Annotated in this window: 46 protein-coding genes, 1 tRNA gene and 1 pseudogene (2 of these 48 only partly in view); 20 read left to right on the forward strand and 28 right to left on the reverse strand. The window is 44.1% G+C overall.

Annotated elements, in window-relative coordinates; genetic code table 11:
• Both F6K64_RS11585 and F6K64_RS11590 read right to left on the reverse strand, forming a co-directional pair.
• On the reverse strand, nt 1–1,058 hold the 5' portion of the coding sequence (locus F6K64_RS11585; RefSeq protein WP_008177522.1) for a B12-binding domain-containing radical SAM protein. The gene continues 502 nt to the left of window position 1, outside the view; the window shows 1,058 of its 1,560 coding nt (coding positions 1–1,058); its start codon is at nt 1,056–1,058; the stop codon falls past the left edge of the window.
• Nucleotides 1,059–1,532: 474 nt separating this feature from the next.
• A complete protein-coding gene (locus F6K64_RS11590) occupies nt 1,533–2,324 on the reverse strand; it encodes a hypothetical protein (RefSeq protein WP_008177523.1) in 792 nt (263 codons plus the stop codon).
• A 750-nt stretch (nt 2,325–3,074) separates the two neighbouring features.
• On the opposite strand from F6K64_RS11590, the gene F6K64_RS11595 reads away from it, so the two are divergent.
• From F6K64_RS11595 to F6K64_RS11605, 3 genes are all read left to right on the forward strand, one after another.
• Nucleotides 3,075–4,568: an FHA domain-containing protein gene (locus F6K64_RS11595; protein ID WP_502708036.1), complete on the forward strand. Its 1,494-nt coding sequence runs from the start codon at nt 3,075–3,077 to the stop codon at nt 4,566–4,568.
• Nucleotides 4,569–4,847: 279 nt separating this feature from the next.
• Nucleotides 4,848–5,663, forward strand: coding sequence for an SDR family oxidoreductase (locus tag F6K64_RS11600; protein ID WP_287265464.1), 816 nt, complete (start codon nt 4,848–4,850; stop codon nt 5,661–5,663).
• Nucleotides 5,664–5,750: 87 nt separating this feature from the next.
• On the forward strand, nt 5,751–6,314 hold the full coding sequence (locus F6K64_RS11605) for a DNA-binding protein (protein WP_287265466.1): 564 nt from the start codon (nt 5,751–5,753) through the stop codon (nt 6,312–6,314).
• Between the two features lie 25 nt (nt 6,315–6,339).
• Here the strand turns inward: F6K64_RS11605 and gltX are convergent, their stop codons facing one another.
• The 4 genes from gltX to F6K64_RS11625 all read right to left on the reverse strand — a co-directional run bounded on the left by gltX (nt 6,340) and on the right by F6K64_RS11625 (nt 10,295).
• Nucleotides 6,340–7,788 carry a glutamate--tRNA ligase gene (gltX, locus tag F6K64_RS11610; protein WP_008177534.1) on the reverse strand — a complete coding sequence of 483 codons (1,449 nt, stop codon included), beginning with the start codon at nt 7,786–7,788 and terminating at the stop codon, nt 6,340–6,342.
• A 130-nt stretch (nt 7,789–7,918) separates the two neighbouring features.
• Nucleotides 7,919–7,992 (reverse strand) — tRNA-Asp (locus F6K64_RS11615).
• A gap of 279 nt (nt 7,993–8,271) precedes the next feature.
• Nucleotides 8,272–8,535 carry a hypothetical protein gene (locus tag F6K64_RS11620; protein ID WP_071986763.1) on the reverse strand — a complete coding sequence of 88 codons (264 nt, stop codon included), beginning with the start codon at nt 8,533–8,535 and terminating at the stop codon, nt 8,272–8,274.
• A 203-nt stretch (nt 8,536–8,738) separates the two neighbouring features.
• Nucleotides 8,739–10,295: a TM0106 family RecB-like putative nuclease gene (locus F6K64_RS11625; protein WP_008177541.1), complete on the reverse strand. Its 1,557-nt coding sequence runs from the start codon at nt 10,293–10,295 to the stop codon at nt 8,739–8,741.
• A gap of 834 nt (nt 10,296–11,129) precedes the next feature.
• On the opposite strand from F6K64_RS11625, the gene psaK reads away from it, so the two are divergent.
• Complete coding sequence (gene psaK, locus F6K64_RS11630; RefSeq protein ID WP_044491752.1) at nt 11,130–11,399, forward strand: photosystem I reaction center subunit PsaK; 270 nt, start codon at nt 11,130–11,132, stop codon at nt 11,397–11,399.
• Nucleotides 11,400–11,526: 127 nt separating this feature from the next.
• Here the strand turns inward: psaK and F6K64_RS11635 are convergent, their stop codons facing one another.
• From F6K64_RS11635 to uvrA, 4 genes are all read right to left on the reverse strand, one after another.
• Nucleotides 11,527–12,819, reverse strand: coding sequence for an FGGY-family carbohydrate kinase (locus F6K64_RS11635; RefSeq protein WP_008177545.1), 1,293 nt, complete (start codon nt 12,817–12,819; stop codon nt 11,527–11,529).
• A gap of 103 nt (nt 12,820–12,922) precedes the next feature.
• The gene (locus F6K64_RS11640; protein ID WP_008177547.1) at nt 12,923–13,261 is read right to left on the reverse strand and encodes a XisI protein; all 339 of its coding nucleotides are present in this window, start codon (nt 13,259–13,261) and stop codon (nt 12,923–12,925) included.
• On the reverse strand, nt 13,246–13,665 hold the full coding sequence (locus F6K64_RS11645; protein WP_008177549.1) for an element excision factor XisH family protein: 420 nt from the start codon (nt 13,663–13,665) through the stop codon (nt 13,246–13,248). Before F6K64_RS11645 ends, F6K64_RS11640 begins: the two co-directional genes overlap by 16 nt.
• A 108-nt stretch (nt 13,666–13,773) precedes the next feature.
• Entirely contained in the window at nt 13,774–16,758 is a 2,985-nt protein-coding gene (uvrA, locus tag F6K64_RS11650) for an excinuclease ABC subunit UvrA (RefSeq protein ID WP_008177551.1), read from the reverse strand.
• Here uvrA and F6K64_RS11655 point away from each other — a divergent pair.
• The 5 genes from F6K64_RS11655 to F6K64_RS11675 all read left to right on the forward strand — a co-directional run bounded on the left by F6K64_RS11655 (nt 16,757) and on the right by F6K64_RS11675 (nt 21,749).
• Nucleotides 16,757–16,894: a hypothetical protein gene (locus tag F6K64_RS11655; RefSeq protein ID WP_154659628.1), complete on the forward strand. Its 138-nt coding sequence runs from the start codon at nt 16,757–16,759 to the stop codon at nt 16,892–16,894. The genes uvrA and F6K64_RS11655 overlap by 2 nt on opposite strands.
• A gap of 230 nt (nt 16,895–17,124) precedes the next feature.
• The gene (locus F6K64_RS11660) at nt 17,125–18,126 is read left to right on the forward strand and encodes a potassium channel family protein (protein WP_287262790.1); all 1,002 of its coding nucleotides are present in this window, start codon (nt 17,125–17,127) and stop codon (nt 18,124–18,126) included.
• Between the two features lie 651 nt (nt 18,127–18,777).
• Entirely contained in the window at nt 18,778–19,590 is an 813-nt protein-coding gene (locus F6K64_RS11665) for a spondin domain-containing protein (protein WP_044491755.1), read from the forward strand.
• Between the two features lie 128 nt (nt 19,591–19,718).
• Nucleotides 19,719–19,910, forward strand: a complete 192-nt coding sequence (locus F6K64_RS11670; protein ID WP_154659629.1) for a hypothetical protein — start codon at nt 19,719–19,721, stop codon at nt 19,908–19,910.
• A 63-nt stretch (nt 19,911–19,973) separates the two neighbouring features.
• Nucleotides 19,974–21,749: an ABC1 kinase family protein gene (locus F6K64_RS11675; protein ID WP_008177568.1), complete on the forward strand. Its 1,776-nt coding sequence runs from the start codon at nt 19,974–19,976 to the stop codon at nt 21,747–21,749.
• Here F6K64_RS11675 and F6K64_RS11680 read toward each other — a convergent pair.
• The 6 genes from F6K64_RS11680 to F6K64_RS11705 all read right to left on the reverse strand — a co-directional run bounded on the left by F6K64_RS11680 (nt 21,744) and on the right by F6K64_RS11705 (nt 29,284).
• The gene (locus F6K64_RS11680; RefSeq protein WP_008177570.1) at nt 21,744–22,931 is read right to left on the reverse strand and encodes a hybrid sensor histidine kinase/response regulator; all 1,188 of its coding nucleotides are present in this window, start codon (nt 22,929–22,931) and stop codon (nt 21,744–21,746) included. The genes F6K64_RS11675 and F6K64_RS11680 overlap by 6 nt on opposite strands.
• A gap of 241 nt (nt 22,932–23,172) precedes the next feature.
• Nucleotides 23,173–23,610, reverse strand: a complete 438-nt coding sequence (locus tag F6K64_RS11685; protein ID WP_008177571.1) for a response regulator — start codon at nt 23,608–23,610, stop codon at nt 23,173–23,175.
• Nucleotides 23,611–23,625: 15 nt separating this feature from the next.
• Nucleotides 23,626–24,726 (reverse strand): RNA-guided endonuclease InsQ/TnpB family protein, encoded by a 1,101-nt coding sequence (locus F6K64_RS11690; RefSeq protein WP_008177573.1) that lies wholly within the window; start codon nt 24,724–24,726, stop codon nt 23,626–23,628.
• Complete coding sequence (locus F6K64_RS11695) at nt 24,713–25,342, reverse strand: IS607 family transposase (protein ID WP_008177576.1); 630 nt, start codon at nt 25,340–25,342, stop codon at nt 24,713–24,715. The genes F6K64_RS11690 and F6K64_RS11695 overlap by 14 nt, the downstream gene beginning before the upstream one ends.
• Before the next feature lie 64 nt (nt 25,343–25,406).
• Nucleotides 25,407–27,689, reverse strand: coding sequence for a sensor histidine kinase (locus tag F6K64_RS11700; RefSeq protein WP_008177578.1), 2,283 nt, complete (start codon nt 27,687–27,689; stop codon nt 25,407–25,409).
• A 512-nt stretch (nt 27,690–28,201) separates the two neighbouring features.
• Nucleotides 28,202–29,284: a DNA cytosine methyltransferase gene (locus F6K64_RS11705; protein ID WP_008177580.1), complete on the reverse strand. Its 1,083-nt coding sequence runs from the start codon at nt 29,282–29,284 to the stop codon at nt 28,202–28,204.
• Between the two features lie 487 nt (nt 29,285–29,771).
• Here F6K64_RS11705 and F6K64_RS11710 point away from each other — a divergent pair, with 487 nt between their 5' ends.
• Nucleotides 29,772–31,406 carry a pentapeptide repeat-containing protein gene (locus F6K64_RS11710; protein WP_008177582.1) on the forward strand — a complete coding sequence of 545 codons (1,635 nt, stop codon included), beginning with the start codon at nt 29,772–29,774 and terminating at the stop codon, nt 31,404–31,406.
• Nucleotides 31,407–31,485: 79 nt separating this feature from the next.
• On the opposite strand, the gene F6K64_RS11715 is transcribed toward F6K64_RS11710, so the two are convergent.
• Nucleotides 31,486–31,638: a hypothetical protein gene (locus F6K64_RS11715; RefSeq protein ID WP_287257066.1), complete on the reverse strand. Its 153-nt coding sequence runs from the start codon at nt 31,636–31,638 to the stop codon at nt 31,486–31,488.
• Nucleotides 31,639–32,090: 452 nt separating this feature from the next.
• On the opposite strand from F6K64_RS11715, the gene F6K64_RS11720 reads away from it, so the two are divergent.
• From F6K64_RS11720 to F6K64_RS11745, 6 genes are all read left to right on the forward strand, one after another.
• Entirely contained in the window at nt 32,091–32,546 is a 456-nt protein-coding gene (locus tag F6K64_RS11720) for a DUF6335 family protein (RefSeq protein WP_008177584.1), read from the forward strand.
• A gap of 350 nt (nt 32,547–32,896) precedes the next feature.
• Nucleotides 32,897–33,739, forward strand: a complete 843-nt coding sequence (locus F6K64_RS11725) for an excalibur calcium-binding domain-containing protein (RefSeq protein WP_008177586.1) — start codon at nt 32,897–32,899, stop codon at nt 33,737–33,739.
• A 281-nt stretch (nt 33,740–34,020) separates the two neighbouring features.
• Complete coding sequence (locus F6K64_RS11730; protein ID WP_229414236.1) at nt 34,021–35,193, forward strand: RNA-guided endonuclease InsQ/TnpB family protein; 1,173 nt, start codon at nt 34,021–34,023, stop codon at nt 35,191–35,193.
• Nucleotides 35,194–35,370: 177 nt separating this feature from the next.
• Complete coding sequence (locus F6K64_RS11735) at nt 35,371–41,127, forward strand: alpha-2-macroglobulin family protein (protein WP_008177594.1); 5,757 nt, start codon at nt 35,371–35,373, stop codon at nt 41,125–41,127.
• 187 nt (nt 41,128–41,314) lie between these two features.
• Nucleotides 41,315–42,127 carry a hypothetical protein gene (locus F6K64_RS11740; RefSeq protein WP_131827032.1) on the forward strand — a complete coding sequence of 271 codons (813 nt, stop codon included), beginning with the start codon at nt 41,315–41,317 and terminating at the stop codon, nt 42,125–42,127.
• 84 nt (nt 42,128–42,211) lie between these two features.
• A complete protein-coding gene (locus F6K64_RS11745; RefSeq protein ID WP_143764178.1) occupies nt 42,212–42,445 on the forward strand; it encodes a hypothetical protein in 234 nt (77 codons plus the stop codon).
• Between the two features lie 124 nt (nt 42,446–42,569).
• Here F6K64_RS11745 and thrC read toward each other — a convergent pair whose 3' ends face one another.
• From thrC to F6K64_RS11780, 7 genes and pseudogenes are all read right to left on the reverse strand, one after another.
• Nucleotides 42,570–43,688 carry a threonine synthase gene (gene thrC / locus F6K64_RS11750; RefSeq protein WP_438941752.1) on the reverse strand — a complete coding sequence of 373 codons (1,119 nt, stop codon included), beginning with the start codon at nt 43,686–43,688 and terminating at the stop codon, nt 42,570–42,572.
• A gap of 200 nt (nt 43,689–43,888) precedes the next feature.
• A complete protein-coding gene (locus F6K64_RS11755) occupies nt 43,889–45,298 on the reverse strand; it encodes a DEAD/DEAH box helicase (RefSeq protein ID WP_008177600.1) in 1,410 nt (469 codons plus the stop codon).
• A 263-nt stretch (nt 45,299–45,561) separates the two neighbouring features.
• Nucleotides 45,562–45,717, reverse strand: a complete 156-nt coding sequence (locus tag F6K64_RS11760; RefSeq protein WP_287262789.1) for a hypothetical protein — start codon at nt 45,715–45,717, stop codon at nt 45,562–45,564.
• 78 nt (nt 45,718–45,795) lie between these two features.
• The gene (locus F6K64_RS11765; RefSeq protein ID WP_154659630.1) at nt 45,796–45,999 is read right to left on the reverse strand and encodes a hypothetical protein; all 204 of its coding nucleotides are present in this window, start codon (nt 45,997–45,999) and stop codon (nt 45,796–45,798) included.
• Nucleotides 46,000–46,397: 398 nt separating this feature from the next.
• Entirely contained in the window at nt 46,398–47,720 is a 1,323-nt protein-coding gene (gene rimO, locus F6K64_RS11770) for a 30S ribosomal protein S12 methylthiotransferase RimO (RefSeq protein WP_008177602.1), read from the reverse strand.
• Nucleotides 47,721–47,749: 29 nt separating this feature from the next.
• A pseudogene (locus F6K64_RS38165) lies at nt 47,750–47,851 on the reverse strand (hypothetical protein); the annotation flags it as partial.
• Between the two features lie 700 nt (nt 47,852–48,551).
• Nucleotides 48,552–48,992, reverse strand: coding sequence for a hypothetical protein (locus F6K64_RS11780; protein WP_131827034.1), 441 nt, complete (start codon nt 48,990–48,992; stop codon nt 48,552–48,554).
• A gap of 95 nt (nt 48,993–49,087) precedes the next feature.
• On the opposite strand from F6K64_RS11780, the gene btpA reads away from it, so the two are divergent.
• On the forward strand, nt 49,088–49,918 hold the full coding sequence (gene btpA, locus F6K64_RS11785; RefSeq protein ID WP_008177609.1) for a photosystem I biogenesis protein BtpA: 831 nt from the start codon (nt 49,088–49,090) through the stop codon (nt 49,916–49,918).
• Between the two features lie 331 nt (nt 49,919–50,249).
• Nucleotides 50,250–51,242 (forward strand): vitamin K epoxide reductase family protein, encoded by a 993-nt coding sequence (locus F6K64_RS11790; RefSeq protein WP_008177610.1) that lies wholly within the window; start codon nt 50,250–50,252, stop codon nt 51,240–51,242.
• On the opposite strand, the gene F6K64_RS38860 is transcribed toward F6K64_RS11790, so the two are convergent.
• Nucleotides 51,214–51,441, reverse strand: coding sequence for a hypothetical protein (locus F6K64_RS38860; protein ID WP_071986764.1), 228 nt, complete (start codon nt 51,439–51,441; stop codon nt 51,214–51,216). The genes F6K64_RS11790 and F6K64_RS38860 overlap by 29 nt on opposite strands.
• Between F6K64_RS38860 and F6K64_RS11795 the strand changes: the two genes are divergently transcribed.
• Nucleotides 51,429–52,706 carry a BaiN/RdsA family NAD(P)/FAD-dependent oxidoreductase gene (locus F6K64_RS11795; protein WP_008177613.1) on the forward strand — a complete coding sequence of 426 codons (1,278 nt, stop codon included), beginning with the start codon at nt 51,429–51,431 and terminating at the stop codon, nt 52,704–52,706. The two genes, F6K64_RS38860 and F6K64_RS11795, sit on opposite strands and share 13 nt — an antisense overlap.
• A gap of 271 nt (nt 52,707–52,977) precedes the next feature.
• Here the strand turns inward: F6K64_RS11795 and F6K64_RS11800 are convergent, their stop codons facing one another.
• Nucleotides 52,978–53,817: a prephenate/arogenate dehydrogenase gene (locus tag F6K64_RS11800; protein WP_008177615.1), complete on the reverse strand. Its 840-nt coding sequence runs from the start codon at nt 53,815–53,817 to the stop codon at nt 52,978–52,980.
• 58 nt (nt 53,818–53,875) lie between these two features.
• Here F6K64_RS11800 and F6K64_RS11805 point away from each other — a divergent pair, with 58 nt between their 5' ends.
• Nucleotides 53,876–55,438, forward strand: coding sequence for a pentapeptide repeat-containing protein (locus F6K64_RS11805; protein WP_008177617.1), 1,563 nt, complete (start codon nt 53,876–53,878; stop codon nt 55,436–55,438).
• Between the two features lie 399 nt (nt 55,439–55,837).
• Here F6K64_RS11805 and F6K64_RS11810 read toward each other — a convergent pair whose 3' ends face one another.
• Entirely contained in the window at nt 55,838–57,520 is a 1,683-nt protein-coding gene (locus F6K64_RS11810; protein ID WP_008177620.1) for a trypsin-like peptidase domain-containing protein, read from the reverse strand.
• A gap of 61 nt (nt 57,521–57,581) precedes the next feature.
• On the reverse strand, nt 57,582–57,671 hold the 3' portion of the coding sequence (locus F6K64_RS11815; RefSeq protein ID WP_008177623.1) for a sialate O-acetylesterase. Its footprint extends 822 nt past the window's final position; 90 of the gene's 912 nt are visible here — the last part of the coding sequence; its start codon lies off the right edge, out of view; its stop codon occupies nt 57,582–57,584.

Here is a 57,671-nt window from a genome sequence, read left to right on the forward strand (position 1 = left end):
AACATGCCAAACATGGCTGTAGGGATAGCAGCCTGTTCAACAAAACTAATAATCCGGGAACCTGCTCCTTGTTTCTCTCCATCAAAACCAATAATAAACCCTGCCATTGGTCGCAATCCCGCACGAATTATTTTATCTACATCATCCGTTAGAGAGCTGCGAGTATTTTGGAATTTTTTGGTTAGTTTAAGGCTTTCTTCGTCCGGTGTTTCAATTCCTAAAAATACAGCATCAAAGTTAGACTCCACCATCAATTCCATCAATTCTGAATCCGCAGCTAGGTCTACAGATGCCTCAGTATTAAATCGAAAGGGATACTGATGCTCCTTCTGCCATACTTTTAGCTCTTTCAGAAGTAGCTTAACGTTACGCTTATTCCCAATAAAATTGTCATCCACCATAAAGATACCACGCCGCCAGCCTAATTCATACAGATAATCCAATTCCTTGAGAAGCTGGGCTGGTTCCTTTGTTCTCGATTTGCGGCCATAGAGAATAATGATGTCGCAGAATTCGCACTGAAAAGGACATCCCCGCGAAAACTGCACTGACATTGAATCATAGGCATCAAGCTCTAACAAATCATAGCGGGGAATTGGGGTTTGAGTGACATCGGGTTTCTCTGTAGTGCGAAACGTTCCACTAGTTTCCCCTCGCTGTAAAGCTTCTACAAACATCGGTAGGGTGATTTCTCCTTCATCTAGGATGAGAAAATCCACCCCTGCCTTCTTTCCTTCGTCTGGTAAAGAGGTAGGATAAGGTCCCCCAAATGCCACTAATTTACCACGTCGTTTGGCTTCTTTAATTTGGTTTAGGGCATCGGTTTTTTGGACAATCATTGCTGAGATTATCACCAGATCTGCCCATTCAAATTCTGCTTCGGTTACGTCTCGGATATTGCGGTCAACAAGTTTAAATTCCCAGTCTTGAGGTAATAATGCAGCAACAGTAATTAGACCTAAGGGTGGCAATAAAACTTTGCGATTAACTAATTCAAGGATTTTGTCATAAGACCAAAACGTTTTCGGAAATAAGGGATACAGTAATAAAACTCGCATTTAGAGAAATCCTCACACACGTGGCCATATAGCCTATAGCGATCTTACATCCTAATTAAGATTGCGATCAGCTATCAGTATTGAGCTATCAGTATTCAGCTATTAGCTTATGGGTTAGGTCACAGCGTCGAAGCCTGTGTCACGCTAGAAGCCTGTGCCACGCTACTTGAGGTGCTTTTGAAGAAAATGACCATGATAGCTGACCACTGACCACTGTTCGCGTAGCGTGCGCGTAGCGCATATGCTTACTGGCTGAAGGGGTGTCCAGTTCTATTGAGCTCCCAACTTGGCTAAAAAATTATCACTAAACAATGACAGGTAATTATAAACGGATGCCTAGGCTAAGTTCAAGTTAATCAATATAGTCTAGGGTTTAAATGACGGCTGCAATGATTCTCTACACCCCAAACCCAGTGCCAAGCTGGAGCTCTACACCCTTAGGAGCTAAAAAGGCTGCTTGTTACCCCCTGAGGTTTAATCAGCTACTCTAGTAAGCCTGTCAAGAATTTGCATGATTGACAAATCCCGCAAGAAATCCTCTTTACTCTCGGTTTCAGAGCGGTTCGAGTCATCGCGGTTCCGGTCATCGCGGTTGATGTATGTGAGAATGCGATCGCATTCTGTGGTGCTAACTATACTACAACCCTGGGTCAGGAAACTATCCACTGAAGTACGTCTACCCTTATGATTATACAGAATTGACCCATAATTAAACCTTTGACCATTTGGATAGTAAAAAATAGACCCATAATTAAATCTTTTGACATTTGGATAGTAAAAAATAGACTCATAATTAAATCTTTTGACATTTGGATAGTAAAAAATAGATCCATAATTAAGCCTATTACCGTTTGGATAATACCAATTTGATCCCCATTTGGCTGTTTTACCATTTGGCCAGTATAACGAAGACCTCTGATCTTGCCTAGGAAGTTTGCAGGTAACTTGTTTTAAACTTTCAATCATACCCAGAAAGCTTTTTGCCTCTTCTGTCATACTGGCTAGTTTGGCCATGACGGTCAGGTCGAAGCAATCTTGAGAAGAAGTTTGTAGTGACTCAATACTTGATGAACGTGGGTTACTATTTCCACAGTATTTATATTCTAGGGTAGCTAGATTATCGCTATCTAAGTTTTCGCTAATCGCCAAGCGACGCACAGCACGAATCTGGCCACATCGATTCGATTCAGCAGATACGTTATCGGTCCCTAAGCCAATAGTACATAGGGTCACGAGTGATAATAACACTCGAATCGGATATTTCATTGAGATCAATCTTCCTCAACACATCAATAGTCTGAACAGCCAGGATTATCAAATGCTGTAGCTTCTGGCTGACTACTACAGACGTTGCATGATATCAAAAGTTTCAGCATCGAAATAATCTTGGTCGCGATTCCAAGGTAAGCATGCAGGCGTCAGCTATTAGCTATCAGAAGTTATCTCTAGGTACTTATAGCAGTTCTCAATTGAGCTATCCTCACTATGAGGTACACAAGATTTTTTCCCTGTTCCCTAAAACCAAGGAATTTCTACCTCACCCAATTGAAAACTGCTTTCAGAAAATCCTGTTGCATAAAAAATTACCAAAAGGCTGAGAAGTATATAGGGATGTGTCCAAGAGGCGCGACCCAAGAGGCGCGACCCCGTAATTTAATTCTTCAAGCGGAAAGCGCGCCTTAGGCAGTTTACCTGCCCATTGGAACGCGCGCCTCCCCTGAACTTTTGCGAGAGGTCAAGGGTACTAAGTATGATGCTGGTATCAAGTGTTAATTCAATTGTTAGGTGCGCTTGACCCATTAAGAATTAAATTCGCCACGGGTCGCACCTGAAGTTAGCATAGATCATCCTCTCATAGTTCATTACCAGGACTTATGTCAAATCGGGTAACAAACGCAAATGCCCTTATATAGTATCGTGTGTTATCAACCCACCCTAGCGGCAGAGTTTATGGGTAAGTCCTGAGTAATTGACACAATTGACCGATTATTGCGGTAATCTGGAGTGACACGAAACATGCTTAAAACTATACTTATCAACTCTCAAACCAACGAGTTACAGGAAAAAACTCTGAAACCGGAAACTGGGATTCAAGGTGAGTATCTTATTGGTCGTCACCCGAGTTGTGACCTAGTTCTGGATAGTCCTGTAGTGAGTCGTGTACATGCCAGAATCCTATGCCAAGGGAGAAAGTATTACTTTGCTGACCTCGGTAGCACCGATGGCTCTCGGATCAATAATGAGGAGATGGATGTTAACCAGAACTGGCTCCTGAGGGAACAGGATATTATCCGCATCGGTGACTTTGTCCTGCTGGTCAAAGAACTACAGCTGTATGATTCTAACCAGGAACAGAAGCCAGTGGTAGATGACAATAGCACTGGGATGAAGCGGTGGACTAAGGGTAAGATTACTGTCCGCTGTGTGCAGATCATTGATCAGACCCATGATGTCAAGACCTTTCGCTTTGTGGCGGACCCGCCAATGTTGTTCAGCTATAAGCCAGGTCAGTTTGTCACTCTGGATTTGGAGATTGATGGCAAACCAGTCAAGCGTTCCTACTCTATCTCTTCGGCCCCCTCACGTCCTTATACTTTGGAAATTACTGTCAAGCGAGTGCCAGCACCAGCCGATGCTCCTGATGTACCTGCGGGTTTGGTGTCTAACTGGTTGCACGACAACATCAAAGTCGGGTCCGAGGTCAGATTAAATGGCCCAATGGGGAAATTTACCTGTGCTGACCATTCTGCTAATAAACTGCTGTTCATTTCAGCAGGTAGCGGGATTACTCCGATGATGTCCATGTCTGAGTGGCTTTGTGACATTGGGGCTGATGTGGATGTGGTTTTTGTCCACAGCGCTCGTAGCCCAAAAGATATCATCTTCCGTCAGAAATTAGAGTTGATGGCGGCTTTGCACCCCAACTTTAAGCCTGCTATTACCACCACTCGTCCAGAACTAGACCAAGCTTGGTGGGGTTATATCGGAAGACTTAATCAAGCCATGCTGGAAGAGATGGCTCCTGATTTTCGCGATCGCATTATTTATGTCTGTGGTCCGAATCCCTTTATGGCAGGGGTGAAAGAGATGCTAGCCGGTCTAGACTTCCCGATGGAGAACTACTATGAAGAGAGTTTTGGTGGCAAAAAGCCCTCAAAAAAGACAGCAGCAGCACCGACTCCTGAACCAGTCAAAGCGGAAGGTCCTCCTAAACTACAGTTAGTGAAATCACCGTCAACCTGTTCAGAACCAACTGTAGTCTTTGCTAAGTCTGGGAAAGAAGTCACCTGTGATGCAGAGGATGTGATCCTAGATGTGGCGGAACAAGAAGGGGTGGCATTACCAAGCGGTTGCCGCATGGGAGCCTGTGGTGCTTGTAAGCAAAAGCTTCTAAAAGGGAAAGTAGAGTATGACGAGGAACCTGATGCTCTCGAAGAGGATGAACGGAAGGAAGGCATGATTTTGACTTGTGTGGCTCATCCTGTCGGACAAGTGGTAGTTAGCGCTTGAGCTATAGCAGTTCTCAATTCGGTGAGGTACTTTCGTCCTAGGTTTTAGGGAGTCGGGAGTCGGGAGTCGGGAGTACCTTATACATTATCTGTCTTTTACAACAGTCATCTTTTCGCTTTTTGTCACATAACGTGAATAATTTTTGATTGGCGCACGTTGCATGTAGTTTGGCGTAACTTGCTAGTGAAATTTCCCCCTTCGTTAGTATAGGATCAAACTGAATCGACATTCAAGCATGAATTGTCATAGTCAAATAACAAAAATTAGTTTGAATCCAAAATGAGTAAGACAATTTTAATTACAGGAGCAAGCAGCGGTATTGGAAAAGCAACTGCAAAATTGTTCCAGGAAAAAGGTTGGAACGTGGTTGCAACCATGAGAAGTCCAGAAAAGGAAACAGAACTAACCACCCTTGATAATGTATTGGTGACAAGACTAGATGTTTTAGACCAAAATTCAATTACAAAAGCCATTCAGCTAGGTATTGAAAAGTTCGCTAAAATTGATGTTTTGGTAAATAATGCTGGTTATGGTGCTTTTGGCCCTTTAGAAGCAACCCCCAGGGAAAAGATAAAAAGACAATTTGATGTTAATGTTATTGGGCTGTTAGATGTAACCAAAGCAATCCTACCCCATTTCAGACAAAATAAAGATGGTATATTAATTAATATTTCATCGATTGGTGGCAAAATGACCTTTCCATTATTTTCATTATATAACGGGACTAAATTTGCTGTTGAGGGGATTTCCGAAGGTCTGAGTTTTGAAATGGAAGCAATTGGCTGCAAAGTGAAAATTATTGAGCCAGGCATTATCAACACTGATTTTGCTGGCCGCTCCCTTGATATGAGCAACGATGAAAGCCTAACTGAGTATCAAGAATTAATTGGTAAGCTGTTCAATTCGATGGAATCTTTCCCTGATCAGGCTTCTGAGCCTATTGTTGTCGCTAACGTGATTTATGAAGCAGCGACAGACGGCACTGATAAATTGCGATATACTGCTGGCGAAGATGCCAGTATGATGGTTGCTAATCGAAAAGAATTGGATGATAAGACGTTTATCCAAGGTATTAAAGAGCAATTTGGCATCTAGTTCAAATAGAGGGTTTATCCTGAAGGGGCGACGAAACAACCTGAAATGCTTGGTATGTAAAGTTGCGTAGGGATTGAGGTGGGAACCATGATTAAAAATCAAAGACAGTATGACTACAGCCAAGAATTAGTTCGTCAATTTGAATCTGACTTATCTGTTTATGACGCTCAAGATGAAGAGCTCAAAAAAAATGATTGTTGGTGGAAGATTAAGCGCGATTCATTACAAAGTCATCTTAATGCTTTAAAAACCGAAGTTGCTGAATACGAAACCCTCATCAACCATGACAATCGTACTCCAATTGTTCTGAAACTTGATGATATTAAAAATCTCCCAAAACTTCTGCTCAAAGCTCGTATAGCTGCTAATCTAAGCCAAAAACAACTGGCGGATATCGCTGGTTTAACCGAGGGAAAAATCATAGACTATGAAGCTAAAGACTACCAAACAGCGAGCCTTATAGATTTTTTGTTTGTCCTTGATGCCCTGGATATTAAGCTCCAAAAAGGTGAGTTTTTAGTTCCTCTAGATACTCTCAGAATAACCCCAATTACCGCAGAAGAATTGATGGGTAATACATCTAGTGAAACCTCTCAATCAATTGGGTGCAATAGACTTAAACAGGATCAGAAATGGGTTACCAATCGGTAACCCATCAGTTACCTATCAGTTGGGATCATGCAACCTGAAGCAATGACTCCTTCAAGCGAGTTTGGTCAAACCCTTGCTGATGAAGCAATACCCAGGATTCGATCAAATCAGGACCATTGACATCCCCAGTTAGTGCAGCACGAAGCGATCGCATAACCAATCCTTTCTTGACCTTTTGCGCTTTTGTGACTTGGTTAATAATCTGCTTAGCTTCCTCTGGACTCAGCTGTTGGTAATTACCCAGTTGCTCAAGAATAGCTTGCACCACCTCACTAGCACCAGCTTTTTTCAGCTGCTCTACGGCCTGCTCAGTGTACTCAACTGACTCAGTAAAGAACATCCGAGTCATCTCTACTGCTTCTGGCAAGCGAGTCAAACTTGGCCCAATCATAGCAGTCAACCGTTCCAGCCAAGGGCGATTTTCCACAGGATCACAGTTGTGCCCAGCACTTTCCCAGTAGGGAATCAACAAGTCCACTAACTCAGATGCACTGATCTGGTGGATATATTGACTATTAATCCAATCCAGCTTAGCCCAGTCAAACTTTGCCCCAGCTGGGTTAACCCGTTCAAAACCGAACTTTTGAGCGGCTTGAGCCAAGGTAAAGATTTCCTGAGTGGAATCAGGGGGAGACCATCCCAGCAATGTCATATAATTAACCATCGCCTCAGGGGTAAAGCCCATGGCTTTGAAGTCAAAAATAGAGGTTACACCATCGCGCTTGGATAGCTTCCGTCCCTCATGGTTAAGAATCAGAGGTGTATGGGAAAATTCTGGGACTACACTCCCTAGGGCTTCATAGAGCAAAATCTGTTTAGCAGTATTAGCAATATGGTCTTCACCGCGAATGACATGGGTAATCTGCATATCAATGTCATCCACCACCACAGCTAGGTTGTAGAGAGGCTGACCGATATCATTCTCTTGAGATGCCCTAGCAATCACCATATCACCCCCAAGGTCACTCCCTTTCCAGGTGACTTTACCTCGGACTAGATCATTCCAGACAATCTCCCGGTCATTATCAATCATAAAGCGGATCACCGGCTTGCGCCCTTCCGCCTCAAATGCTGCTTGTTGTTCTGGTGTCAGATTTCGATGGCGATTGTCATAGCGGGGGGCTTCTTTTCTTGCCTTTTGAGCTTCCCGCAGTTGTTCTAGTTCCTCAGCTGTGGTGTAGCAGCGATAAGCCAATCCCTGGTCTAAGAGTTGTTGAATAGCAGCACTATAAAGGTCAAGACGTTGGGATTGGAAAAATGGTCCTTCGTCCCACTCCAGTCCCAGCCAACTTAAACCATCGAGGATATTTTGGGTATATTCCTCTCGCGATCGCGTTTGGTCGGTGTCTTCAATGCGCAGAATAAACTTACCGCTGTGGCGACAGGCAAATAGCCAGTTAAATACAGCGGTTCTAGCGGTACCAATGTGTAAATTTCCGGTTGGACTTGGGGCAATACGGACTCTAACTGTCACAGCTGATTGCTAAGAACCTAATTACTATAGTCTTTTCGTCTCTATTGTACCTGCAACAATCAACTACTCCGACTAGATCATCTTCAGGATCATCTTTAGGAGGAGTCGATAGTATCCTACATTTCTTCTACGGGACTGACGGGGCTCGAACCCGCAACTTCCGCCGTGACAGGGCGGTGCTCTAACCAATTGAACTACAGTCCCAATCTCTGAACCATTTACTATTGTTATCTATGACTGGTGTATTTGTCAAGGCTTTTTTTGAAAAAAACCGAAAAATACTTTGAGCAGTCACTTTAGAGCTCTGAGCTCTCAGCCGATTTGCCTTGAGCTTACCCTCGACCAATGACCGAAGGCTCAGTTTATGGCTGTGATCAGTATAACCTATCCCAGGGCTTAAGCAATAGGGTGCGTGAATCAAGCACCCTAGGGCTCACTATTTTTTTTTCAAGACCAAAAACCTTATTTACTACTATGGCAGAATCACCATTCTCTTTTGGTGTTGGAGACTTTTGAGATTAAGATTGCCTCTGAAGCTGTTCTGCTGAATGGATAAAATCGTTCCAGGCTAAGAATTAATAGGAGCATCAAAACCTGTACTGGCCAAGGTGCCATAGCAAAACCAAATATTAGACAGACAATGGTACTGCCTACTCCCAATAGGCGAGGGATTTCGTGAGAGACTCTCCAAGATATCAAGATGCTCCCTAGGGCAGTTACCAAAAGAATTAGAAAAAGTGGAAGCATATTAATCACCTCTTATCAAATAAATTTTAGACCTCAATAAATTCTAGACCTCTAAATTCTAGACCTCTTAAAATTCTAGAGAGGGCTCCCCTCCATCCAATGATGGCGAAAGCCCCCTTTAGATTTAATTTAGCATCTACCTATACATTGTGTGTGTCAGCTAGATTACAAAATCTAATAACTTAATAAATTGTTGCATAACTTCATGCTAAGTTTTGAAAGTTAATCGTATTGGGCAAAGTGTTGGGCAAAGTGTTGGACAAAGTGTTGGACAAAAAGTTGACTAGCCACTCCTTGAGGTGATATGTAGCGCGGCAGTCATCTTCATTGTAGCGCTGGATCATTTCGAGAATAGAGTGATTGCCTGTTTGTAACCACTGGTCATACAAACACACAGATTGGGAGCCAGTCATATCGGGGTCTCGCCACTCAAAGCCCAAGCATCTCGCCAAATTTTTCAGAGAATAACTCTCCACTGGCATGGTCACAGTATCAATAACTATTTGATGAACATCCACGAAACGATTTAGCAGGGGTTTAACTATCTGTCGTGGAGTTTGGTAAAGGGTTGCTAAGCGCTTGACCGTGTCAACTTCATACTTGGAAAAATGGAAGATTGGGGCATCTGGATAACGCTCAACTAAGTCTAAAAATTGTAGCCAGATGAATCCTTCTTGCCAAGAATGTTCTGCGAATAGGTTATGGAAAGTCTCTGTTTCAGTGCGTCGATCAATCACCAACACCCCTAGCAAATACTCCAGGGGCAAATCAGGCTGTGCTTCAATATCAAAATAAAGCTCAACAGATGCTGTCGGTAAAGAGTCTTGATTCGGGAGGTCTGCCGAGATTTTGGCATTACCATTCCCTCGCTCTAGTTGTTCGTATTCAAGTATACTAAAGTAATGTTTGGGATAAAGCAGCACCCGGTTTTGTACCTGAGATTGGGCTTGCTGCACCAACTGGAAAGCTACTGAGCTACCAAAGCTGGGCTCTAATTCAGTAATCGTAGACGTGGCTAAGGATTCGATTGTGGTTACTCCCAAAGCCTCCAAATCCCGATAGCGGCTGGGTGTTACTCCAGGCAATAGGGAAATGTGCTCCACAGATTTAGCGATCGCATAACAACTGTGATACCAACAGCAAAGACTACACCGCTGACGGGAAATGAACACCTCTGGTTCTTGTCGCTGCAATAGAGTCTCAATACATTCCGATAGCAGTTGTTCCATCAGTGGCACCCATCGTTCTATTACCACGGTGTAGCACTTTTGGTTACGCAAAATTAATGAGCCAGTGGTGGGCCAATGTCCTTGTACTGCTGCTAACAGCTGAGCACGAAAAGCAGTAAGGATTTTATACTCTGGCTTGGGTCGTTTGCTGAGCTTAATGGTGGTGGGAACATAGATCCAATCACCAAAATTAGAACGTCCCGGCTGTTTGACCAGCAAATCAGGAAAACATAGCAATGTCACCCCGTCACCAGTTGGCATCAACAGTACCCCTCCAGAAATGTACTCCGTCCCTTGTTGCATCAGTTTCAAGGTGGCCTGTGCAGCAGCGTGCCAATCTGTTCTGGGGTAGCGGGGTGAGTGGTGGGGCACAGTAGCCAGAATCTGTTGTTTATGGTCTCGGCTTTTCTGTTGCAGTTTCAGCAGAAAATCTGAGGGTAGGTCTTGCTCTGTGGGGTCTCCATAAATGTCCAAAAACGCTCGACGCCGACAGCGTTTGTAATCTAAAAGTAATGCGTCCGTCAGCAGCATAATTATAGTTTCAGGTGACATACTCCCACACTCACCTTGTCAGGTTGAGTGTGGGCTTCTTACCAACACCAGCCATCGCTATCGGCTTTCGCCGACGCGGGGCGCGTTCGGTTACTCGGTAAGCTTTATTAACGATACGGGATGCCCCTCCGCACCGGAACAATTAAAAAAAGTTCTTTTTTTTACTTAGCAGGTGGCGGTTAGCTCTTAATTTGTTTTCCCTACTATTTTCAGTATAACGTTTTTCAGGCTGTTTATCAGAGTTCCTGTCCGGGATTCATCCCTGGAGACGAAACCTTAGGATAGTGGAGCCAAAATCGGCAAAGTTTTAACCCTTTTACGCATAACCGACTAACCATAAAGGCGACCCTATCCTTACGGTAACTTTAAACACTCATGGCGTAGCATTGAGGTGTGGGGCATAAGAGCGGAGGAAGCTAACCCCCCATGGCTAGTGATACTCGCCGCTAGGCGTAAGATATCACCAGCCATGCAGGATGAATTAATCCGGTCAACCCGGATTGATTGATCAATCCAGGGTTTATCCCGCTTTTATTAATTTATGTAAATTTACCGAAACATTGACTGAGCAACCAGGGATTACTTAACAATTATTTACATAAAGGCTTGATTTAATTTTACCGAATCCCACCGCCCAAAAGTCTAGTAATCACGGGCTTTCGCTCTCTAATCAAGGGTAATCAAAGCAAGACTGGCAACGGAATCGACTTTTCCAAAAAAATTAATTATGAGACCGTGCTGGTAAAATCTTTATAAAAGATTAAATCTTTAAGAGATCACTGTAAGAGTCTATCAAAAACAGGAGAACACAAATTGACTTACTCAATCTTGCTTGCTGCTGCATCTGCCGTTCCCAACACCCTGGAATGGAGCCCGACAGTCGGAATCATCATGATTGTCTGCAATGTCCTAGCGATTGCCTTCGGAAAAGCTACTATCCAGAATCCTAGCGCAGGTCCGGCATTGCCTATGCCTGAGTTCTTCGGTGGCATGGGTCTTCCCGCCCTACTGGCAACCACCAGCTTCGGTCACATCCTAGGACTAGGCACTATCTTAGGATTGGCTAACATGGGGATTATCTAGAAGTTAGTAGCTGTGGGGTATAGGGCGAACGGGAGTAGAGATGATGGTCAGGTTGAGCCAGAGGTGATGACTCAGAGCAGATTCTCACCCGGTCACCCTACACTCGGTCACCCTCTAGCCGATCACCCTATACCCGATCTTCTAACAGGCATCCCTGCTTTGCTAATAGTGCTGTACCATAAGCAGCCGCTGTGTGAAGGGATGTCAACATCGGTACCATGAGCTGACGCTCTCGAATCCTTGTCCAGGTAGGATTTTTGGCACCACCACCAGCAGTATAGACACCGGTTAAGGGACTTGCTCCGAGCTGTTGCAACAAGCTATATCCCCTAGCTTCAATTCGCGCTATGCTTTCGAGCATTCCTTGGAGAAATTCCACGGAATTATCGGGTTTGGGTTCCAATCTTGGCCGGAGATCAGGGTCATTAATGGGAAAGCGATCGCCTGGTCTAAGTAAGGGATAATAATCCAAGGCACTTTCTTGCTCCGGGTCGATTTGAGAGCTGAGACTTTCTAATTCTCTGTCACTGAAAAAGTGGCGTAGTACTGCTCCACCCGTGTTGGATGCGCCACCGGTAAGCCATAAATTTCCCAATCGATGACTGTAAATCCCAAATTTGGCGTCTTCTAGAGGAGTGGTACTCAATAGTTTCAATACCACGGTAGACCCAAGGGAGGTTACCGCTTCACCTGGTTGTTTGGCACCACTAGCGATAAATGCGGCAATACTATCGGTGGTACCTGTACAGACTAGACAATCTGGTGATAATCCCAAGCCGTGAGCTACCTCAGGGGTTACAACTCCTACTGGTGTACCGGGAGCCAAGACGTTGGGTAGCATGGGTGACACCGGTAGCTGTTTGAGCCAGTCAGGATAGCAAAGATTTTCAGGATTATAACCGAGCTTTAAGGCATTGTGATCATCACTTATGCCTAGTTTTCCATGCAATAGAAAGGCTAACCAGTCCGCTTGATGGAGGAAGTATAGGGGATTAGTTTCAGCAGAGCTTTTGCTGATCAGATCTGTACAGTCATACCACCAGAGAAGTTTGGCAAGGCTGGAGGTAGCACTTAAAACGACATGGTTGGGAGGAGCAATGGTTCTAAGTTGTTCCATCACAGCTACTCCTCGTGGATCGTTGTAAAGGATGGGTGCATCTACAGGTTGACCGATGCGATCGCATAACAAAACTGTTGCGGAGGTGCCATTAATTGCGATCGCATTAATTTCACCCTTGATTGACTGGGGAATTTGCTCAATCAGGGAAAATAATACCTTCTGCCAGTGTGTTGCGGTATCGATGGTGATGGCTTGGATTGGAAAGGGATATTGAGTCTCGGCAAAGATAGTACCAACAGAGTCGATCACTACTGCCCGTGCGCCAGAGGTTCCGAAATCGATGCCTAGATAGACAGTCATTAGGGATTAGGGATTAGGGAATTTAGAATGTAGAATTTAGAATATTAGAATTTGGAATTTTACCTCATTCTACATTCTGCATTCTACATTCTGCATTCCACCTTTAGCCTACTGCAAAACCTGTATATTGTCTTACTTGAGGATGGCGGAAACCAAGTACAATATCGTTTGCGGGAATACCTGCTTCCAGTAAATCGGTAGCAATCCCCTCTTCCGTATCATCGTATTGAATCCAGATTTTGTCACCAATTAAATCTAGGTGAATGGGTGTAGCGTGTAGGTACTGGTCATCATTCCAACCTATGTCTAATACTAAATAGTGTCCTCGCTGATCATCGAAAAGCACTTTAGAGTCATAGCTGTCAGGTAGGGAAGCACGATACTCAGCGTGTTCCATTAATACTTTTTTGATGATGTCTTGGTAGTTTAATCTGGTATCCATTGAATCAGCGTTTCACTATCGTGATCAAAAACAATTAATTTAATAATTTGGTTCCTTAGCAATACCTTTCCCAATTCTATGGTAAACACGTTTTTAAAGGTCAGTCTAGAAACGGCAAGATAAAGACAGCGCTCTACACCCATTTCATCCAGGACTTGACGATACAGGATATACTGCCCTAAAGCCTGCTCTAAATCTTTTACATCAGACTTTCCTACAAAACTCTTGACTTCAACAACAATTTTTTGTATTCCTTTTTCAGCACTAATTAGACGTTCCGCACCAAGATCAGCAGATAAGCGTTTGTGGCCTATCTGTAGGGGAAATGGATCATGGGTAATTGTCCAGCCATCCTTTTGTAAGGCACGCTTAACCGTATTGTGGTATATGTCTCGCCTTGCCATCTCAATCTCTTCCCTCTAGCATCATCCTCAACTAGGATGGAAACTCAAATAGCGATCGCATCAGAAAAGCCATCCCTGAAACATGCCCTATAACTGACCCACTAAGCACTAAGCACTTAGCAGTCCTTCCTGTCGCGGGTACTCCTGCAAAACCTCCTTCAAATACTGCCCTGTATAGGAATTAGGATGCTCTGCTACCTCCTCTGGTGTTCCAGAGGCAATTACTTCTCCCCCTTTATCCCCACCTTCTGGTCCTAAGTCTATTACCCAATCAGCACAGCGAATCACATCTAAATTGTGTTCAATCACCAAAACAGAATTTCCTTTATCTACCAACCGCTGCAATACATTTAACAAGTGATGAACATCATAAAATGACAATCCTGTTGTCGGTTCATCGATTAAATACAATGTCTTTCCCGTTGCCCGACGTGACAATTCTGTTGCCAACTTCACCCGCTGTGCTTCTCCACCAGATAATGTCGGTGCTGGTTGCCCTAAGTGAATATATCCTAACCCCACATCTACTAAGGTTTGTAACCGAGATGCTGCTCTTGGAATATTCTTAAATACCTCCAACGCTTCTTCCACTGGCATATTTAAAATATCAGCAATGGAATATCCTTTATACTTCACTTGCAACGTTTCTCTATTATATCTCGCTCCCTTACAAACATCGCATTGTACATAGACATCGGGCAAAAAGTTCATCTCAATGATATTCACCCCCTGTCCCGAACAAGCTTCGCAACGTCCTCCTTTGACATTAAATGAAAATTGGCCTGGCTTGTAACCTCTAGCTTTAGCTTCAATAGTTTTAGAAAATACCTCTCGAATGGTATCAAATACTCCTGTATAGGTAGCAGTATTAGACCGAGGAGTGCGACCAATGGGAGATTGATCGATTACGATTGCTTTATTAATAGCGTTGAGTCCCTCAACTTGATCCAATTGTTTGGGAAAGGGTACTTTACGAGTCAGATGATGTTGTAATGCTGGGTAAAGTAATTCGTTTACTAACGTAGATTTACCAGAACCAGATACACCTGTAATGCTGACTAATTTCCCTAGTGGTATCTCTACTTCAATGTGTTTGAGATTGTTACGATGAGCATTTTTAATCACAAATGAACGACCATTTCCCTCTCGACGTTGACTAGGAGTTTCAATTACTTGGCGTTTTGATAAATACGCTCCCGTCAGGGAATTTTCACTTTTTATTATAGTTTCTAAATCCCCTTGAGCAACAATTTCTCCCCCATGAATTCCAGCTTTCGGACCAATATCGACAATATGATCGGCAGTGCGAATGGTTTCTTCATCATGTTCTACAACAATCAAGGTATTCCCCAAATCTCGCAATTTGATCAGGGTAGTGAGTAACCGTCCATTATCTCTTTGGTGCAATCCAATACTCGGTTCATCTAATACATACAAAACTCCAGTCAAGCCTGCTCCAATCTGAGTCGCTAGGCGAATCCGTTGAGCTTCTCCACCAGAAAGGGTCATGGCTGGACGGTCAAGGGTAAGATAATCTAATCCTACATCAAGCAGAAATTGTAATCGGGCTTTAATTTCTTTGAGGGCAAGGTCACCAATTTGAGCTTGGCGGGGGGAGAGTTGTAAGTTATCAATCCGTTGACGACATTGGCGAATTGAGACACTAGTTAAATCATCAATATGATATTGTCCTAACCGCACCGATAGTGCTTCTGGTTTGAGCCGTTTACCATGACACTCTGGACAGGGTTGATAAATTAAATACTGCTCTAGTTTGTGTTTTGATGCTTCAGAGCTAGTGTCTTTGTACTGTTTTTCGAGGATCGGGATAATGCCAGCATAGCGCTTGTAGTACCCTTTTTCTTTGCCATAAGCAGAATTATTTTGAATGTAGATTTTTTCGTCGGTGCCGTAGAGCAGGATGTCTTGTTGTTCAGAGGTTAGCTGATTCCAGGGAGTTTGGATTTCAAAACCATAGGCTTGTCCTACGCTATAGAGTAGGGAGATGTAGTAGGTGTTGTCTTTTTCTGACCAGGGGGCAATAGCACTATATAAGGGTTGAGTAGGGTCAGGTACTACTAGTTCTGGAGAAAAGGTTTGTAAATTACCGATACCGTGACAAAATGGACAAGCGCCGTAGGGGGAGTTAAAGGAAAATAATCGGGGAGATAATTCTTCCATTACTGCCCCATGTTCTGGGCAAGCAAAGTTTTCTGAAAAGACGATTTCTTGGGGAAGGTCTTGGTCAGATGAACTACCCTTTTTGCGAGCCGTACGTTTATAATTATGATCAGATTTGACCTCTGCTGGCTGTGCTGATGTATTATCTAAAACTTGGATAACTGCAATTCCAGTAGAACGTTTTAGGCAAGTAGCAAGGGAATCGGTAATCCGTTCTTGAATACTAGGCTTTTTGATGAGACGGTCAACCACCACTTCAATGTTGTGGGTATAATTTTTATCCAATTCGATGGTATCGGAGAGGTCAAAGGTTTCACCATCGACTCTGACTCGCACAAATCCTTCGGTGGCTAAGCTGGATAATAGTTTCTTGTGAGTGCCTTTTTTGCCTCGGATAACGGGAGCCAGGATATGGAAGCGAGTCCGGTCAGGGAGTTCCATAATGCGATCGCACATCTGGTCGATGGTCTGGGGAGCAATATTGCGATCGCATCGGGGACAATAGGGTTCACCAGCCCTTCCAAACAGTAATCGCAGGTAATCGTAAATCTCTGTAACTGTACCAACGGTGGAACGGGGGTTATGGGATGTAGATTTCTGGTCAATGGAGATAGCGGGGCTTAAGCCTTCGATGGCATCCACATCCGGTTTATCCAGTTGTCCCAGGAATTGACGAGCATAGGCACTAAGGGATTCTACATAACGGCGTTGTCCTTCCGCAAAGATAGTGTCGAATGCCAGGGAGGATTTGCCGGAACCGGAAACACCAGTAAAGACAATAATGCGATCGCGTGGCAGTTCCAGATCAATATTTTTCAGGTTATGCTGTCTAGCCCCCCGAATCCGAATGGTGTTTTGAGCAGAGTTAGGGGTGTGGTCTTGGGTGTGGTTGGGGTTAGAGGATTTTGGCATGACCGACAGCGGCTTTAAACTCCTTAACAATAGTAGCGCTATCCGTTCCTATAGTAATGTTAAACCTAAGCATTCAGACCTTTGCCGAACGCCCTCTAGCTTTCAGCTTGAGCGATCGCAGATTGAAATTGTATAGTTTTTGTATAGTTTTCAGTAAACTTGAAACACTCCAAACCCCACTCCCGAGCTCCTGAGCCCCCCTGCACCCTTGCCGATTCAATCTATAAATTAGATGCACCCGCAGCTTAGCCATTACCCGAGAATAGATCCCCGTGAAGGGATATTATAGTTACTTAAACCGACATGATCTAACCATTACCTCTAAGTCAAATGATCTTACTATGGAATCGAAAATTCTGGAATTTTTTGCGCAGTGAAAACCTTGATAAAGTAATGATTATTATTATAATAATTATTACTATTAACACCATCACTATATCATGGCTGGAACCAGATATCTCAAAAGCAGATGCTTTCTGGTGGAGCATCGTCACCCTAACAACTGTTGGCTATGGTGATATCACACCTGTCACAGTTGGTGGTCGCTTTATTGCTATTCTCGATATGTTTGTGGGGATTGGATTCTTAGCCATCTTCACCGCTACCCTCGCTGGTATTTTTGTCGATCAAAAAATTAAAAATGATCTAGGTATGGGGTCTTATAAATTTAACAATCACTTGATTATTTCCGAATGGAATTCTAGAGCACAATTTATTATAAATGAGTTGCGAAAGTTTCCTAAAACTCAAGATGATAAAATTATTTTAATTGCCAATATAGACCGGAAGCCTATCGAAGACAATAATTTGTTTTTTATTAAGGGCAACGTATGTGATGAAACCTTGAATCGAGCCAACTTGATCCAGGCTAGAACTGTTATAATTTTAGGGGATGACAGCATAGATGAAACAGCTCGCGACGCCAAAGTTATACTATCTACCCTGACAGTAGAAAGTATTAATCCCAACGCTTACACAGTTGTGGAGCTGGTAGATGAAACTCATGTTAAATCCTGTCAGCGGGCTAAGGTTGACGAAATAATCGTTAGCAGTGAGTTAAGTAGCATGCTCATTTCCCAAGCTGCTCTTAACCATGGAATTACCAAAGTTGTCTCTGAAATATTAAGTACTCAAAGTGGCAACAAGCTTTATAAAATTGCGATACCTGAATCTCGGGTGGGTAGTTCCTTTATGGAAGTATTTACGTATATGAAGCAAGCCTATCAAAGTATTGTCCTAGCAGTACAAAAAGGAATTGAAGGAGATGTTATCTCCAATCCACCGACAGATTATAAACTTGAGAATGGTGACTATTTAATTGTCGTTGCTCAAGATGAACCACGACCGCTACAGAAATCTTCAACGTAAGTGTGATATGTCACCTGTAATGTGTTAATTAACCATTGTAAATGGTTAATTTTAAATGGTTAATTTTAATTAAATTAACGAACACCCTTCCAGCATAAGTAGTCAACCCTAGATAATATCACGTCATGAGACAAGGCTGAGAGAGGCGGAAAATTATCAGTAAATTATCAGCAAATTTTCAGCCTCTATTCAGCAACAATTAAACCAAGAAACCAATAATTCTAGTCAAGCTACTAACCTAGGATTAACCACTTGATACGGTGCCAGCAAAATCAGTTTTGAACACTAAGTTTTGAACACTTAGCTGATTAACTCTACGGTAAGCATTCAGCTATCAGCCGTCAGTCGTCAGCTAATCAACGGTCGGTAGTAAACAAGCTGGGGCTGCTGATACGGCTGCTTGAAAATCCCTGCTTGTTTTACTCATCCAACCCCGAGCAGTTAAAGCATCTAATAGCTGTTCGCGTAGCGTGGCCATTCGCGTAGCGTGGCCAACGGCCAAGGCCTTTAGCTGTTCGCGTAGCGTGCGCGTAGCGCATTAGCTGATAGCTGAATACTTACACTCTACGGATAATGATGTAGCTGTATAGATAGTTGAGCAACACACTCATTGACAAATCTACCATATTGATCTCATTGATCAGAATCACCATGAAGCATTCAATTATTAAATCACTCAAAATCGTGACCATGGTTACGGTAACCTCTACACTAGCCATGGCATCTAGGGCAACAGCAGCCACCCTTAAGGTGACAATTGAAAGCCTGGCACCGGAAAACGGCACGTTATTGACTCCAGTCTGGGTTGGTTTTCATAATGGTTTGTTTGATATTTATGATCGGGGTGAGGCAGCTTCACCAGGACTTGAGCGGATTGCAGAGGATGGCAATGCAGCAGTGCTTAGTCAAGAGTTTTTTGCTAGTGGTGCGGGTTCAGTTGATGGGGTAATTCCTGGTCCAAATGGTCCAGTTGCTTCTGGGGATATTGCCCAAGCCACATTTACTGTAGATTCTACTAGCCGTTACTTCAGCTACGCAGCAATGATTCTTCCCAGTAATGATGCTTTCATTGCTAATGGCAACCCCTTGGCTTTTGAGATTTTTGATGAAGAAGGTAATTTCACTGGAGCTGACTTTACCGTTCTCGGTTCTCAAGTTCTGGATGCAGGTACGGAAGTTAACGACGAGCAGCAGACGACTACTGCCTTCTTCGGTCAAACTATTCCTGATACCGGTACACCAGAAAACGGAGTTGTCACCCTGCATCCAGGTTTTATCCCAGGTGGACCGATTTTATCAACTGAGACATTTGCTCAAGGTGACTTCACAGTGGATGGCTACCAGATAGCACGTATTAAAGTCGAGAAAGTGCCAGAATCTTCTACTACTGGAGGATTACTTGCTATCGGTGGGTTGTTATGGCTGGGTAGCCGCTGGCGTCAGAGTCTTAACAGATTCGCGTAAATCCCTTTGGCAATTGACCATTGAAAATTTTCAATTTTCCCTTCTTGATTAACAACAGTATAAAAATAACTAGTTCACTAGACTCAAGATACATGCGATCGCTTACATGTCAGGCTTGACTTGGCATAGTGCGATCGCTTTTTTTAGACCAGTCTAGGGAAACTCAACAACTCAACACTGACACGGCATCAATATTTCCCGCTGTTGTTGACGACACCCGACACCCGACACCCGACACCCGACACCCGACACCCGACACCCGACACCCGACTCCCTACTCCCTACTCCCTACTCCCTACTCCCTACTCCCGACCCCTTGACCAACCGCAAAGTTCAAGAGATAATTTTCTTGTAATTATTTAACAAATCTTAAAATACTAACCTTGCAGTACGAGCCAAGAACCATTTCTGACTACTACCGCCAGCGTTCTCGGCTAGTCTGGGGGCGCAGGATAGCTTTAGTAGGGGCACTGATTACCTTTAGCATCAGGCTAGCGTGGGATTTCGTCACCGGTAGCCTTACCCAAAATCAGCCTCAACGAGCCTGGGAATTTCGCGAAAAGCTGACTGAACTTGGTCCAACCTTCATTAAATTGGGACAAATCCTTTCCTGTCGTCCGGATATTGTTCCTCCTATTTATTTAGAGGAACTCACTAAATTACAAGACCAATTACCTCCTTTCCCTAATCACATTGCCTATCAGTTAATTCAAGAAGAATTAGGGGATAACTATAACAACATCTATGGCTCACTGAGCGACAAACCCGTAGCTGCTGCTTCCCTAGGACAAGTGTACAAAGGGACACTCAAAACTGGTGAAATGGTAGCAGTAAAGGTGCAACGCCCTGGTCTGGTAGAGTGTATTTCCCTAGATATCTATATCCTGCGGAAAATAGCAGCATGGGCGCAAGAATCAATATCCTTTGTTCACAGCGACCTAGTAGCACTTATCGACGAACTAGCTATTTGCTTGTTTGAAGAAATGGACTATACCCAGGAAGGTCGCAATGCGGAAAGATTTGCCCAACTTTACGGTGACATTAATAATATCGCTGTACCACGTATATACTGGCAATACTCGGGGCGGCGGGTGTTAACCATGGAGTGGATCACTGGGACTAAATTGACGGAACTAGAAACCATTAAAGCCCAGGGATTAGACCCGAATACCCTGATTGATGTGGGATTTCAGTGTTGCTTGCGGCAACTTTTAGAAGAAGGTTACTTCCATGCTGACCCTCACCCTGGCAATTTATTGGCTACCCCTGATGGGAAATTGGCTTATCTTGACTTTGGCATGATGAGCTCAGTAGAACCGTCTTATCGGTATCGGTTACTCGAATCCGTTGTCCATATGATTACTGGTGATTTTGAAGGTTTAGCACAAGACTATAAGAAACTCGACTTTTTGCCACCGGAGACAGATGTGACCTCGCTGATTCCTGAACTCACTGATATTTTTGGTGGGGTGATGGAAGCTACTGTGTCAACATTCGGCTTTAATCGTATTATTCGGAAGCTATCCCCGTTACTTTATAAATATCCATTTAAATTACCCACTTACTACCTCCTGATTTTCCGCAGTGCCGCTACCTTAGAAGGGATAGCAATTAAGCTCAATCCTAATTTTCAGCCCTTCAATCAAACGTATCCCTATGTTGCTCAACGGCTGTTAACGGATTCATCCCCTGAATTAAGGACTTGTTTACAGGAGATTGTCTATCAGGATGATGAAATTCAATGGCATGTTTTGGAGGAGTTATTAGGTCAGGTGCGCACCAGTAGGAAGTTTGATATTAGTGCGCTCTTACACCAGGGTTTAGAATTTCTCTACTCCGAGCAAGGGAGTATATTGCGTAATGCTCTGGTTGAAGAGATGGTTACCAGTTTAGAGAATCTCTCATACAAGACTCTTGGCCAGATAACTGCATCGGTGGGCTTGGCGGTTAATGTAACTGGAAAATTAGAGTCTCCTAACCTGGAGCGGATGGAAAAGATTGGGGCTATGATTATTGAATCCTCTAGGTTTGACCTAGAATCGGTACCGAAGATGCTGGAACTTTTGTTAAAGCAGGAAACTCAACGGCTAGGTCAACAAATTGCTTCCGAAATTGCCAGGCGAATGTTTCGCTTGAGCGAAGAATCCCCGTCCTTATAGGCCGGGGAGTGTCAACATGATTAACGGTAAACTAACGGTAAATGTAGTACCATCTCCCAACTGACTCTTGAGAGAAATCTCACCACCATGAGCTTCCACACACTGTTGAACAATAGCTAGTCCTAAGCCACTACCAGGAATTGTGCCAACATTGCTAGCACGATGGAAAGGCTGAAACAGTTGCTGTTGGTCTTCTGGAGGAATGCCCATCCCCTGGTCTTGAATCCGGAAGATAACACATTCTGTCTGAGCAATCAGTTCAAACTGAACTGTTCCCCCTGTGGGTGAGTACTTAATAGCGTTGGTGAGCAAATTGCTAAAAATGTGTCGCAGCAATCGTTCATCCCATAGGGCTTCCCTCAATTCCCCTTGACTGGTAAAAACTAGCTGATGGTTGTTGTTGGTACTGATTTGTAACTCTTCCACTAATTGGTGACAAAACCGTTTCAAATCCAACCGAGTAGGTTGACACAGGAGTCTACCGGAATCAGCTTTACTGATTAATGAAACCTCATCCAACAACTGGGCCATGTTTTTGATGGCCGAGCGAATTAGCCGCAAATGAACCAGTTTTTTTTCTTGAGGTAATTGTTCCTCTTTGTCTTGGAGCAATCCAGAACAAAGGAGGATTGTATTTAAGGGATTACGAAAGTCGTGAGAGAGCATGGAAACAAATTCAGCTTTGCGCTGGTTGACTTCTTTGGCTCTAACCAACTCAGCGGTTTGTTCCTGAACCTGACTTTCTAGGGCTTGATTTTCTTGTCGTAATGCAACTGCTGCCTGCTTACGTTCAATAGCATAGCGCAAGGAACGAACCAGCATTTTTGCCTTGACTTGCCGCTTGACTAGATAATCTTGTGCTCCTTGACGAACTGCTTCAATCGCTAATTCATCATCATTGGTATTGGTTAGCACTACAATCGGTAAACTAGGCGCTTGCTTCATCAAGGGTCCGAGGGATGCTAGTCCGTGGCTGTCCGGTAGAGTCAGATCTAATAAGATCACATCGTAGGGAATTGAGATTGCTCTAGCCTCAGCGATTTCCTGGAGTGCATCCCGCAACCGCTTGACATGAACTAGACTAAAGTGCCTGAACTGAGCTTCTTTCAAAAACTCTTGTAACAATCTGGCTTCTGCCAGGTTGTCCTCAATTAACAAGATTTTTACTGAGCCTTCAGGCATTACCTTTGAGTATTTCTTCCTGCAAGTTTCTGTTAGTCAACCCTGATGTCTCATCCCTAGGGCGTGTTTTCAAAGTTTTCCGCAAGATTATGATCCCCCCCAGCCCCCCTTAAAAAAGGGGGGAGCCATACTCAAAGTCCCCCTTTTTTAAGGGGGATTTAGGGGGATCTCCGAGTTTGAAGACACGCCCTAGTGTCTCATGGTTTATGGCTAATCTGTCACCCTGCCATCCCTAATCCTTTTATTGGGATGGCAGGGTGACAGTCGAGAGCCAAAAGTCTTCAATTCCTCTGACGATTTTGAATAATTCGCTAAGATTGCGGGATTTGGTAATGTAGCAATTCACATGCAAGTCATAACTCTGGAAAATGTCATCCTGATTTCTTGAGGTAGTTAATACCACCACAGGAATTCGTTTGAGATTAGAGTCAGCCTTAATCTCTGCGAGCACCTCTCGACCATCCTTTTTTGGCAAGTTTAAATCTAGCACGATCAGGTCTGGACGGACGGCATCAGCATACTCTCCTTCTTGGTGTAAGTAAGCCATAGCGTCCATGCCATTTCGGACTGTTACTACCTGGTGGGGTACCGAGCTATTTTTTAACGCTTCTTGGATTAAGCGAATATCGGCTTTATTGTCTTCAACCAAAAATATGATTTTGTGTCTTTCGTGCAACATTTAACCTCTCTAAACCTACCCATCAGCAGGAATGATCTGTATAGCACCAGGTGAAAACCTGGTGGTTGTTGCCGACAAAGCGCGGATCATTATGTTCCGCGCGCCATTCCAATCCCGTGGTAAAGAGAAGCCACATTTTGGGCATTGGAATTTTTTACTGCCGCCTAATTTTTCGTGAATTTGACCACATTCTGGGCAAGTTTTACTGGTGTAAGATTCGTTAACTAAGACAACCAAAACATCATGACGATCTGCCATTTGAGTTAAGTGCTGGCGAAACTTGTAGTGACTCCAAGTGAGCATGTTACGAGCTGTTTTCTTGTTTAATTTCCTAGCTGACTTTACTACCATCACAGATGTCTCAAACGTTGGTAAAAAGATAAGCTTGTAATTATTGACAAGGAAAGAAGCTGACTTGTTATGGCAGTCCTTGATTAGATTTTGAATCTTTTGGCGTAAACGATGAGCAGCATTTTTCATTGCTCGTCTCTGTCTTTTTGCAGAGCTTAAGTCAATACGACTCATCAACCGATCTAGTTGCTGACAGAGTCTTTGAATCCTGCCAATATCACCAGAACCTATTTCTACATAAGTTTTACCATCAAAACCGGTAATAAATGTTCTAACGCCTGGGTCTAAAGCTATTACTTTATCCTGAGCAGTAGGGATAGGTTCAATATATTCCGGAAAAATCCCGTACCATTTCCCTTTAATCCATACTAACTGAGTTCCATATATGCATTCTTCAGGGAAACCTTGAGGTGAACGATAAGACAAGCCTTTTACTTTTGTTGGGTACCAGCATTTTTTTTTGAAGTCTCCCGCTTTAAATTTAATAACTTGCCTTGTTTCTCGACAAGATTTAAACTTAACATAACCCTGATTGGCTTTGGCTTGCTTGAAACTATCAATTGCATCGGCTACTGCTTCTTGTAATTGATGACCTGGAAGTTGGTTTACCCAATCTGGTCTATCAACTTTTCTCGCTAGTTTTTGTAAATCATAAGCACTACCTTTATAACCGTTTTTAAGCATGGCTACTGACCAATTATAGATCCAACGATAAGCATTAAGCCAAGTTTTCCAGATTTTATGAAGTTCTTTAGACGGAAACACCCTGATCTTTGAGACACTGTTGGGTGTCAACTTCACCGTCTGATTCCGAGGTTTTTTCTTGTACCGCTTTCGTGACTTGTTTTTGGTATTTTCGGAGTCCGTAAAGCCTAGCAGAGAAACAGTGGAGGATGGACAAGATATCTTCGACGAGTTCTTGCTCTGGGGATAATTTACGTTCATTGAGAACCAAGAGTTTAACTCCACTTTTTTGGCACAACCATTCAAGTAACGGAAATCCAAATCGGACTGCTCTATCTGGGTATGCAATGACAAATGCCGAGATATCACAGCTGTATATTCGTTCCAATATTTTGAGAAACTTTCGCCGTTTAAAATTGAGTCCCGATCCAACTTCTGAAATAACTTCAGCGTTTGGGTATTTTGACCGTAAAAATTCAGCTTGTCGATCAAGGTCGTCTCGTTGGGAGTGTGTAGAGACTCTTGCATAAGCGACAATGGGCTTACTCTGCGTGTGTTGTCCTTCAACACAAAACCTTCTTTGATTCCCTTGAGTCCTGATGCTGTCAAGTCTTCCGTCTTTATCCCATCTCCTGAGTGTTGTAATGGAGACACCGTAATATTGGGCTGCCTCTTTTGGGGTGACATATTTTTTCATAACAGCTTAACCTTTACAAATCTATACTTACATATTTGTAAAGGTATGACAAGGTTTGATAAGATTAAATGCTCATAGTTACACCTCCGTTTCTACGCTCACGCTCGCGTCCCCTTACTGGAATTGTAAAATAGAAGGTGGCACCGTGACCTAGTTCTGACTCTACCCAAATTTTGCCCCGGTGGCACTCCAGAATCTTTTTACATATAGCCAAACCCATACCTGTGCCAGGATACTCATCCCGGGTGTGCAGACGTTGGAAGATCACGAAAATGCGATCGCTAAACTGCGGTTCAATGCCAATCCCATTATCCTGCACTGAAAATAGCCATGAATCTTCGAGTCGTTTTGCCCCCACATGGATTTCCGGTGGCTGTTCACTGCGGAACTTGATCGCATTACCGATTAAGTTCTGGAACAGTTGCATCAACTGGGTGCTATCAGCCATAACTGTTGGGAAGGGGTCATGGGTAACCACTGCTCCAGTTTCACGGATGCGTCCCCGCAAATTAGCCAGAGCATGGTCTAAGGCCGTTTCCACTTCCGTCAGTTTAAACTCAATGCCCTGCAAATCGACTTTCGAGTAAGCCAACACATCATCAATTAGGGTTTGCATGAGGCTGACTCCCTCAACCGCAAAGGTAATAAACTCGCTGGCATCTTCGTCAAGCTTGTCATTATAGCGCATTTCTAAAAGCTGCACATAATTCGCCACTTGATTCAGGGGTTCTTGCAGGTCATGGGATGCCACATAAGCAAACTTTTTCAGTTCAGCATTGGAACGTTCTAGATCCTGAGCCAATTGAGCCAATTCATCAGCTTGGCGCAGAACAATATTAATCAGTGCTTTCCTCAGTTCCAGTGCTGTCTTAATTTCTACCTGTTTCCAGGGTAAAGAGGTTAAGCGAACGGTTTCTTTCCATAGTTCAAAGGATTTACGGGGCGACAGTTGCAAAGTCCCCTCTGTGTGGGTTGTTTCAAAGGCTTTATTGGGGTCACCCCCCCAATTAACCGTTTGAATCACCTCTGATCGGAACCACAGTACATAGTTTCTCTTGGAAATGGGGATGGCTAGCAGGCCACTACCAATATCTTTAAACCGTTGTGCATCAGGATAAATGCGAGGCAGAGAATCAGTATAGAAAACCTCTTGATTAACATTCTGTTTCAGCCATTGCACCAAAAACTTCAGGTCTTCTTCACTAGGGGTTTCACCAATAACCGTAAAATTATCCCCAAAACAAATTGCTGCACCTTGAGCACTGGTTAAGTCCAGTAAATTGGGGTCATGCTTAACTAAGCCATCAATAAAGTTTTCTTCTTGGGACATATACTCAATCAATATTGATTGAATATAGGACAACTTCATCTGATAGTCATAGTCTTCCGTCTCTTCTCGGGCTGAAATTTCTGAGAAAATCACTCGTCCTAAAAATTCGCAAGCTTTGCGCAACTCATAGGATACATACTTAGGAGTTTGATGATGACAAGCAATAAGTCCCCAGAGTTTTTTATCTTTAATCAATGAAATAGTCAAAGACGCCCCAACTCCCATATTGTGGAGGTACTTGATATGACAGGGGGAAGCACTTCTGAGAATTGATAATGTTAAATCAAGGGGGCGATTGGTGATGGGATTATCGGTAGGAAAAATCTCAACAGGTTGGGAATTGGCATCTGGAATTAAGCGGATCCAATTGGAACAGAATAATCGTCTAGCTGGTTTAGGAATATCGGATTCTGGATAGTGTAAGCCTAGGTAAGATTCCAGACTGTCTAGTTTTTCTTCGGCAATAACTGCTCCATGGTCATCATCTTCAAACTTATAGAGCATCACCCGGTCAAACCCAGTGACTTTTCGCACCTCTTTGACAATGATCTGACAAAAATCTCGGAGGTTTGAGGTTTGTTGGAGCTGGTTGATGGAGGCTCTTGCTAGATGATAAAAGCTTAAAAATGGGATAGTTTCCCGGGAAACTGCTGGTTCTAATTCCAGAATCAGACAGCCATCTGAGTTACGATGAAACACACCATCAAAGACTGCGTAATCATCGCCTTTTTTCCTCGCCCAAATTTTAGTAGGATTGATTAGGTCTAGATTTTCCTCAGATAACCCAGCTTTAATTCTCTCCACTTGGAATGGGTCAAGTACATCTTCTAGGGTTTTTTCTAGCATGGCTTCGGCAGGGATTCCCAAAACCCTAGAGGTATTGTTGCTAACTTGTAATATTTTTAGCTCAGGCTCTTCCAGTACCAACAGTCCCCCATGAGGCTGAATCTGACCAATCACATGAATCGGTTCGTGATCCAATTTGGTTTGTTGTGCTGGTAAATCTATTCCTAGCATAATTCTCTGACCTTAATCCAGGATTATCAACAGTTATACGAGTTCTAGAAGGAAGGCTCTCCGATTATCGATATCATTCCTAATACTATTTTGCCTAATACTATTTGGTCTAATACTTGTGGATCTTTAACCGAACTTACCTATGACTAGCTAGCAATCTCTAGTATATCCCAGGAAGTCAACGACTAGGTCTAGAGTAATTTTTAAAAAAACATTAAATTTTTTGTCCTGCCTTTAGATCTTCTGCTGTTTCTGGGATTCCTCTTGATTGCAAGAGCAATGTTAGCCTTGCTTCTAAAAAAATATTAATAATAATACGTAAAAACTCAATATTTAATAATTTAACTTAACAAAAAACGTTAACTTCTGATGGACAAACGTAAACGCAAATCAGGTTGTTACCCCTACTCCCTACTCCCCACACTCCATTAAGGGAGTAGGGAGTAGGGAGTAGGGGTAACTAAGTTGACTGTATCTCCCCACACTTCCCACACCTCCCACACTCTTATCCCCTACAGCCGCAGATGCAATTTGTCGCAAAGCTGATCAAAATAGGATTGAAAGTCTTTTGTCGTTGATACCTCAGAGGGGAAGATGGCTTTATGGATTGCTTCTCCAACTGCTTTGGCTAACCGTGGTGGTACAGCATTACCAACCTGTCTGTATCGTGATGTTTTAGAACCTTTGAATACAAAATGATCAGGAAAGGATTGGAGTCTAGCTGATTCCCGTACCGTCAGCCGTCTTACCCCTTCAACTGTTCCTGATCTCGGCTTTCCCCCATTCATTAAATGACGGTGATACACCAGTAAAACACCTTCAGGATCAATAATGTGGGTGCAGTAACCGACTGTAGTAGCGGTAATGGTAGGACTTGGTGCATCGAAATTGATGGGTTTTCCCCCACCTTTGACTAGAGTTGCTGTCCAAGGGGTAGGACGAATAACGGGTTTATTGGCATAGGAAACTTTAGTGGTATTGGGCTCATAGTCAGGAACATCAGTTAAGGCTGAACCCGATGAAATATAGGGATTAGATGTCCCTAAACCATGGGTTTTCCGGGGAAACGTAAAATCATTTTTTGTGGCTAAACCGACGAAAAATAGACGTTCACGATACTGGGGAATTCCATAGGATGCTGCCTCTAACACCTCTACATAAACTGAATAATCTAGGGTTTGAAGCTGCTGCTCAATCCATTGATAATAGTGATTTTTTTTAGACCTTTGCAACCCAGGCATAGTTTCCATTAAAAATGCCTTTGGTCGAATATCCCTTACCGCTCGAATAAATTCTGGAACTAAATCCTTAGGCTTGGCTCGGGATAACTGTTTATTTCGCTCTTGGTTTGGGACAGAAAAAGGTTGACATGGCGGTGAACCTACTACTAGGTCAATACCTTGAAATTGAGTAAAGTCTATAGCTCGAACATCGGAGCGAATAACATTAGTGCTAGGAAAGTTTTCTCGATAAGTGGAAACAGCAGACTTATCAATTTCTATTGCTGTGGTGATCTGCCACCCAGCCATATGGAAACCTAGAGAAAGGCCACCTGCCCCTGCAAATAGATCGATGGCGTTTTTTGAATCATTCATGACTTAGGGAGCAGTTTTTAGCTATCAGCTATAGCATTTTTATTTGGAGTAGGGAGTAGGGAGCAGCGGTAAGAAAATTTACTGTACCTCATAATTATGATCAGGGCTATATTTGGACTAATTGTAGTTTAAGGGTATCAGCTGATTTTGTTATGCCAAATTGGTACATATTTGATTATTTACGATCAGGTTAGTAAGGTTTAAGGGTTAAGGTTGAAGGTTGTAAATTGAATGTTTAAACTTGGAGGTTAAAGGTTGAATGTTAAAGGTTGAAAGTTTAAATTTGAAAGTTGTTAGCCTTTGGCGTCCCTTGTAGGGTAGGGTGAAAATACTGAGTGATCTGAATTAGCTAAAACCATGCTATAAATACCCTGTTTTTTCCCACTCTCCTCACCCTCCCCAAACTTCCTAGTTTTTACCCTATTCCCTATTCCCTATTCTCTGTTCAATACTTCTGATGCTAGAGTTATGCTAAATCAGCAAGACAATGACAGAGTTTAGCCAGGGTAATAAAACTAAAAAACTAACTATTGCCGCCTCTTCAAAAGGTGTCGAAACAGCGAAAAAAGCTTTGGAAAAGCTAGAGTTTGAGCTAAAAAGTAACTTTCCTAAGTCACAAGGTATAAGTCACTATACAGTTACAAAATTTTTGAAATCAGAGCCAATTCAGCTTGATTTATTTAAACGGATATGCGAGGGATTGACCCTAGACTGGAAAGAAATTGCGGGAATAGTAGAAGAAAAATCATCAGAACAACTAAACAAAACTGATGGCAGTAGCTCAGAGCCGGTGCAGGGTGTAGAGCAAAGTCAAACCCTGACGCACCAAGAGACTATAATCGAAAGACAAAGTCAAACAATAAAAGCTGTTCTTGTATTAGAAGGAGATATAAATTCAGTTCAACCTTCAAAACTGATTGAATCTATTTTACAACAATCTTCAGGATACACGATCAACATTATTGATATCAAACCAAGCCGCTTAATCTTAGAGGGGTTTCAAGAAGCTATCGAAGGGCTTGAAGCTCGGATAAAATCAGAAGACCTAAAAGAATTAAGTGGTTTTCCTGTTAAAGATATTCAAATTTTGAACGAAAGTTCAGATGATGAAGATAATAGCAAGCTTGATCATAAATGGCGTCTAGTCGCAGAGATTGCTAGTGGTGGAGCTGTGGGTCGAGACTTGAGGGGTGCGAACCTCAGTGATGCGGACCTCAGTGATACCAAGCTCAGTGGTGCTAACCTATGTGATGCAGACTTGAGTGGTGCAGACTTGAGTGGTGCCGACTTAAGTGGTGCCGACTTCAATGATGCAAACCTTAGTGGTGCCGACCTCAGTAGTGCTAACCTGATTCGTGCTAATTTGATTCGTGCGAACTTGAGTGGTGCTAACCTCAGTGATGTTAAGGTGATTGGTGGGAACCTCGGTAATGCTAACCTCAGCAATGCCAACTTCAGTAGTGCGAAGCTAATTCGTGCCAATCTTAGTGGTGCCGACCTTAGTGGTGCCGACCTCAGTAATGCGAACTTCAGTGGTGCCTCTCTGTATAGTGCCAACCTCAGTAATGCCAATCTCAGTAGTGCTAACCTCAGGGGTACTGAGCTGAGTGGTGCCAATCTCAGTGGTGCCGATCTGCGGGGTACCAAGCTCAGTGGTGCCAACCTCAGTGGTGCCAACCTCAGTAATGCCAAGCTGATTGATAGCAATCTCAGGGGTACTGAGCTGAGTGGTGCCAACCTCAGTGGTGCCAACCTCAGGGGTGCCTCTCTTTATAGTGCTAACCTCAGTGGTGCCAACCTCAGGGGTGCCTCTCTTTATAGTGCCAACCTCAGTGGTGCCAATCTTAGTGGTGCCAACCTTAGTCTTGCCAACTTGTGTCCTATGAGGGTGTCTGGTACCGATTTTAGTGCTGCAAACCTCAGTGGCGCTAACCTTGGTGGTGCCTACTTGTATCGTGCTGACCTTAAAGATACCGATCTCAGTAGTGCCAACCTCACTGGTGCCGATCTCAGTAGTGCTAACCTTAATGGTGCTGACGTGAAAAATGCCCGATTCGGATATATTGTAGGAATTGATGAATCCACAAAGCTTAAGCTAATTAAAAGAGGAGCAATTTTTTAGAATTTTCCAGGTGAACCCTCTGAAATTAGTTCTTGAAAACTTACCAGTTATGTGTATTAAAAAAGAGCGATCGCCTAATTTACCTAACTGGTAATTCGACTGATAATTTATCTGTATTAAAAAAGAGCGATCGCTCTTTTTTACCTAACTGGTAATTCGTCTGATAATTTATCTGTATTAAAAAAGAGCGATCGCCTAATTTACCTAACTGGTAATTCGACACTAATTTCATTAGCTATATCCAATAACAGTCAAACGGTTAACCTTTAACCATCAACAACCTTGTTATTAATAACATAAATCAGGTTTATCAACAATAATTTCGGGACTTATAAAGGGATTTTAACCTAAAAAAAACTCCTAATTTTCAATGCTTAAGCTAAGCTTTAAACAAAGCGATCCATCACGTTTTTAAAACGTTAATGTTCAGGGGAAGCAGCCATGATTTCTAGGTGGCCACCATTGTAGCTAAGGGCTAAGCAGCGATAAGTTTACAATTTATTGAGTAATGTTTCATAGTTTTGCTAACTGATAGCATAGCGTTATATTCCTGATAATGCTGGGGTGAAGGGAGTGATGGTGATGGGGAGAGTGCTTGTGAATTTTAATTATTTTAGCAGTATAATTTAATTATAAGGAGAATTTTAATGAATCAAACAATGACACTAATCAGGAGTAACGATTATGAAAGATTACAAGAACAACGATGTAGTCAACTCTTATGAAATTGTCAACCGAGAGGAAGGGTATACTCACAACCGTAATACTGAAGAAGTCTTGTTAGCAGACCTGACTGGAATAGAAGACCCTGACCGGATTTTTGAGGGTGTGGTTGACCGTGACACTGGGATGGGACGCACCTTGGAGAAGTTGAGAATTAGCAAACTATCCGGTGGCAATGTGACCGGTGGCGATATTTATGATAATTGGTATCAGGCTGAAGTAGTGGGGGAAGAAGCAGTTGGAGGACAAACGCCCACTCCTGACCAAAATGTAACTGAAGACTTGCTGGAGTCCATGGGGATTTCTTCAGTTGATGGTGAAGCTGTGCAAACTCGAGACAAGTTAGAGGTTCGTGATCACCTCCGCTGGGAGCTGAACCCTGAATCTTCTGAAGATTACTCCGAGCACTCGAAATAAGGTACTGTTGGCAACGGATGGCTTAACGGATGTCAGGGATAGGGAGAGGGATTGATGTTTTTTTGGGGATTATTTTGGGAATTGATTAGTTTGGGAATATCGGGACTTAAACCATAAAAAACGTCTAAAAGAGGGGATATTTGCTGCCAACCTTAGTTTTCCCCTCTAGTTCAATCCCGATGAATCAGACAACTACCGCAAAGGAAACAATGATGATTTATACTAAAAAAAATTCTGGTAATTTCCTGGCGGTTTTTGTGTGACAAAATACTACAATTGAATTATGTAAGGGGCTTGAAAAATTAGACAAATTCACGTAAAGTCATTAAAGTAATCTCAACCATAGAATAGTGAAACAAATTTTCCTGAGAAGCTTTCAAGCTTTTGTGATGACAGTTCTGTTGATGCTTTCGATAGTAGCATCACTGACTAGTTACCCCGATATAGCCCTAGCCCAAACAGATTCTAACATCTCCAGCCCTGGTTCTCAGGTTGAAATCCTACATCCAACTGCTTTTGTTAACCTAAATAATGGCTCGTTCACACCTAATTTTGGAGCTGTAGCTAACATTTTCAATGGCAATGGACTGACTGGTAGCGGCACGGAACTGGATCAACTCCACGTAGCTGGAGGAAATTCAGCTAACTTTCTCTCAGCTAAGCTAAATCATTGTGCAACCGCAGCTGATGTCAACTTTGACTTTGACTTTGGCAGCCCAGTCCTATTCAATACACTAGCCCTCTGGAATTACAATGCTTTCAATACAACGGCAACTAATCGGGGCATCAAAGACTTTATCTTAGTTCTCTCTAACAATTCAGATTTTAGTGATCCAGTTTTTGAATCTTCAACCCTAACTCTGCCTAAAGGACCTGCAACCAATATTCCGGCTACTATCTTCTCTTTTCCTAATGTGGAAGCTCAGTTTGCCAGAATCGATGTTGTCTCCAACTATGGACCGACAAGTCTGATTGGCTTATCTGAGGTTCGTTTTGCCAAGATGGTTAGTAACACAACACCTATCTCGTCTCCTGATCTACAACCTGAATTGCCCAATTGCGTGAATTCAGATTGCAATTGTTCAGATTTCAGTACTCAAGCTGAAGCCCAACAGGTGCTTGATGCCTTTCCCGGCGACCCCCACCGGCTAGACCGTGATAAAGATGGTATCGCTTGTGAGTCACTGCCGTAAACAAAGTAATTGTATTTTTGGTTTTGGGGAGTTTCACAGTTACTTAATGTGATCCGGAGGCACCCCACCAAAAAGCCCTAACCTACTACACCAGCACTACCCCGACGAGTTAACTTTTGGGGGGTTTGGCGGGCTATAAGTCCGCGCGCGAAATCTTTGATTTGGCGTTGGGATACATGGACAAGCCAAGCCAATTGAAACCCTCGATGGGGTGATAATTGGCAATCGGATAAATAGTCTAACAAGACGGCAATATTTGTTAGACTATTTGTATGGAAAGCATGACTTACACATATCGCATTCATCCAGATATCGACCAAGAAGCAAAGATGCTTGATTGGCTCGAACAATGTCGGCGTGTTTATAATTACGCACTACGACAAAGAAAAGACTGGATCAATAGCCGTAAGTGTAGAGTTGACGCTTGTAGTCTCAGGCAGGAATATATTATCTCTGCTGACGAACCATATCCTGACTACTACAAACAACAGAACGCACTGACAGTCGCCAAGAAAAGCATTCGTGAATTTCAGGCTGTACATTCTCAAGTCCTTCAAGATGCTCTCAAGAGACTTGATAGAGCATTTAAGATTAGACAACAGAGACAGTTTGGGTTTCCACGCTTCAAGAAGGTTGGACGTTATCGTTCGTTTGTATTCCCTCAGTTCAAATCGAATCCGATTACTGGGTGGCAAATCAAACTCCCTAAGATTGGTAAGATGCCGATTGTTCTGCATCGAGCTATTCCAAAAGGATTTGTTATCAAGCAGGTTCGAGTCCTGATGAAAGCTTCGGGGTGGTATGCTCAACTGATTTTGCATTCTGACATATCTATCCCCGATCCGATGCCTCATGGTGAACCCTTGGGTATTGATTGGGGGATTTCCAGTTTTGTCGCTACCAGCCAAGGTGAATTGATTGATAATCCTCGGTTCTACATTCAGTCTCAAAGCAAGCTTAAATGGCTGCAACGCAGATTGAGTAAGAAACAAAAAGGAAGTAAATCTTATCAAGCTTTGACACACAAAATATCTTTGCTGCACGAAAAGATTGGTAATCAGCGAAAAGATTTTCACTACAAAGTTAGCCATCATCTTTGCCGTCAGGCAGGAATGATCTTTGCTGAAGATTTGAACATTTTGGGATTGAGCAAAGGTATGCTTGCCAAGCACGTCTTGGATAGTGCGCCTGGTCAATTCTTGAATATCTTGGATTGGGTTTGTCGCAAGACTGGGACTTACTATCAAAAAGTTGATGCTAAAGGCAGTAGTCAACTTTGTCCTGAATGTGGGGCTGATGTGCCTAAAGACTTGAGTGTCAGAATACATAGTTGTCCAGAATGTCAGATCGTCATGCCTCGCGATGTGGCTAGTGGCAAAATTATCGTAAATAGAGGTATTGCAGCCGTTGAAGGTCTAGCGGTCGTCAAGCTGGGTGTGGAGGAAGAATCGTAGGATTACCAATGAAGCACCAAGTTCTCGCAAGTTGAGAAGCCCAGGCTATATTACGTAGCGATAGCGAAGTAATTAGCGTTGGGAGTATGTCACGGAAACTTAGCACAATCCTGCCAAATTAAAAAATCTGAGCTTTAATCAATAGTGGAAGCTGCAAGAGGAAAATCTAGGCACGCCATGGGTAGGGTAATTAAAACAGCCATAGGGTTATTACTGGGATTATCTCTCATCCTAGGTATAATAAGCTGTGATAGCGCTAAACTAACTTCAGGGTTTGAACCCTTACCAGCAGTAGCTCCCCTACCGATGCCTCAAATCCCAGAGTGGATTGAGCAAATTAGTCCCATCGGCATAGCTGAGCCCCTCTCTCAAATTCGGATTCGCTTCAAAGACCCCTTGATTCCCGTTGAACGCTTGGGAAGTCCGAATCAGCGGGAAATATTACAGAAATTTGAAATCATACCCCCTATCCCTGGGCAATTTCGTTTCTTAACCCCACGGATGGTAGGATTCCAAGCTGACCAAGCTCTGCCTCTAGCCACTCGTGTCCAAGTTACCCTCAAAGCTGGATTAACTGACCTAAACAATCATAGTCTAGAACAAGACTTAGCCTGGACCTTCAATACTGCCCCGATCCAGTTAACCAATCTGCCAGCAACTCAGAGGAATCCAGAAGCCGAACCACAACCGATTGCCCTGGAGCCTAAGTTAGAGTTTACCTCCAATACTCAATTGGATCTCGCTTCAGTAAACGAGCACTTGACCATGACACCAAAAGGTCAGACTCAGAGTGTCAAGCTAGATGTAGCCCTTAAAGAACAAGAGGATGTTTCCTCAGAGTATAGGCAACCCGCTCAGGAATTTAACCCCTCCTTGCGGCCATGGATTTATACGATCACCCCTAAGCAACCCCTAACTAAAGCTACCGATTACAAATTAGCCTTTGCCCCTGGTGTGCGTCCCGCTCGCGGCAATATCGCGACCGAAACCCCTTTCGTTAGTCAAGTCAAAACCTTTGACCCCTTGACCTATCAGGAAACCACATTTTACGGACAGCCAGAGGCGGGAGGCGCTTATGGACGGTTTGTGAACGGGGCAGCTCAGTTGGAATTTAATAATCCTTTGCTAGCCTCTTCCGCCATGGAGAATATTACGGTTGAGCCTGCTCCCAAGGAAGCTCCCAAATTGGTGCAAGCTTATGATGGCAATCGATTCGTTAACCTTAATCCTTGGGCATTAGAACCAGAAACTACCTATACCGTTACTCTCGGTGCTAATCTCACTGACCAATTTGGGCAAACCTTGGGTGAACCAATAACCTTTAAGTACGAAACAGGGGATTTAGCAGGGGATATCTGGGCTCCCTCGGATTTGCATATCTTTCCCTCTACCCTAAAAAGCAATTCCGAGTCCCTACAGTTGAATATTTCTACAGTCAATTTACCGCAACCGGAGTATAAAGCCGCTTATCGCATTGTTCAACCTACTGACTTGGTCTATAAAGATTCCGCTTATCCGAGTGGCAAGAGCAATGATTTATTACCGAAGCCAACTCAATGGGAACGTTTCCGGGTAGCGGGAAAGAAAAATAAAACCACTAATATCGCGGTTTCCCTGAGGAAACGACTGGGAGGTCCAACGGGAATGTTGGCCTATGGGGTGCAAGCGAAAACCAATCGCTATCAGGATGGCAATGGAAACGAAAAGTGGTGGGAACCAACCTTTTATGGCATGGTGCAGCTGACCAATTTGGGAGTGTTTGCGCAATGGTTCCCTGATTCCGGTTTGGTGCAAGTGAATCATCTGTCCGATGGCTCACCAGCAGCAGCAACGGTAGAGATATATAAGTCTGAGCTGAATGCTTCCTATCGAGGCTCACCAAAACCCTGTGCGATCGCAAAAACTGACAGAACTGGCACCATCGCCCTAAACAGCCAAGCTCTACGTCAATGTATGAATGGGGCAACGCGCTTCACTAAAGGTCCGCAATTACTGGTAATTGCTAAAGAAGGCAAAGACTGGGCATTTACTCGAACCAATGAATATAGTGGGTATTATGGCTACGGGATTTATTCAGACTGGGACAATGGCAAACCAAAATCCCGAGGCACTATTTTCTCAGACAGACAGCTTTACCAACCAGGAGAAAAGGCTTGGTTCACTGCAGCAGCCTATTATCTAGAAAAAGATAACCTCACCCAAGACAAAAATGCCTCCTATCAGGTCACCCTGGTAGAACCCAATGGTAAGAAGACAGGTTTAGGCACTAAGAAAACCAATGAATTTGGTACCTTTTCCCTAGAATTACCCCTGAAAGAGAATCAACCCCTAGGTTTCTATACCGTCCAGGCCAGGGGAAGCAATGGCAGAGAAATTTCAGGTGGTTTCCGAGTAGCTGAGTTTAATCCTCCTAACTTTAAAGTTGACCTAACCCTTGCTCAAAAATTTGCTAACATGGGCGAGAAGGTGGACGCTAATGTCCAAGGAAATTATTGGTTTGGTTCAAATGTAGATGGGGGCAAGGTGGCTTATTACGTCACCCGCACCCCCGTCTACTTTACTCCAGAAGGATGGGAAGAGTTTTCCTTTGGTCAGCAGTGGTTTTGGCCCCAGGAAAGACCGCAAGTTACCAGTGATGTCCTCCAAACTAATCAAACCTTGAGTGAGTCTGGGGAAAGTAGTCTAACTATTCCGGTGACGAAAGACCTGCCCTATCCCATGACTTACCGGGTAGATTCCCAAGTTACCGATGTCTCGAATCTGTCGGTATCCGATTCTAAAACATTTACAGCTTTACCTAGCGATAAACTAATTGGATTAAAAGGGGATTGGGTGGCGGATGCCGGAAAACCATTCCCTGTAGAAGTGATTGTTACTGACCCCACCGGTAAATTAATTAAAGGACAATCAGTACGCCTGGAACTGCAAGAAATGAAATACAGCAGTGTTACCCAGGTGTTGGCAGGGAGTCAGCGAGAAAAGAATCAGGTGGAATACAAAACCGTTAAAGAGGTAACTGTCCGTTCCGGTAGTAGTCCAAAATCCATCAAGCTCACTCCCCCCTCATCCGGTTCTTATCGAATTCGCGCTAATTTGGCTAAAGCTAAAAATGACTTAGCAGCAACAGACTTACAAATTTGGGCAACCGGTGGAAACTCAGTGTACTGGGGGTCTCGCTATGATAACTCTCGTCTGGATATCAAACTAGACAAGGATAGCTATAAGCCGGGGGAAACAGCTACAGCCTTGATTCAATCTCCCTATCCTGAAGGGGAATTGTATTTTTCAGTAGTTCGGAACAATACTCTCTATCGCAAAGTAGTCAAAGTTAAAGGGGGTGCGCCAGAGATTAAGTTCAAAGTCACTCCCGAGATGGTACCTAATGCAGCAGTAGAAGCAGTAGTAGTGCGCCAAGGCAAACCCCTATCCCAAGTGGAGCCGGGGAGTGTAGAAAATCTGGTGCGGATCGGTTTTGCTCCGTTTAATACCAAGTTGGATGATAACTATCTCAAGGTAACAGAGACATTGCAGTCTAAGTCCATTGAACCTGGTGCTAAGCAAACAGTGGAATTATCATTGCAAAATTCTAAGGGTAAACCAGTAAAGGGACAGTTTACCGTGATGGTTGTCAATGAAGCCATCTTGCAACTGAGTGGCTACCAAGTACCGGATTTAGTAGAGACCGTGTATGCTCAGCAAGATATTTCCACTCGCTTCAGTGATAACCGTCCTAAGGTGGTGCTAGAAAAGCTAGCGACGCGAATGATGGACAAAGGCTGGGGCTATGGTGGAGGAGAGTCTTCTGGCGCAGCTAGTACTCGGATTCGCACGGAATTCAAACCCTTAGCCTACTACAATGGTTCACTGGTAACAGATGCCAATGGTAAAGCAAAGGTAACCTTTAAACTACCAGATAATTTAACCACTTGGCGGGTGATGGCAGTAGCAACGGATGGCAACCTACACTTTGGTAATGGCCAGGCTACCTTTATCACCACCAAGCGGCTGATGGCTAATCCAGTATTACCTCAATTTGCTCGTCCAGGCGATCGCTTTAAAGCTGGGATAGCGCTAATTAATAATACTGGGAAAACGGGAGATTTACAGATTAATGCACAACTGACCGGTGGGGTTCAGTTTGATGGTGGTAAAGGGCCTACGCTGAATCAAAAAACCTCAGCCAAGACCGGAACCAGTGGTTATCGTTTTCCGATGGTAGCCAATAACTTGGGTAAAGCTAAAGTCAAGTTTACGACTAAGCTCAATGGTAATCAAGATGGGTTTGAAGTGCCTTTAGCTGTCAAACCCGTTGACATTACTGAGCAAGTGGTGGAATCGGGAGTAACCAGGAATCAAGTAAAAATCCCAGTGAATATAGCTAGTAACGTGGTACCTGACAGCGGAGGGTTAGAGATTTCCCTGGCTAGTACTCTGATTCCTGAAATTACTGCTCCGGCTAAGCAAGTCTTGGGTAACGAAGACTTACCCTTCTTAGAACCGGTAGCAAGTAAATTAGCGATCGCATCCAATTTGGAAATACTCGGCAAACAATATGGTCAGACCTTTGCTGAGTTTAACCCTAGCCAACAAGGCACTGAGGCTATCAAACAGTTACAGAAACTCCAGCGACCAGATGGTGGCTTTGCCAGATGGCCCGGACAAAAATCCTCAGACCCCTTCGTCTCTCCCTATGCTGCTACTGCTCTAGCTCGGGCTAAAGCAGCAGGATTATCAGTAGATTCCGGGATGGTGAGCCGTCTCCAGAACTACTTGCAGAAAATATTGGCCAATCCTGGTCAGTATGATTATTGCAAGAGCGTAGTGTGTAAGAGTAAGGTGCGATTAGAAGCACTGATGGGATTAGCAGAACTCGGTCAAACCCGCAGTGACTTCCTAGGATACCTTTATGAACAGAGCAGTAACTTCGACCGGGTCACTCAGATTAAATTAGCGCGTTACTTATTACAGTTTCGTCAGTGGCGGAGCCAAGCCCAAACTCTAGTTAATCAGTTTCAGGAAAGCATCTATCAAACTGGGCGTTCAGCTCGGATAAATTTACCCCAAAGCTGGCGTTGGCTGGATTCGTCTACTACTGCACAAGCTCAAGCCTTGCGTCTATTTATTGCCCAAAACAGTTCAGCCGAGGTTCGCAGTAAACTATTACAAGGGTTATTAGAGTTACGGCGAGATGGCACTTGGCAAACTAGCTACGATAATGCCCAAGCCTTGAGTGCCTTAGTAGACTATAGTCGATTACAGCCTACACCCCCCAGCTTTGGAGCAACGGTGCAACTAGCAGGGAAAAAACTTGGCTCAGCCCAGTTCCAGGGGTATAAGAAACCTAGTCAATCGATTCAGGTTACCATGGATAACTTACCCCGAGGTCGCCATGACCTGATTGTCAAAAAATCTGGTTCAGGGACTCTACACTACTTAACCAGCTATCGTTATCGCTTACAAGGCAATCAACCCGGTCGGTTTAATGGATTACGAGTAAACAAGACCATACGTCCCGCTAATCAGGAAAAGGTGTTGCGAAAGATTGGACTGTATGCTCTCAAAGACCCATTAACAGTACCAGCCGGACAAGTGTTTGATATTGGCGTGGAGGTGATTACCGATCATCCAGTGGATCATGTGGTGATCGAAGATCTCTTACCAGCTGGGTTGGAAGCAGTGGATACTAGTTTCCAAACTGCTACTCCTTACTTCCAAGCTCAACAGGATAGCTGGCAAATAGATTATCAGAAAATTCATCGCGATCGCATTGTGGCTTATGCCGATCGATTGGAGGCTGGTGTCTATAATTTACATTATCTGGTGCGCTCAGTTACACCAGGAACCTATTTATGGCCCCCTGCCCAAGCACACCTCAACTATGCCCCAGAAGAATTTGGCAGGTCGGCTTCCTCTACGTTAGTGATTAATGATTAGTGATTAGTGATTAGTAATTAGTTAATTGTTAATTGTTAATTGTTAATTACCATTATGCCTTTGCCTTAAATTGACAAACGAGTAGTGATTGAATACCCTTTTAAAGTTGATGGTGCTAAATCCATATCCGAATCAAAAAACGAATCCCAATAAAAAACCAAATGTCCGCCCCTTGGAGGTCAAGCTAATGTTAGAGTTTAATAAATCTTCAGCTATCGACATCGAGAAAGGAAATTCGACAACAACTCATAATCATGAAACCATTGAAACCGTTGTCAAAACGGAGAATCAGGAAACTAATAAAATAGGCTTAACTCAGCCAAAATTTTGGTCTAAGCCACTGATTGGACATATCGCCTTAACTTCTGTATTGGTTTTACTGATTACTGTAGGAGTAATCTTTCTCTATTCCTTAGGTAACTACCAAACCCAAAAGTGGTTGTTACCCCCAAGAGCACCAGTTGCCTATACTGAGACCATCGCTGAGGCTGCTCCCCTTGAACAAGAAAGAATTAGTGACCAAATCCAAGAAATCCAAGCGCGAGACCAAAGGCATTTTAAAATGATGACATTCTTCTACAACAATTACTATATGTCTAAGTTAATGACCTATGGTACAGCGATTGTAGCAGGAATTTGTTTACTCTTTATTATTCGAGCAGGTTGGAATAGTACTCACCCTTATGTGATTAATATCTTCGTAGTGGTTTCAGCATCAGCTATTATGTTTGGAAATCTTCCTGGATTATTCCGGTATGAGGACAGTATTGTCAATAACAAACAGTTATACCTGAACTATGCATCTCTAAAGAATGAGGTAAATAGCTACTTGGTCACAGGTCAAGATATCCATGGTAATCCTAGAGAAATGAAGTACTTCATTAATCACATTGATCAGGAATTAAGTCGATTAAATCAACTACCAATTGGGTTTGAGAGAACTCGACTCTTAGATTATCCCAATTTATATAGCAGCTCTCAATTGGATCAGGGACTTTAGTCCTGGGTTATAGGGAGTAGGGAGTAGGGAGTAGGGAGTAGGGAGTAGGGATGCAGTTGCTGTTTCCGTGTTCAATTTAGTCTAATGATATTTTGGCTGAAATGGATTTTACTAGGTGTTATGCTAGCAGTGAGCATCCTACTCCTAAGGCAAGTCCTCTATGACCGTTGCTCAAGAATCTACTTAGGTCTGAAATATCCAGCACCAGGTAAATTGGTAGATGTGGGCGCTAAACCTTGGCCAATAGGCACGCGCGTCGCGTTCAACCAACCGGTTAATCTACCCTACACCGAACGCCAAAGGCGAACAAGCAAATAACCTTTAACCTAACAACTAACCTAACAACCGGTTAACCTTCAACTAAATAACCTTCAACCAAATAACCTTGGCCAATAGGCCAAGCGATCGCGTTCAACCTAACCACCGAAGTTACGACCCATCCCTAACCCTCTGTTGGCTTTAACCCGATCACCTCTGCCACAGCAGCAGTTGTCGGCTCAATCCCTTCTGTCAATGGGTTGTTGCTGTGTTCGATTGCAGTATCTGGATCTTTGAGACCATTACCTGTCAGTACACAAACCACGGTTGCTCCTGTGGGTACCTGGTCTTTTACTTTCAACAAACCAGCTACTGATGTAGCGCTCGCTGGTTCACAAAAAATTCCTTCTTGGGATGCCAATAACCGATAGGCATCTAAAATTTCTTGATCGGTAACGCTATTAAATGCCCCTTTACTAGCTTCTTGGGCTGCGATCGCTTTTTCCCAGCTAGCTGGGTTGCCCACCCGAATTGCGGTTGCAATGGTTTCGGGATGCTCTAGGACTTTGCCAGCGACAATCGGAGATGCTCCAGATGCTTGAAATCCCATCATTTGGGGTAAGCGATCGCATTTCCCGTGTTCATGGTACTCGCAAAATCCCATCCAGTAGGCACAAATATTGCCAGCATTCCCCACTGGTATGCACAGCCAATCAGGAGCATCACCTAAGTTGTCCACTATTTCAAACGCAGCTGTCTTTTGACCTTCTAAGCGATAAGGATTGACGGAATTGACCAAGGTCACGGGATACTTTGATGCCATTTTCCGGACAATTTTCAAGCAGTCATCAAAATTTCCCTTAATCGCTATTACTGTTGCTCCATATACCAACGCTTGGGCTAATTTCCCCAGAGCCACATAACCATCAGGAACAATCACAAATGCCCGCATTCCCCCCCGACTAGCGTAGGCTGCTGCTGATGCCGAGGTATTTCCGGTACTAGCACAGATTACCGCCTGGTCTCCTGCTTCCTTAGCTTTTGAAATCGCCATGGTCATTCCCCGGTCTTTAAAACTACCGGTAGGATTGAGACCGTCATATTTCACCAGTACCTTTACTCCTCTGCCAATAATTTTGGCAATAGTGGGCACAGGAATTAGGGGAGTATTACCTTCGAGTAAGGTTACCACTGGTGTGGAGTCAGTGACTGGCAAATAAGGACGGTAAGCCTCAACTAAGCCAGGCCAGTTGAGTGAAGTAGAAATGCCACCACTCACAGTAGACGAATCAGAAACAGACAGACTTGAAGCCACGTTTGGTTAGGGAAGTATTAAGGGTGAAGTATCAAGTGTGAAGTGTGAAGTATGAAGCATGAAGCATGAAGCATGAAGGTTATGAGATGTCAACCCTTCCATTGATTTTTATTGCTTACTCAGCAACTGGTATATTTTGCTACTTCATCCAATACGCCTTCATCCTTTACACTTCATCTTTGTCTATCTTATCTTGACTGATTCTGAATCACAGGCTTTCTGGGTTTTTCTGTGCGATGGCGTTTATCTGTGTTAAGCCGCAGTTTGGGACGTTCCACCATTCGTTCTTCGAGATCGTCACTAATGGGGGGTTGAGTTTTGTCATAGAACAATTGCAATGCTGCCGCTGCGATCGCATGAGCATCATATTCTTCTTCCAACTCCCGTACAACTGGCAAGAAAGAAGCCATCCGTTCCCCTGATAAAGCTTCCCGTAACTCTGCCTGCAGTCTTTCTAAGCGCCGGGTCTCAATTTGTGAGCGGGTCGGAATCCGGGTAACTTCCAACCGTTGCCGCACCTTGCGCTCAATCTGGTAGAGTTTACGGCGTTCAAAAGGTTGAATCAGGGTAATTGCTGTTCCTGTCTTACCAGCACGACCGGTACGACCAATGCGGTGAATGTAGCTTTCTACTTGATCTGGCAGGTCAAAATTGATCACGTGGGTGAGATGATCCACATCTAGACCACGGGCAGCAATATCGGTTGCTACTACCCAACGCACTTGATTTTTCCGGAACCGATACAATAACCGCTCCCGCTGACTCTGACTCAAATCACCGTGGTACTCATCCACACTGTGACCAGCCGCTTGTAATTGGTTCGTTAGTTCAGCAGCAGCTTTTCGTGTCCGCACAAAAATGATTGAAGCTTCTGGGTCTTCCAGTTCCAGAATCGGATGGAGAGCCCTGATTTTGGAGCAGCCACGGGGTACCATGTAAACTCGCTGTTCAATGCGCGCTGGTGCTGCTTTCGATTGCTGAACTTTAACAGTGACGGGGGATTTCAGGAACTTGCTGACTAGCTCCTGAATTGGCCGGGGCATGGTTGCTGAGAAGCAAGTAGTCTGACGCTCTTCGGGAGTCTGTTGGAGGATTTTCTTAACATCATCGATAAAGCCCATGCTTAACATTTCATCGGCTTCATCAAGTACCACCCAGCTCAGGTTTTCCAGCTTAAGGTCTCCCCGGTCTAGCAAGTCAATCACCCGTCCGGGAGTTCCTACCACAATCTGAGCGCCTTTGTACAGCATCCGAATTTGCCGCTCAATGGACTGACCACCGCAGACGGTTAGTATATGCAATCGACGGTCCTCACTGAAGTCCCGAATCGCTTGGTTAACTTGCTGGGCTAACTCTCGGGTTGGGGTTAGAATTAAGGCTTGTACGGTTCGCTTGTCCAAGTCAATGCGATCTAGCATTGGTAGGGAAAACGCTGCTGTTTTGCCAGTACCGGTTTGAGACATACCGAGTACATCATGGCCATTGAGCAGTTCAGGAATAGCTTGGGCTTGGATAGTAGTAGGTGTAGTGAAGCCGATTTTTTCGAGTTGGCTTACACAAGATTCAGACAATCCCAGGCTTTGGAAAGAAACGGTCATAAGTTATTTTTCGATTTTTCGTTGGTTAGTTGTGGTTTTTTTTCTGGTAAGTCAGAAAGTTAAGTTAGTAGTTGAACGTGTCAGGAAACATTGTCATGGCTATAAAGACAGTGAGCCATCAAGTTTGACTCACCATGGCTTTTGCCTTGAGACACCTATGATGAGATTACATGAGTAGAAAGCGGTTTAGTTTCCACCCATTTGGTGTTGATAGGCATCAACTCCGCGCGTTGCACCTTGTCTTGATGCAGTCGCGCTTTGGGTTAACCCCCCTCAGGTCGGTAATGGTGCGTTTGACCTTGGCGAATTAAATTCGCCACGGGTCGCACCTCTGCATGGCTGTCACCATCAGCTGGGGTCTGTTGCGACCTATTTAGTGTGCCTAAAAGCTTGAGAGTAGGTTCATCCCACAAGAACACGTCTTACAGACGCAATGGTTAATGCCCTAGACACAGTGTCTTGATGCAATAGCGAGTGGGGGAAACCACGGCAGTCGCTCATGGGGGGAACCCCCAAGACCGCGCTGCCTCCCCAAGACCGTAATGGTGCGCTTTCCGTTGGCGAATTAAATTCGCCACGGGTCGCACCTCTGCATCGCTTGTCAGGTTGAGGGTGGCTCCTTGTCTTGATGCAATAGCGAGTGGGGGAAACCACGGCAGTCGCTCATGGGGGGAACCCCCAAGACCGCGCTGCCTCCCCAAGACCGTAATGGTGCGTTTGACCTTGGCGAATTAAATTCGCCACGGGTCGCACCTCTGCATCGCTAGCTAGGTATTGCCCGTTGGATTCGGGTGGGGTAAATCATCCCAAATTTGACCCTCAAAGCTGAATTGATGCACCGCTCAGCTAGTTTTTACCCCCTAAGCAGGTCTTTTAAGTGTGCCGTTTACTGTGCCGTTTAGTCTGCCGTTTAGTCTGCCATTACTATGGGCGACAGAACTATGGGCGACAGACACCGGCTTTTCACAAGGCTAGACACCTTGTCTACAGCTCCATAATCTAAAAGACCTTGGATCAGGTCTGGTTCAGGATTGACCAGATTACTTCCCCTAGTGGTGGAGTGTTTAATTCCAGCCCCTAGTTAAAGCCTGTAGCTTTTTTAAGGAGGTAGTACTACAGAACCATACAAGTCGTAGACATCACTATCAGTAATTTCTACTGATACTATGGTTCCTAAAGAGGCATCACCTTGAACGTAGACCAATCCATCCACCTCAGGAGCAAACCTGGCACTACGACCAATTAATTCACCCGTTAAGGGATTTTCTTGTTCTATGAGAACATCAACTATCTTGCCCAGACAGTTTTGATTTTTTTTTAAGGAAATCGGTTGCTGAACTGCCATCAGGGCATCCCGTCTGGCATCCATCACCCCTTGGGGCAACTGATTAGGCAATTTGTATGCTGCTGTTCCCTCCTCCGCAGAAAAGGTAAACACTCCAACATGGTCACATTCATGATGCTGGACAAATTCCAGCAAGTGTTCAAAGTGCTGCTCTGTCTCGCCGGGAAACCCGACAATAAAGGTGGTTCGCAACACTGCATCAGGAAGTGCAGTTTTGAGTTGCTTGATGATAGCGTCATTTACTCGTCCCTGCCAAGGACGGTTCATGGAGCGGAGGATTTCTGGATGGGAGTGCTGTAGAGGCAAATCGAGATAAGGAAGAACATTATGAGTTTCCTGAATGGCTTTAATGACGGATGGGGTTAAACCGGTGGGATAGGCGTAGTGGATCCGAATCCAGGGGATGTCTACTTCACCTAATGCTCTCAACAGTTCTGCCAGTTTTGGTTCACTGTATATGTCTAAACCATAGTTGGTGGTGATTTGCGAAATTAAAATCAGCTCTTGAACCCCTTGAGATGCCAACTGCTCGGCTTCCGCAACAATGGATTCTATGGTACGCGATCGCTGCTTTCCCCGGAGGTGCGGAATGATACAGAAGGAACAGCGGTAATCACACCCTTCTGCCACCCGCAGGTAAGCAACCCCTTCAGAAGTTGTTCGGTAGCGTGGCGTTGTTTCGTCAGCAATGTAGCTTGGTTCAGTAGAAACCTCTTGAACGCGATCGCCTGTTTCTACTCTTTGGATTACATCTACTATTTTATGGTAGTCCCCGGTTCCCACCACTGCCACTGCCTCAGGCAACTCTTCCAGTAGTTGGCTTTGGAAGTGTTGAGCCATACAGCCGGTGATCACAATTTTTTGATTAGCTTCCGCCAGTTCTACCAGCGTCCGGACTGATTCTCGCCGCGCTTCTTCTATAAAACTACAGGTATTTACAATAACATAGTCAGCTAATTCTTCATTGGCATCAACCTGGTATCCTGCCTGAACCAGCAGACCCAGCATATGTTCGGTATCAATGCGATTTTTCTCGCAGCCCAAGTGAGATATTGCTACAGTTGGCTTTTTGCCCATTCATTCATCATCTTATATTGTACTACAGCTTAGTCACATAACCTACTGCCCAATAGCCGCACCTTACACCATTGATTGAGCTTGGTGTGATTGAGCTTGGTGTGATTGAGCTTGGTGTGATTGAGCTTGGTGTGATTGAGCTTAGTGTGATTGAGCTTGGTGTGATTGAGCTTGGTGTGATTGAGTTTGGTGTGTCAGTGATGTGCTCAACTCCTAATCTGCTCTCCTAATTTACTAGTACTGATGTTCCATGTTGATTTCACTATCAAAACCTATACACTAATTGTAAATTAAATTTTATTAAAATATTCAAAAAAAAATTAGGAAATCTAAAAATATTCCCCACAGCCAATCATGCCATCGTCGGGATCGTGACTCCAACAGACCCCCGTTGGTAATATTCCTCTATGGGGGAGCGGGGGAGCGCTACTACAGTTATTAAATCGAGTAGTGCTGATCTCGGCTGTTAAGCAATTGCGGTCGGAAAGCTCAAAGTTGACAGGACAAAGGTTAGTAAACAGCTAGAGAAAATGTTGCAGAGTCTACCAAAAACTCTTATTATTTGTTAGAATTGAATTAGGGTAACACCGACAGGGATTATTATGTAACTTAAATTAAAGCCGAAAACCAAGGGTTTAATAGTTGCGCTCTCGACCTACGGTGGAACCAAATTTTTTGGAATTTTTATGGCGCTCGCGGGATATTCCGTCAGAGAAGCGCGGAGATACCCCCTGGATGTGAAAGCATCTTGCATTGGCGGGCTAGGGTCTATCTTGGTAGACTTTGGTAGCTAAAAAGTATCGGTACAATCTACTGGTAATATATATAATCCTATTTTACCTTTGACCTAGAATAAGTACGCATCAAAAACAGATGCAGTAGTTTTACGGCTAACCTCTCTCTTGGTGCGCGTTCCCTTGGCGAGGGAACCTCGCGCCTTGTCTTGATGCAAAGCGCGAGTGGGGGTTCCCCCCAAGACCGCGCTACCTCGCTGCATCGCTGTCGCACCGCTGTTAACCTAGCACCACTAGAAATGGTCTTCAGGAATTTTGGTGCTTGCTTTGGGGATAGCACTGACCGATACAATTGGTTTGAGCGACTGGTTTTAGCAACCGGTCGAACTAAATCCCAGGTTTGATCAAAAGAGTAAGCACCATAGCTTTTCTCTTGGTGCGCGTTCGGTGTGGGCGTTGAACCTCGCGCCTTGTCGCACCGCACCATTAATGCCAGTGGTAGACCGATGCCAGAAACGGCATCCGACCCTACTCTCAATTCCCAAGTTTTCTACAGGGGGCGCTGGTCCGCTCTATCTGTACCTTTTCCTCCCCGCTCCCTGATGAGATGGGGCTTCCAAACATCCCAGGATTGTGAACTTAGAGCAAATTTTCCAGACACCGAATCCAATCATAGGAGTTGTGCATTTGCTGCCACTCCCTACTTCCCCGCGCTGGGGCGGTAGCCTGCAAGCTGTGATTGACCGAGCCGAGCAAGAGGTCACCGCCTTAGGCTCTGGTGGAGTGGATGGGGTGATTGTTGAGAATTTTTTCGACGCCCCATTTACCAAAAACCAGGTCGATCCAGCAGTAGTCAGTACCATGACGATCATAGTCCAGCGACTGATGAACCTGGTTCCCATACCAATAGGGATCAATATTTTACGCAATGATGCTCATAGTGCTTTGGCAATTGCTACTTGTGTAGGGGCTAAATTTATCCGCGTTAATGTTCTGACTGGGATTATGGCAACAGATCAGGGCTTAATTGAGGGACAGGCTCATACACTCTTGCGCTACCGTCGGGCACTGGGTAGTGATGTTAAGATTCTTGCTGATGTTCTGGTTAAACATGGACAACCTTTGGAATCACCGAATATCACCATAGCTGTACAAGAAACTATAGAGCGGGGGTTAGCTGATGGTGTGATTCTATCTGGCTGGGGAACCGGTACTCCTACTAATCCCCAAGACCTGGTGTTAGCCTCGGCGGCGGCTAAGGGCAAACCAGTGTTTATTGGCAGTGGCGCTAATTGGGAAAATATTTCCACCCTGATGCAATATGCTGATGGGGTAATTGTTTCTAGTTCCCTCAAGCGTCGTGGACAAATTGATCAACCTATTGACCCGATTCGGGTCAGTCAATTTGTGGAAGCAGTACGCAGTAGTGTGTCTGCTAAACAAGAACAAAAACCAATTGTTTGACCGTTGAAGGTTGAAGGTTGGCCGGTTGAAGGTTGGCCGGTTGAAGGTTGGCCGGTTGAAGGTTGGCCGGTTGAAGGTTGTTCGCCCTAGGCGTTCCCTTAGGGTAGGTTGTCTGTCAGAATGCAGAATGTAGAATGCAGAATGTAGAATTCTAAATTCTAAATTCTACATTCTAAATTAAAAAATGTTGTTGGCCCTTGGCGTTCCCCTAGGGTAGGTTCAAGGTTGAGCATCAACAGTATCTCACCTTGGTTTCTGTCTATTGGTTGTTTGACTTGATAACGTAGTAGTTAGAACTTTCAAGCAACCCCTATTCCTAATTATCTAGATTATGAGTGTGAGTCGCAGGCGTTCTGCCCCCTGGATTTATCGTTGGTCCCGTCAGCTGATTGCTGCGATCGCTGTCGTGGGTGCCCTGTTAACTGCTTATCTGACTGTGGTTAAACTGACAGGTGGTACTGCAGTTTGCAGCGCGGGTGCAGGTAATGCTTCTAGCTGTAATGATGTCCTTTCCAGCCCTTATGCTAGTATATTTGGTCAGCCACTAACCTTGTTTGGCTTCCTGGCATACACCAGTATGGCTACATTTGCCTTGGCTCCGTTGTTAGTCAAGGGAGACCCAAAGAAGGGACTTCGCTCAAAACTAGAAAATTGGACTTGGTTATTGCTGTTGGCAGGTGCAGCAGCTATGACAGTTTTCAGTAGCTACTTGATGTACTTGCTAGCGTTTGAGATCCAAGCAGTATGTCTATACTGCATCAGTTCAGCATTATTTGCCATTAGCCTGCTAGTCCTAACCCTTGTGGGTCGCAGTTGGGAAGATATTGGTCAAATTTTCTTTATCGGTATGATCGTGGGCATGATCACCTTGGTGGGTACCTTAGGAGTTTATGCTAATGTTGGAGAATCCGTGGCCACATCAGCAGACAATGGTGGTCCAATTCCCACAGCCTCTGGTGCGCCAAACGCAGCTATTGGTGGCTGGAAAGTTACCACAACCTCTGGTCAATCAGAAATTGATCTGGCGCGTCATTTGACTGAGGTTGGTGCTAAGAAATACGGAGCTTACTGGTGTCCACACTGCTATGAGCAGAAGCAACTGTTTGGAAAACAGGCATTCTCTCAAATAGATTATATAGAGTGTGCTCGTGATGGCAAAAATGCTCAGACAGAAGCCTGTATCGCTGCTGGAATTCAATCCTATCCTACTTGGCAAATTAATGGCGAATTACTCCCTGGTGTCCAAACTCTAGAAGAATTGGCTAATGTCACTGACTATCAAGGCTCAAGGGACTTTAAGTACTATTTGCCAGGACGATCCTAGGATTTGAAGGCAAAAGGTAAAGAGATGGAAGTATGGGGAAATGGGGAGATGGGGAGATGGGGAGATTTTGATTAAGGGTAATTATCGGTTCTGATAGTAATAAGGTAAACCAGATTTTTTCCCTGTTTCCAATTCCCGATTCCCGATTCCCGATTCCCGATTCCCGATTCCCGATTCCCGATTCCCTTGGATAATTCACAAAATCTCAATGTCGTAGTCATTGGTGGTGGAGCCGCTGGTTTTTTTGGGGCAATTACCTGTGCAACGACTCATCCCCATACCAATGTCACTCTGCTAGAAGCCTCACGCCATCCATTATCGAAGGTGCGCATCTCTGGTGGTGGACGCTGTAATGTTACTCATGCTTGCTTTGACCCAGCCCAGTTGGTGCAAGCTTACCCGAGGGGAAGCAAAGCATTGCGAGGAGCTTACACTCGCTTTCAACCGAAGGATACCATTGCTTGGTTTGGGGCTCACGGTGTTGAGCTGAAAACTGAGACGGATGGCAGGATGTTTCCGATTACTGATAGTTCTGAAACTATTGTTGATTGTCTCTTACAAGTGGCTAAGAGGGCAGGGGTGACGATTCGCACTAGTAATCCCGTTAAGTGGATCTCTCGGCAATCTTCCCAACACCCGACTCCTGACACCCCACACCAGACCCCAGGAGGATTTGAAATTGGGTTGAGGAATGGTGAGACTATAAAATGCGATCGCGTTTTGATTGCTACTGGTAGCAATCCCCTAGGCTACCGTTGGGCAAAAGCCTTAGGTCATACCATCGAAACCCCGGTTCCTTCTCTATTCACCTTTAATATCCCAGACTCTCGTTTACAGGATTTAGCTGGGGTGAGTGTTAAACAGGTCTGCCTCAAATTACCCGATGCTGGTAAAACTTTGAAGGAACAAACGGGACCATTGCTAATTACCCACTGGGGTTTAAGTGGTCCAGCGGTACTCAAGCTTTCTGCTTGGGGGGCGAGAGTGTTGCACGAACACCATTATCAAATGCCGTTGTTGGTCAATTGGCTTCCTGATTACAACCCAGACCGATTGCGTAAATTACTCCTCGATGTTAAATCCCAGTTACCTCGACGCTTCATTACTACTAGTTGTCCTATTCCTATCCCAAAGCGCCTTTGGGTGAGCTTAGTGACTAGTGTGGGAGTGGGAGCACAAAACCGTTGGGCTGAGTTATCGAAAAAAACCGTACATCAGTTAGTTCAAGAACTGACTCAAGGACGCTATTTGATTCAAGGTAAAGGAGTTTTTAAGGAAGAGTTTGTTACTTGTGGTGGTGTTAGTCTCAAACAGGTTAATTTCAAGACTATGGAAAGCCGCCAATGTCCAGGTCTTTACTTTGCTGGGGAAATTCTCGATATTGATGGAATTACCGGGGGATTTAATTTTCAGAGTGCTTGGACAACGGGTTGGTTGGGAGGTCAAGGGATTGGAAATAGTTAGGAACGAAAAGTTTGTACAACAGTTAATTGATTTGCGGTATCACTAAATTTAGAGAGCATACGCAAACCACCACTAATGTTTTGTAATGTGAGAGCTAACCTTAATCAGCGTTCTTCCAAATTCTGAACTTCTGTATTTCTATGTTATTATTACCACGGATAAATATAACATAGCAGTCAAAATATCTCCATTCCTTCTCCCAGAACTCAACCACTGAGGTTATTGTTGGTGCGATCGCTTTTTAATTACCTCAATAACAAACTAAACAAACTCAGGAAACAAATTTTTTCCGCGCTACGTGAGTAGTTTCAAAGATTGTTTCCAGACTCGACCAATCTTCCTGTTCAATCACCTCAATTATCTGGTCAAGGCGATCGCGATACCCTACAAGCGTACGCATTATCGACTCCTGATTGTAACGAGCCATCATTACTCGCAGTTCTGGATTACCACCCCCCACACGGCTAGTATCACGAAAACCAGAACTAGCTAACTGTTGGGCTAACCTCAAAACCACTGGGTCAGTCTCCTGCATACAAGCATCAATCAAACTCCCACTCACCATCACCGGTAGATGAGAAATCCATGCTACCGCTTGGTCATGGTTTTCCGGGCTTGTGATGTAAACCAATGACTTAAGCGATCGCACAATCTCCTCCACCTTCTCAAGTGCTGGTTGTGGTGTTGTCTCAATCGGGGTCAGTACATAAGGGTTTCCTACAAATAGATTCGACACCGCAGCTTCCACACCACTGTATTCCCTTCCTGACATCGGATGACCACCTACAAAATTTTCCCACAGGGGAGCTATTTCTCTAACCACTGGCATTTTGACCGAACCAATATCAGTGATTACGGTATCCTTGTAAAGATAGTTGACTAAATGCTTGACAGTAGAGGCGATCGCGGCTATTGGGGTGCAAATAAACACAACCTCTGCTGTGGCTAGGATACTTAAGTCAATACTCGCATCATCAACAATGCCGTGATCAAGTGCGAATCGACAGGTTTTTGGTTGACGAGAGACTCCCAAGACCTGATGACCTTGTGCTCTCAAGTCCAATCCCAGGGACCCACCCATCAATCCCAGTCCTACAATACCAATTTTCATTATCTCTCACCCAGATTGAGCCTATGCCATGATAAATATTAATTTTTGTTAGATTGTAATGAATGTCAGGGAAATTATCCAACAATATGCAGCAGGGGTAAGAGATTTTACAGCTGCGGATCTTACGGAACTGAACCTAAGCGGCGCTACTCTTAGTGGTGCCGACTTGAGTGAAGCTAACCTGAGTATAACTAACTTAAGTGGTGCTAACTTGAGCGGCACAAACCTCCGCCGAGCCAACTTAAACATTGCTAGACTCAGTGGTGCCAATCTCTATAAAGCCAAGTTAACACAAGCAAAGCTCAATGTCGCAAATTTGATTCGGGCTGATTTAAGAGGTGCCCAACTGATTCAGGCATCACTGATTCGTGCTGAGATGGTTCGTGGTTCCCTAAGTGGAGCAAATCTAACTGGGGCAAACCTCTCTGGTGCTGATTTACGAGAAGCCACCCTCAGACAAGCCAATCTCAGCCGCGCTACCTTCAATGAAGCCAATCTAGGGGGGGCAACCCTTAGTCAAGCCAATTTGAAGGGAGCGCACTTAAACGGAACAAATCTGCACAAAGCCGATTTCAGTGGTAGCAATCTCAAAGGGGTTGAAATCAGACAAGGAAATCTCACCTGTGCCAATTTTAGGGGAGCTGATCTCAGTGGGGCAAATCTACGCTGGGCTGATTTAAGTGGAGCAAACCTCAGTTGGGCTGATCTGAGCAACGCTAAATTAAGTGGAGCTACCTTAGTTGGGGCTGATTTGAGCAATGCCAATTTAGTTAATACCAGTTTAGTACACGCTGATCTTAGTAAGGCCAGGCTGATTAAAGCCAATTGGATTGGAGCGGATTTGACTGGTGCTACCCTGACTGGGGCAAAACTATATGCTGTTTCCCGGTTTGGTCTCAAAACCGAAGGACTGATCTGTGAATGGGTTGACTTAAGTCCCGATGGTGATCAAAGTCAAATTATCCATCTGTCTTCCGAAGCTGCCAAAACCTTTTTCAACGAGACCCTCCCAACAGTAAAGATTATCGTTGATACACCATTAGACCTCAAAGGGAATTTGGCTTTAGCCTCGATTTATAATCAGATAGCCAATGTTTCTGAAGTCCTCAATCAACCGCCCAGCATTGAGGTGGGTGTCCGCAGAACAACCATTACCTTTACGAGCAACAACGCTGACTTATTCATTATCGCTTACTTGGCCATTGTCCCCTTCAAAGATGGAGGTCAAACTCATCGCAATATTGTGACCCTATTAAATAGCCTACCCTCACGATCAATATACACTTTAAGTAATCAAAACAAACAGCAAATCAATAAATTAATTACAAATATTTGCCAAGCTATTGAGCAGATTAAACCAATTAAAACCGTTAAGTTAGCACCAGAAATTAAATCATCGGCTAACTTTTTTATTGCTCCGACTCAGACAATTATTACTAACTCTAGAGACTACTCATTAAGTATTTATTCTAATCAAGATTTTGGGAAGTATCTGATGAATCAATCAAGCTGGAGCGAGCAATCTGAAGACACTACAACACCATCAAGACCAGTATCAACCCTGCCTCCAGTGAGCCAAATTGTTGAATTTATTAAAGCCTGGGATTATTTGACCGGTTAATGGTGTAGACAACACCTAAATCTATTATAGCAATTTTTTATAGCAATTATCAGCAACGTTTGAGCGACATTGCTTATCCTTTTAAGGCAATAGGCAATAGGCAATAGGCAATAGTCAAGAGGGTTTTAAGGGAATCAGCGTCAAAAAAGACTCTACTTCATAAGTGCGATCAACCCTATCAATTAACAGAACCCAATTTTAACCAGATATCTAGCAATCCGTGTAGGAATTGTGATAATTTTTGTTCCCTACTCCCTACTCCCTACTCCCTGCTCCCTGTTCCCAGATCCGCTGTTCCCTTTGCTATCAATTACTGCTTTAGGAGTGCGTTCGCGTTCGCCTTTGGCGTGGCCTACGGCCAAGCGTCGGCTTTGCCGAATCGCTTATCTTGAACTCAGGTTAATTAGATATTTGCTTGCTCCAAATTCTAATCTGCTGATCCCAACCACCACTAACTAGGGTTTGACCATCCTGGCTCAAAGCAACAGCAACAACATAGCCCGAATGACCATTTAAGGTGCTTTTCAACTGAGCGCTCCTCATATCCCACAACTTAATGGTCTTATCCCAACTACCGCTAATCAGGGTGCTTCCATCTCTAGTCATCGTTACTGACCACACCCCATCTGTGTGACCCGTCAAGGTCCTAGTCAATTTACCAGTGTTAAGATTCCACAAGCGAATCGTGCCGTCTCCTCCACCACTGGCTAAAGTCTTCCCATCCAGACTAATCGCTACAGACGACACCGATCGAGAATGTCCCTTGAAGATACGCACTAACTTACCTGTAGCTAGATTCCACAGCCGAATAGTTGTATCTTGAGAACCACTGACTAAGGTTTTGCCATCAGGAGAGATTTCAACAGAATTCACCGAACCTAAATGTCCGGTAAGGGTATGCAACAGTTTACCCTTAGGCAGCTGCCAAATCTTAATAGTGTTGTCCCAGCTACCACTAACTAAGGTTTTGCTATCGCCACTGAAGGCTAAAGTCGCCACTGTATCTTGATGTCCAGTCAGGGTACTTAAAGGTTTACCCGTGTTAAGATTCCAGGTCTTGATCATACGGTCATCACCGCCACTGACTAAAGTTTGACCATCCGGACTAATCGCCACAGCATTCACTGCACCACCGTGACCTCGCCAGGTACGAATTAATTGACCAGTGGACAGATTCCACAGGGAGATAGTGCCATCACTATGACCACTAGCGGCCATCAATTTTTGTACTGATTTTTGTATTGATCTCCCTTGAGCAACGGTGCCAATCGCCACAGAACTCACTGAGCCAGTCCCTACTTTGAGAGTATTCGTCAACTTGTAGAAAACTGTTCCGGTCTTGGCAGACGCAGCTGTAGGAGAAACACCGACTTGAGGAGTCTTTACAGGAGTTGGCAGTTTCAGCTGAGAGCGCCAGGTTAAATAGGTGTCAATGCTAATCCCAGATGCCACAATTGTGTCAGAATCGCCCACTAATCTGACCATACCATTAATGCCAATTACCCGCCCCTGATCGTCTAATACTGGTCCACCACTCATCCCAATTCTCACCAAATTGGTATAACTCAGAGCATATCCCCTAGGAAGTTTAGAACTAGCATCCGTGAGCAGTCCTTCGCTATTAATAAACCGCCGTTGTTGAGAAGCACCTCCAGAACGGGGCCATCCAGCCACATAAACCCTTTGACCTGCACTGATTTGCTGGGAATTCCCTAACCTAGCCACTGGGTAGTTAGAGGTGCTAGTGAAAGGTAAGATCGCTAAATCTACCCCTGGCATCCGTCTGATGTAGCGGGAGTCTACAGGATAACGATTGCCATCAGGGGTTTGAATCCTGTAGATGCCAGCTTTTTGTAGCACATGAGCACTGGTCAGGATATAATATATATTTGCTTGGCGTTCAACAATTATCCCACTCCCTCCCTGTTTTGGGCCATCAATCCGGACAGTAATCTGTTGCGCAATATTTTTAGCAGCTGGTGTTGATATCACCACTGTGGGAATTGCGGCAATGATGGCGATGCTCCCAATTAAAAACCCTGGAACTAAAAACCCTGGAACTGTTTTAGATAAGATGTTCATCAAGCTTGACCGGAATCAATGGCTACGTCTCCTCTAGTTTTCCCTGTCTTGATATACCCTTTTATCTTTGAACAAGTTTCCAAAATGCTTTAGCAAATCGTTTTCCAACAATCAAATAACTTTCCGTTGTTAAGTGGACATAGTCTTGCAA

Source organism: Moorena sp. SIO3A2, assembly GCF_010672265.1.
Taxonomy (GTDB): Bacteria; Cyanobacteriota; Cyanobacteriia; order Cyanobacteriales; family Coleofasciculaceae; genus Moorena; species Moorena producens.

Bases quoted from the DNA above. Each gene is read 5' to 3' on its own strand.
- F6K64_RS11620 (WP_071986763.1), bottom strand. From the start codon at position 8,535: ATGCTTCCACTTTTTCTAATTCTTTTGGTAACTGCCCTAGGGAGCATC.
- F6K64_RS11600 (WP_287265464.1), top strand. From the start codon at position 4,848: ATGAGTAAGACAATTTTAATTACAGGAGCAAGCAGCGGTATTGGAAAA.
- F6K64_RS11720 (WP_008177584.1), top strand. From the start codon at position 32,091: ATGAAAGATTACAAGAACAACGATGTAGTCAACTCTTATGAAATTGTC.
- F6K64_RS11590 (WP_008177523.1), bottom strand. From the start codon at position 2,324: ATGAAATATCCGATTCGAGTGTTATTATCACTCGTGACCCTATGTACT.
- F6K64_RS11790 (WP_008177610.1), top strand. From the start codon at position 50,250: ATGAGTGTGAGTCGCAGGCGTTCTGCCCCCTGGATTTATCGTTGGTCC.
- F6K64_RS11745 (WP_143764178.1), top strand. From the start codon at position 42,212: ATGATATTTTGGCTGAAATGGATTTTACTAGGTGTTATGCTAGCAGTG.
- F6K64_RS11640 (WP_008177547.1), bottom strand. From the start codon at position 13,261: ATGGATACCAGATTAAACTACCAAGACATCATCAAAAAAGTATTAATG.
- F6K64_RS11695 (WP_008177576.1), bottom strand. From the start codon at position 25,342: ATGAAAAAATATGTCACCCCAAAAGAGGCAGCCCAATATTACGGTGTC.
- F6K64_RS11665 (WP_044491755.1), top strand. From the start codon at position 18,778: ATGAAGCATTCAATTATTAAATCACTCAAAATCGTGACCATGGTTACG.
- F6K64_RS11655 (WP_154659628.1), top strand. From the start codon at position 16,757: ATGACCGACAGCGGCTTTAAACTCCTTAACAATAGTAGCGCTATCCGT.
- F6K64_RS11740 (WP_131827032.1), top strand. From the start codon at position 41,315: ATGTTAGAGTTTAATAAATCTTCAGCTATCGACATCGAGAAAGGAAAT.
- rimO (WP_008177602.1), bottom strand. From the start codon at position 47,720: ATGGGCAAAAAGCCAACTGTAGCAATATCTCACTTGGGCTGCGAGAAA.
- F6K64_RS11645 (WP_008177549.1), bottom strand. From the start codon at position 13,665: ATGGCAAGGCGAGACATATACCACAATACGGTTAAGCGTGCCTTACAA.
- F6K64_RS11625 (WP_008177541.1), bottom strand. From the start codon at position 10,295: ATGCTGCTGACGGACGCATTACTTTTAGATTACAAACGCTGTCGGCGT.
- F6K64_RS11715 (WP_287257066.1), bottom strand. From the start codon at position 31,638: ATGAAATTAGTGTCGAATTACCAGTTAGGTAAATTAGGCGATCGCTCT.
- F6K64_RS11805 (WP_008177617.1), top strand. From the start codon at position 53,876: ATGAATGTCAGGGAAATTATCCAACAATATGCAGCAGGGGTAAGAGAT.
- F6K64_RS11700 (WP_008177578.1), bottom strand. From the start codon at position 27,689: ATGCTAGGAATAGATTTACCAGCACAACAAACCAAATTGGATCACGAA.
- F6K64_RS11595 (WP_502708036.1), top strand. From the start codon at position 3,075: ATGCTTAAAACTATACTTATCAACTCTCAAACCAACGAGTTACAGGAA.
- F6K64_RS11810 (WP_008177620.1), bottom strand. From the start codon at position 57,520: ATGAACATCTTATCTAAAACAGTTCCAGGGTTTTTAGTTCCAGGGTTT.
- F6K64_RS11800 (WP_008177615.1), bottom strand. From the start codon at position 53,817: ATGAAAATTGGTATTGTAGGACTGGGATTGATGGGTGGGTCCCTGGGA.
- uvrA (WP_008177551.1), bottom strand. From the start codon at position 16,758: ATGCCAAAATCCTCTAACCCCAACCACACCCAAGACCACACCCCTAAC.
- F6K64_RS11735 (WP_008177594.1), top strand. From the start codon at position 35,371: ATGGGTAGGGTAATTAAAACAGCCATAGGGTTATTACTGGGATTATCT.
- F6K64_RS11605 (WP_287265466.1), top strand. From the start codon at position 5,751: ATGATTAAAAATCAAAGACAGTATGACTACAGCCAAGAATTAGTTCGT.
- F6K64_RS11680 (WP_008177570.1), bottom strand. From the start codon at position 22,931: ATGCCTGAAGGCTCAGTAAAAATCTTGTTAATTGAGGACAACCTGGCA.
- F6K64_RS11710 (WP_008177582.1), top strand. From the start codon at position 29,772: ATGACAGAGTTTAGCCAGGGTAATAAAACTAAAAAACTAACTATTGCC.
- F6K64_RS11730 (WP_229414236.1), top strand. From the start codon at position 34,021: ATGACTTACACATATCGCATTCATCCAGATATCGACCAAGAAGCAAAG.
- F6K64_RS11635 (WP_008177545.1), bottom strand. From the start codon at position 12,819: ATGACTGTCTATCTAGGCATCGATTTCGGAACCTCTGGCGCACGGGCA.
- F6K64_RS11685 (WP_008177571.1), bottom strand. From the start codon at position 23,610: ATGTTGCACGAAAGACACAAAATCATATTTTTGGTTGAAGACAATAAA.
- F6K64_RS11705 (WP_008177580.1), bottom strand. From the start codon at position 29,284: ATGAATGATTCAAAAAACGCCATCGATCTATTTGCAGGGGCAGGTGGC.
- F6K64_RS11755 (WP_008177600.1), bottom strand. From the start codon at position 45,298: ATGACCGTTTCTTTCCAAAGCCTGGGATTGTCTGAATCTTGTGTAAGC.